General features: G+C 70.2%; 58 protein-coding genes and 1 riboswitch (2 of these 59 only partly in view). Of the genes, 33 read left to right on the top strand and 25 right to left on the bottom strand.

What is annotated here, in order from left to right; genetic code table 11:
* On the top strand, positions 1-356 hold the 3' portion of the coding sequence (locus G6N64_RS23205; protein ID WP_163800172.1) for an RDD family protein. 124 nt of this gene lie to the left of the window's left edge; the window shows 356 of its 480 coding nt (coding positions 125-480); its start codon lies off the left edge, out of view; the stop codon is at positions 354-356.
* Positions 357-370: 14 nt separating this feature from the next.
* Here G6N64_RS23205 and G6N64_RS23200 read toward each other — a convergent pair whose 3' ends face one another.
* The 5 genes from G6N64_RS23200 to sucB are packed head-to-tail and all read right to left on the bottom strand — an operon-like array spanning position 371 to position 5,560.
* Positions 371-1,126, bottom strand: coding sequence for a DUF4191 domain-containing protein (locus G6N64_RS23200; RefSeq protein WP_163800170.1), 756 nt, complete (start codon positions 1,124-1,126; stop codon positions 371-373).
* 36 nt (positions 1,127-1,162) lie between these two features.
* Positions 1,163-2,098 carry a lipoyl synthase gene (gene lipA / locus G6N64_RS23195; RefSeq protein ID WP_163800168.1) on the bottom strand — a complete coding sequence of 312 codons (936 nt, stop codon included), beginning with the start codon at positions 2,096-2,098 and terminating at the stop codon, positions 1,163-1,165.
* Positions 2,095-2,784 (bottom strand): lipoyl(octanoyl) transferase LipB, encoded by a 690-nt coding sequence (gene lipB, locus G6N64_RS23190; protein ID WP_163800166.1) that lies wholly within the window; start codon positions 2,782-2,784, stop codon positions 2,095-2,097. The genes lipA and lipB overlap by 4 nt, the downstream gene beginning before the upstream one ends.
* A gap of 19 nt (positions 2,785-2,803) precedes the next feature.
* Complete coding sequence (locus tag G6N64_RS23185; RefSeq protein WP_163800164.1) at positions 2,804-3,706, bottom strand: TIGR01777 family oxidoreductase; 903 nt, start codon at positions 3,704-3,706, stop codon at positions 2,804-2,806.
* A 3-nt stretch (positions 3,707-3,709) separates the two neighbouring features.
* The gene (sucB, locus tag G6N64_RS23180) at positions 3,710-5,560 is read right to left on the bottom strand and encodes a 2-oxoglutarate dehydrogenase, E2 component, dihydrolipoamide succinyltransferase (RefSeq protein WP_163800162.1); all 1,851 of its coding nucleotides are present in this window, start codon (positions 5,558-5,560) and stop codon (positions 3,710-3,712) included.
* 160 nt (positions 5,561-5,720) lie between these two features.
* Between sucB and G6N64_RS23175 the strand changes: the two genes are divergently transcribed.
* Positions 5,721-6,074 carry an oxidoreductase gene (locus G6N64_RS23175; protein WP_163800160.1) on the top strand — a complete coding sequence of 118 codons (354 nt, stop codon included), beginning with the start codon at positions 5,721-5,723 and terminating at the stop codon, positions 6,072-6,074.
* Complete coding sequence (locus tag G6N64_RS23170) at positions 6,071-7,846, top strand: SDR family oxidoreductase (protein WP_163800158.1); 1,776 nt, start codon at positions 6,071-6,073, stop codon at positions 7,844-7,846. Before G6N64_RS23175 ends, G6N64_RS23170 begins: the two co-directional genes overlap by 4 nt.
* Position 7,847: 1 nt before the next feature.
* On the opposite strand, the gene G6N64_RS23165 is transcribed toward G6N64_RS23170, so the two are convergent.
* On the bottom strand, positions 7,848-9,359 hold the full coding sequence (locus tag G6N64_RS23165) for a leucyl aminopeptidase (protein WP_163800156.1): 1,512 nt from the start codon (positions 9,357-9,359) through the stop codon (positions 7,848-7,850).
* Between the two features lie 168 nt (positions 9,360-9,527).
* Between G6N64_RS23165 and gcvT the strand changes: the two genes are divergently transcribed.
* From gcvT to G6N64_RS23150, 3 genes are all read left to right on the top strand, one after another.
* Positions 9,528-10,625 carry a glycine cleavage system aminomethyltransferase GcvT gene (gene gcvT / locus G6N64_RS23160; protein WP_174266871.1) on the top strand — a complete coding sequence of 366 codons (1,098 nt, stop codon included), beginning with the start codon at positions 9,528-9,530 and terminating at the stop codon, positions 10,623-10,625.
* Between the two features lie 22 nt (positions 10,626-10,647).
* The gene (locus tag G6N64_RS23155) at positions 10,648-11,754 is read left to right on the top strand and encodes a branched-chain amino acid aminotransferase (protein ID WP_163800154.1); all 1,107 of its coding nucleotides are present in this window, start codon (positions 10,648-10,650) and stop codon (positions 11,752-11,754) included.
* A gap of 4 nt (positions 11,755-11,758) precedes the next feature.
* A riboswitch (guanidine-III (ykkC-III) riboswitch) is annotated at positions 11,759-11,823 on the top strand.
* Positions 11,824-11,836: 13 nt separating this feature from the next.
* Positions 11,837-12,154: a DMT family transporter gene (locus G6N64_RS23150; RefSeq protein ID WP_163800152.1), complete on the top strand. Its 318-nt coding sequence runs from the start codon at positions 11,837-11,839 to the stop codon at positions 12,152-12,154.
* A gap of 1 nt (position 12,155) precedes the next feature.
* Here G6N64_RS23150 and G6N64_RS23145 read toward each other — a convergent pair whose 3' ends face one another.
* Genes G6N64_RS23145 through G6N64_RS23130 form a run of 4 tightly spaced genes read right to left on the bottom strand, consistent with a single transcriptional unit; the run spans position 12,156 to position 15,161 of the window.
* Positions 12,156-12,881, bottom strand: a complete 726-nt coding sequence (locus G6N64_RS23145; protein WP_163800150.1) for an adenosylcobinamide-GDP ribazoletransferase — start codon at positions 12,879-12,881, stop codon at positions 12,156-12,158.
* On the bottom strand, positions 12,878-13,939 hold the full coding sequence (cobT, locus tag G6N64_RS23140; protein ID WP_163800147.1) for a nicotinate-nucleotide--dimethylbenzimidazole phosphoribosyltransferase: 1,062 nt from the start codon (positions 13,937-13,939) through the stop codon (positions 12,878-12,880). Before cobT ends, G6N64_RS23145 begins: the two co-directional genes overlap by 4 nt.
* On the bottom strand, positions 13,936-14,478 hold the full coding sequence (locus G6N64_RS23135) for a bifunctional adenosylcobinamide kinase/adenosylcobinamide-phosphate guanylyltransferase (protein WP_163800144.1): 543 nt from the start codon (positions 14,476-14,478) through the stop codon (positions 13,936-13,938). Before G6N64_RS23135 ends, cobT begins: the two co-directional genes overlap by 4 nt.
* 5 nt (positions 14,479-14,483) lie before the next feature.
* Positions 14,484-15,161, bottom strand: coding sequence for a DUF3043 domain-containing protein (locus G6N64_RS23130; RefSeq protein WP_163800143.1), 678 nt, complete (start codon positions 15,159-15,161; stop codon positions 14,484-14,486).
* A 93-nt stretch (positions 15,162-15,254) separates the two neighbouring features.
* Between G6N64_RS23130 and G6N64_RS23125 the strand changes: the two genes are divergently transcribed.
* The gene (locus G6N64_RS23125) at positions 15,255-16,316 is read left to right on the top strand and encodes a glycerate kinase family protein (RefSeq protein ID WP_163800141.1); all 1,062 of its coding nucleotides are present in this window, start codon (positions 15,255-15,257) and stop codon (positions 16,314-16,316) included.
* A 57-nt stretch (positions 16,317-16,373) separates the two neighbouring features.
* Positions 16,374-16,730, top strand: coding sequence for an iron-sulfur cluster assembly accessory protein (locus tag G6N64_RS23120; protein ID WP_163800139.1), 357 nt, complete (start codon positions 16,374-16,376; stop codon positions 16,728-16,730).
* 27 nt (positions 16,731-16,757) lie between these two features.
* Here the strand turns inward: G6N64_RS23120 and G6N64_RS23115 are convergent, their stop codons facing one another.
* The gene (locus G6N64_RS23115) at positions 16,758-17,390 is read right to left on the bottom strand and encodes an Rv0361 family membrane protein (RefSeq protein WP_163800137.1); all 633 of its coding nucleotides are present in this window, start codon (positions 17,388-17,390) and stop codon (positions 16,758-16,760) included.
* A 106-nt stretch (positions 17,391-17,496) separates the two neighbouring features.
* On the opposite strand from G6N64_RS23115, the gene G6N64_RS23110 reads away from it, so the two are divergent.
* Positions 17,497-18,471, top strand: coding sequence for a carbohydrate kinase family protein (locus G6N64_RS23110; RefSeq protein WP_163800135.1), 975 nt, complete (start codon positions 17,497-17,499; stop codon positions 18,469-18,471).
* 10 nt (positions 18,472-18,481) lie between these two features.
* On the opposite strand, the gene asnB is transcribed toward G6N64_RS23110, so the two are convergent.
* Complete coding sequence (asnB, locus tag G6N64_RS23105) at positions 18,482-20,437, bottom strand: asparagine synthase (glutamine-hydrolyzing) (protein WP_163800133.1); 1,956 nt, start codon at positions 20,435-20,437, stop codon at positions 18,482-18,484.
* Between the two features lie 192 nt (positions 20,438-20,629).
* Here asnB and ctaC point away from each other — a divergent pair, with 192 nt between their 5' ends.
* From ctaC to G6N64_RS23085, 4 genes are all read left to right on the top strand, one after another.
* Positions 20,630-21,658: an aa3-type cytochrome oxidase subunit II gene (gene ctaC / locus G6N64_RS23100; protein WP_163800131.1), complete on the top strand. Its 1,029-nt coding sequence runs from the start codon at positions 20,630-20,632 to the stop codon at positions 21,656-21,658.
* Positions 21,659-21,674: 16 nt separating this feature from the next.
* Complete coding sequence (locus tag G6N64_RS23095) at positions 21,675-22,094, top strand: cytochrome c oxidase subunit 4 (RefSeq protein ID WP_163800129.1); 420 nt, start codon at positions 21,675-21,677, stop codon at positions 22,092-22,094.
* A gap of 172 nt (positions 22,095-22,266) precedes the next feature.
* Positions 22,267-23,094 carry an MmpS family transport accessory protein gene (locus G6N64_RS23090; RefSeq protein ID WP_163800127.1) on the top strand — a complete coding sequence of 276 codons (828 nt, stop codon included), beginning with the start codon at positions 22,267-22,269 and terminating at the stop codon, positions 23,092-23,094.
* Positions 23,094-23,756 carry a DUF2561 family protein gene (locus G6N64_RS23085; protein WP_163800125.1) on the top strand — a complete coding sequence of 221 codons (663 nt, stop codon included), beginning with the start codon at positions 23,094-23,096 and terminating at the stop codon, positions 23,754-23,756. Before G6N64_RS23090 ends, G6N64_RS23085 begins: the two co-directional genes overlap by 1 nt.
* 86 nt (positions 23,757-23,842) lie before the next feature.
* Here G6N64_RS23085 and G6N64_RS30525 read toward each other — a convergent pair whose 3' ends face one another.
* From G6N64_RS30525 to ctaE, 5 genes are all read right to left on the bottom strand, one after another.
* Entirely contained in the window at positions 23,843-23,965 is a 123-nt protein-coding gene (locus tag G6N64_RS30525; protein WP_264002320.1) for a hypothetical protein, read from the bottom strand.
* Between the two features lie 84 nt (positions 23,966-24,049).
* On the bottom strand, positions 24,050-25,783 hold the full coding sequence (qcrB, locus tag G6N64_RS23080) for a cytochrome bc1 complex cytochrome b subunit (protein ID WP_163800123.1): 1,734 nt from the start codon (positions 25,781-25,783) through the stop codon (positions 24,050-24,052).
* Entirely contained in the window at positions 25,780-27,015 is a 1,236-nt protein-coding gene (gene qcrA / locus G6N64_RS23075) for a cytochrome bc1 complex Rieske iron-sulfur subunit (protein WP_163800121.1), read from the bottom strand. The genes qcrB and qcrA overlap by 4 nt, the downstream gene beginning before the upstream one ends.
* Positions 27,012-27,824 (bottom strand): cytochrome bc1 complex diheme cytochrome c subunit, encoded by an 813-nt coding sequence (gene qcrC / locus G6N64_RS23070; protein WP_163800119.1) that lies wholly within the window; start codon positions 27,822-27,824, stop codon positions 27,012-27,014. Before qcrC ends, qcrA begins: the two co-directional genes overlap by 4 nt.
* 46 nt (positions 27,825-27,870) lie before the next feature.
* Positions 27,871-28,482, bottom strand: coding sequence for an aa3-type cytochrome oxidase subunit III (ctaE, locus tag G6N64_RS23065; RefSeq protein ID WP_163800116.1), 612 nt, complete (start codon positions 28,480-28,482; stop codon positions 27,871-27,873).
* 149 nt (positions 28,483-28,631) lie between these two features.
* Between ctaE and trpD the strand changes: the two genes are divergently transcribed.
* Complete coding sequence (gene trpD, locus G6N64_RS30310; RefSeq protein WP_246230771.1) at positions 28,632-29,690, top strand: anthranilate phosphoribosyltransferase; 1,059 nt, start codon at positions 28,632-28,634, stop codon at positions 29,688-29,690.
* Between the two features lie 5 nt (positions 29,691-29,695).
* On the opposite strand, the gene G6N64_RS30305 is transcribed toward trpD, so the two are convergent.
* On the bottom strand, positions 29,696-31,540 hold the full coding sequence (locus tag G6N64_RS30305) for a DEDD exonuclease domain-containing protein (protein ID WP_174266868.1): 1,845 nt from the start codon (positions 31,538-31,540) through the stop codon (positions 29,696-29,698).
* A gap of 108 nt (positions 31,541-31,648) precedes the next feature.
* On the opposite strand from G6N64_RS30305, the gene G6N64_RS23055 reads away from it, so the two are divergent.
* The 4 genes from G6N64_RS23055 to G6N64_RS23040 all read left to right on the top strand — a co-directional run bounded on the left by G6N64_RS23055 (position 31,649) and on the right by G6N64_RS23040 (position 35,148).
* Positions 31,649-31,900, top strand: coding sequence for a hypothetical protein (locus G6N64_RS23055; protein WP_174266867.1), 252 nt, complete (start codon positions 31,649-31,651; stop codon positions 31,898-31,900).
* A 151-nt stretch (positions 31,901-32,051) separates the two neighbouring features.
* Positions 32,052-33,185: a peptidoglycan hydrolase RipC gene (gene ripC, locus G6N64_RS23050; protein ID WP_163800114.1), complete on the top strand. Its 1,134-nt coding sequence runs from the start codon at positions 32,052-32,054 to the stop codon at positions 33,183-33,185.
* A 55-nt stretch (positions 33,186-33,240) separates the two neighbouring features.
* Entirely contained in the window at positions 33,241-33,996 is a 756-nt protein-coding gene (locus G6N64_RS23045; protein ID WP_163800112.1) for a peptidase, read from the top strand.
* Between the two features lie 9 nt (positions 33,997-34,005).
* Positions 34,006-35,148 carry a glycosyltransferase family 4 protein gene (locus tag G6N64_RS23040; protein ID WP_163800110.1) on the top strand — a complete coding sequence of 381 codons (1,143 nt, stop codon included), beginning with the start codon at positions 34,006-34,008 and terminating at the stop codon, positions 35,146-35,148.
* On the opposite strand, the gene G6N64_RS23035 is transcribed toward G6N64_RS23040, so the two are convergent.
* Positions 35,145-36,953, bottom strand: a complete 1,809-nt coding sequence (locus tag G6N64_RS23035; protein WP_163800108.1) for an AMP-dependent synthetase/ligase — start codon at positions 36,951-36,953, stop codon at positions 35,145-35,147. The two genes, G6N64_RS23040 and G6N64_RS23035, sit on opposite strands and share 4 nt — an antisense overlap.
* A 103-nt stretch (positions 36,954-37,056) precedes the next feature.
* On the opposite strand from G6N64_RS23035, the gene G6N64_RS23030 reads away from it, so the two are divergent.
* The 5 genes from G6N64_RS23030 to G6N64_RS23010 all read left to right on the top strand — a co-directional run bounded on the left by G6N64_RS23030 (position 37,057) and on the right by G6N64_RS23010 (position 40,424).
* Positions 37,057-37,446: a polyketide cyclase / dehydrase and lipid transport gene (locus G6N64_RS23030; protein WP_163800107.1), complete on the top strand. Its 390-nt coding sequence runs from the start codon at positions 37,057-37,059 to the stop codon at positions 37,444-37,446.
* Positions 37,447-37,529: 83 nt separating this feature from the next.
* On the top strand, positions 37,530-37,967 hold the full coding sequence (locus tag G6N64_RS23025) for an SRPBCC family protein (protein WP_163800105.1): 438 nt from the start codon (positions 37,530-37,532) through the stop codon (positions 37,965-37,967).
* Positions 37,964-39,232, top strand: a complete 1,269-nt coding sequence (locus G6N64_RS23020) for an ArsA family ATPase (protein WP_163800102.1) — start codon at positions 37,964-37,966, stop codon at positions 39,230-39,232. Before G6N64_RS23025 ends, G6N64_RS23020 begins: the two co-directional genes overlap by 4 nt.
* A complete protein-coding gene (locus tag G6N64_RS23015; protein WP_163800100.1) occupies positions 39,229-39,600 on the top strand; it encodes a hypothetical protein in 372 nt (123 codons plus the stop codon). Before G6N64_RS23020 ends, G6N64_RS23015 begins: the two co-directional genes overlap by 4 nt.
* A 98-nt stretch (positions 39,601-39,698) precedes the next feature.
* Complete coding sequence (locus G6N64_RS23010) at positions 39,699-40,424, top strand: lysophospholipid acyltransferase family protein (protein ID WP_163800098.1); 726 nt, start codon at positions 39,699-39,701, stop codon at positions 40,422-40,424.
* Here the strand turns inward: G6N64_RS23010 and G6N64_RS23005 are convergent.
* Entirely contained in the window at positions 40,421-41,743 is a 1,323-nt protein-coding gene (locus tag G6N64_RS23005; protein ID WP_163800096.1) for a glycosyltransferase 87 family protein, read from the bottom strand. The two genes, G6N64_RS23010 and G6N64_RS23005, sit on opposite strands and share 4 nt — an antisense overlap.
* Positions 41,744-41,845: 102 nt before the next feature.
* Between G6N64_RS23005 and G6N64_RS23000 the strand changes: the two genes are divergently transcribed.
* Genes G6N64_RS23000 through G6N64_RS22990 form a run of 3 tightly spaced genes read left to right on the top strand, consistent with a single transcriptional unit; the run spans position 41,846 to position 44,682 of the window.
* Positions 41,846-42,730, top strand: coding sequence for a hypothetical protein (locus G6N64_RS23000; RefSeq protein WP_409370776.1), 885 nt, complete (start codon positions 41,846-41,848; stop codon positions 42,728-42,730).
* Positions 42,731-42,734: 4 nt separating this feature from the next.
* The gene (locus tag G6N64_RS22995; protein WP_163800094.1) at positions 42,735-43,241 is read left to right on the top strand and encodes a polyadenylate-specific 3'-exoribonuclease AS; all 507 of its coding nucleotides are present in this window, start codon (positions 42,735-42,737) and stop codon (positions 43,239-43,241) included.
* Between the two features lie 52 nt (positions 43,242-43,293).
* Positions 43,294-44,682: a class II 3-deoxy-7-phosphoheptulonate synthase gene (locus G6N64_RS22990; RefSeq protein ID WP_163800092.1), complete on the top strand. Its 1,389-nt coding sequence runs from the start codon at positions 43,294-43,296 to the stop codon at positions 44,680-44,682.
* Positions 44,683-44,691: 9 nt separating this feature from the next.
* Here G6N64_RS22990 and G6N64_RS22985 read toward each other — a convergent pair whose 3' ends face one another.
* Positions 44,692-45,900 (bottom strand): protein kinase domain-containing protein, encoded by a 1,209-nt coding sequence (locus G6N64_RS22985; RefSeq protein WP_163800090.1) that lies wholly within the window; start codon positions 45,898-45,900, stop codon positions 44,692-44,694.
* 23 nt (positions 45,901-45,923) lie between these two features.
* Here G6N64_RS22985 and G6N64_RS22980 point away from each other — a divergent pair, with 23 nt between their 5' ends.
* The gene (locus G6N64_RS22980; protein ID WP_163800088.1) at positions 45,924-46,328 is read left to right on the top strand and encodes an Rv2175c family DNA-binding protein; all 405 of its coding nucleotides are present in this window, start codon (positions 45,924-45,926) and stop codon (positions 46,326-46,328) included.
* A gap of 45 nt (positions 46,329-46,373) precedes the next feature.
* On the opposite strand, the gene G6N64_RS22975 is transcribed toward G6N64_RS22980, so the two are convergent.
* The 4 genes from G6N64_RS22975 to G6N64_RS22960 all read right to left on the bottom strand — a co-directional run bounded on the left by G6N64_RS22975 (position 46,374) and on the right by G6N64_RS22960 (position 50,485).
* Positions 46,374-47,897: an alpha-(1->6)-mannopyranosyltransferase A gene (locus G6N64_RS22975; protein ID WP_163800086.1), complete on the bottom strand. Its 1,524-nt coding sequence runs from the start codon at positions 47,895-47,897 to the stop codon at positions 46,374-46,376.
* 5 nt (positions 47,898-47,902) lie between these two features.
* A complete protein-coding gene (idsA2, locus tag G6N64_RS22970) occupies positions 47,903-48,997 on the bottom strand; it encodes a bifunctional (2E,6E)-farnesyl/geranyl diphosphate synthase (protein WP_163802052.1) in 1,095 nt (364 codons plus the stop codon).
* Between the two features lie 162 nt (positions 48,998-49,159).
* Positions 49,160-49,846, bottom strand: coding sequence for an LppM family (lipo)protein (locus G6N64_RS22965; protein ID WP_163802051.1), 687 nt, complete (start codon positions 49,844-49,846; stop codon positions 49,160-49,162).
* A gap of 39 nt (positions 49,847-49,885) precedes the next feature.
* Positions 49,886-50,485, bottom strand: a complete 600-nt coding sequence (locus tag G6N64_RS22960; RefSeq protein WP_163802050.1) for a GNAT family N-acetyltransferase — start codon at positions 50,483-50,485, stop codon at positions 49,886-49,888.
* A gap of 279 nt (positions 50,486-50,764) precedes the next feature.
* Here G6N64_RS22960 and G6N64_RS22955 point away from each other — a divergent pair, with 279 nt between their 5' ends.
* The 6 genes from G6N64_RS22955 to G6N64_RS22930 form a co-directional block, all read left to right on the top strand.
* Complete coding sequence (locus G6N64_RS22955) at positions 50,765-51,175, top strand: SCO2097 family morphological protein (RefSeq protein WP_163800084.1); 411 nt, start codon at positions 50,765-50,767, stop codon at positions 51,173-51,175.
* A 401-nt stretch (positions 51,176-51,576) separates the two neighbouring features.
* Positions 51,577-52,008: a division/cell wall cluster transcriptional repressor MraZ gene (gene mraZ / locus G6N64_RS22950; protein WP_163800082.1), complete on the top strand. Its 432-nt coding sequence runs from the start codon at positions 51,577-51,579 to the stop codon at positions 52,006-52,008.
* On the top strand, positions 51,983-53,149 hold the full coding sequence (gene rsmH, locus G6N64_RS22945; RefSeq protein ID WP_163800080.1) for a 16S rRNA (cytosine(1402)-N(4))-methyltransferase RsmH: 1,167 nt from the start codon (positions 51,983-51,985) through the stop codon (positions 53,147-53,149). The genes mraZ and rsmH overlap by 26 nt, the downstream gene beginning before the upstream one ends.
* The gene (ftsL, locus tag G6N64_RS22940; protein WP_174266866.1) at positions 53,149-54,189 is read left to right on the top strand and encodes a cell division protein FtsL; all 1,041 of its coding nucleotides are present in this window, start codon (positions 53,149-53,151) and stop codon (positions 54,187-54,189) included. Before rsmH ends, ftsL begins: the two co-directional genes overlap by 1 nt.
* Positions 54,186-56,096 carry a peptidoglycan D,D-transpeptidase FtsI family protein gene (locus G6N64_RS22935; RefSeq protein ID WP_163800078.1) on the top strand — a complete coding sequence of 637 codons (1,911 nt, stop codon included), beginning with the start codon at positions 54,186-54,188 and terminating at the stop codon, positions 56,094-56,096. Before ftsL ends, G6N64_RS22935 begins: the two co-directional genes overlap by 4 nt.
* A 42-nt stretch (positions 56,097-56,138) precedes the next feature.
* Positions 56,139-56,373, top strand: partial view of a UDP-N-acetylmuramoyl-L-alanyl-D-glutamate--2,6-diaminopimelate ligase gene (locus G6N64_RS22930; protein ID WP_163800075.1) — the 5' end (the start) only. The gene runs 1,289 nt beyond the window's last position; the window shows 235 of its 1,524 coding nt (coding positions 1-235); its start codon is at positions 56,139-56,141; its stop codon lies beyond the right edge, outside the window.

The raw sequence follows: 56,373 nt of genomic DNA, 5'->3' as shown, positions 1-56,373 counted from the left end.
TCGCCCGCTTCGGCAGGCGCGTCGGGGCACTGATGATCGACTGGCTGATCAGCTACGGGCTGGCCGCTCTGGCCATGACGCTGGGTTGGGTGTCGCTCGGCGCGCTGTCGACCGCGGTGCTGGTGATCTGGTTCGTGCTCGGCGTCGCGTCGGTGCGCCTGTTCGGCTTCACCCCGGGCCAGTTGGCGCTGGGCCTGATGGTCGTACCCGTGGACGGCACCGACCACGTCGGGGTGGGCCGGGCGCTCGTGCGCGGCGTGCTCACCGCTCTCGTCATCCCGGCGCTGTTCACCGACACTGACCACCGTGGCATTCACGACCTCGCGTCCAAGACCGCGGTGGTCCTGCGCCGCTAGACGCTCGGGGGAGGTTACTTGCGGCGCACCGTGCGCTGCACGCCGCGCATCTTCGCATTGCCCGGCATCGGTCCCTTCGGCATCGCGGCCGGACCGACGCGCGATCCGAGCGCGACGAGCTTGGACTCCAGCGAGTCCATCTGCTTGACGGTGATGTTCGCGGGCAGCTTGGTGAGGTGGCGTTCGAGCTTCGACAGCGGCACCTCGCCCTCGCCGTTGCCGACGACGATGTCGTAGATCGGGGTGTCGCCGATGAGCCGTGCGGTGCGTTTCTTCTCCTGCGCGAGCAGCGGTTTCACCCGGGAGGCGGATCCCTCGCCGACGAAGATCACGCCGGGCCGGCCGATCACCCGGTGCACGGCGTCGAAGTGACCGGTCGCCGCGACACCAGGCGTCACCCGCCACTTGCCGCGGAGGTTGTCCAGCGCCCACGCCGCCGCGCCGGTCTGGCCCTCGGCCTTGCGGTACACCGACTTCTGCGCGCGCCTGCCGAAGATGATGAACGCGACCAGCGCGCCGAGCAGGATGCCCAGCGGAATCAGCGTCACCAGCGTGAAGGTGCTGCCACTCAGGACACCGACGACGACCGCGATCGCCACGATCAGGACGAGCGCCCCGACCATGTACGGCAGGAGTCGCTTGTCCTCCTTGCGCTGAATCTGGAACGCCTGCCACAACTGGCTGCGGCGCTGCTTGGACGCCGCCTTGCGGGTGGCCTTCGCCTCGGCCTTGGCGGCCTTCGCCGCGGCGGTGTTGCGTGTCTTCGCCATGGGATCAGGATACGGGTGGCGGTGTCCGTCCCGACATCAGGAAGCGGATGCCGCCCGAATGCGTGCGGCCTCGGCGTAGAGCCGGCCCGCCCGGTAGGACGACCGCACCAGCGGACCGGCGAGGACGCCGTTGAAGCCGATGCCCTCGGCGTACGCGGCGTGCTCGACGAACTCCTCCGGCCTGACCCACCGCTCGACCGGGTGGTGGCGCAGCGACGGACGGAGGTACTGGGTGATCGTGACGATGTCGCAGCCGGCGCCGTGCAGGTCGACGAGCGCCTCCCGGACCTCTTCGGGCGTCTCGCCCATGCCGAGGATCAGGTTGCTCTTGGTCACCAGACCGAAGTCGCGTGCCGCGGTGATGACGTCGAGGCTGCGCTGGTAGCGGAACGCGGGACGGATCCGCTTGAAGATGCGCGGAACCGTCTCGACGTTGTGCGCGAATACCTCCGGTCGCGACTCGAAGACCTCGAGCAGCTGCTCGGGAATCGCGTTGAAGTCGGGGGCCAGCAGCTCGACGCCGGTGTTGGGGTTCAGCGCCTTGATCTGGCGGACCGTCTCGGCGTACAGCCACGCTCCACCGTCGGGCAGGTCGTCACGGGCCACGCCGGTCACCGTCGAGTACCGCAGCCCCATCGCCTGCACGCTCTCGGCGACGCGGCGCGGCTCGTCACGGTCGAGTTCGGCGGGCTTGCCGGTGTCGATCTGGCAGAAGTCGCAGCGTCGGGTGCACTGCTCGCCGCCGATCAGGAACGTGGCCTCGCGGTCTTCCCAGCACTCGTAGATGTTGGGGCAGCCCGCCTCCTCGCACACCGTGTGCAGGCCCTCGCGGCGCACCAGCGCCTTGAGTTCCTTGTATTCGGGACCGGTCCTCAGCGTCGTCTTGATCCACGGCGGCTTGCGCTCGATGGGAGTTTCGGCGTTGCGGACCTCGAGGCGCAGCAGCTTGCGGTTTCCGGGGTCGACGCTCACGTCGTCAATGCTACTGCGGTCTCGCCGTCCAGGGCGCCGCGCACGGCGTGGGCCACCCGGTCGGCGACCTCGTCGACCGTCACACGTCGGCCGAGTTCGGCGGACAGCGACGTCACGCCCGCATCGGCGATGCCGCATGGCACGATCGCGTCGTACGCGGAGAGATCGCAATCACAGTTGAGCGCGAACCCGTGCAGCGTCGTCGCGCGTGCCACGCGGATGCCGATGGCCGCGATCTTGCGGTCGGGCCGCCCGTGCACGCCGGCCACCCAGACGCCGGATCGTCCTGCCACCCGGACCGTCTCGACGCCGAGGTCGGTGCACACCCGCATCAGCGCGTCCTCCAGACGGCGGACGAACTGGACGACGTCCATCGGCTCGACGAGGCCGATCACCGGGTAGCCGACGAGTTGGCCGGGGCCGTGCCAGGTGATCTTGCCGCCGCGATCGGTGTCGATCACCGGAGGTGCCCCCGGGACGGTGGAGTCGGGACGTTCGTGCGGCTCGGTGCGCTTGCCCGCGGTGTAGGTCGGGGGATGCTCGAGCAGCAGCAGGGTGTCGGGCCCTCCCGCGACCCTGGCGTCGGCCAGATCCCGCTGCAGCTGCCAGGCCTCGCGGTAGTCGACGGAGCCGAGACGGCGCACGTCGACGGGCGAGGACGAGGAGCGTACGGAGGCGGCCGACACGCGATCCACGGTACGCCCGCTAACCGGCGTCGGTCGCGGCCGTCGCGTACGCCAGTGCCTCACCGATCGTGTTGTGCCGGAACTCGAATCCGGCACGCTCCAGCACCGCGGGAATGGCGCGCTGTCCGCCGAGCAGTCCCTCGTCGGCGAACTCTCCGAGCGCCGCGCGGAGGACGAAGGCCGGCGCGGGCAGCACGGCCGGTCGGTGCACCGCACGTCCCAGCGCGGAGGTGAACTCGGCGTTGGTCACCGGCGCCGGACCGGTGAGGTTCACCGGCCCGGACACGTCCTCGTCGATGGTGAACAGCAGCGCCCGGATCTCGTCCTCCAGGCTGATCCACGGCATGTACTGGCGGCCGTTGCCGAGCCGGGCGCCGAGGCCGAACCCGAACAGCGGCCGAAGCCGACCGAGCACGCCACCCGTCCGGGACAGCACCAGGCCCGTGCGGACCATGACCACCCGCGTCCCCGCCCGGCGAGCCTCGGCGGTCGCGGCCTCCCAGTCGACGCAGAGCCGGGCCAGGAAGCCGTCGCCCGGAGGTGCGGTCTCGTCGGCGATCCGATCGCGCGTGTCGCCGTAGTAACCGACCGCACTCGAGTTCACCAGCACCGGCACGCCCGCCTCGGCGACGGCGTTCGAGAGCACCTCGGTCGGGCCGATCCGGCTGTCGCGCAGGCTCTGCTTGAACGCACCGGACCAGCGCTTGTCGCCGACGCCCACGCCGCACATGTTGACGACCGCGTCGACCTGGTCGAGGACCCGCGCGTCGAAGTCGCCGGTATCCGGGTCCCAGAACACGTCGTCCGCGTGCGCCGGAGGCCGACGGACCAGCCGCAGCACCCGGTGGTCGGCGGCCCGCAGCACCGAGACGAGTGCCGACCCGATCACCCCGGACGAGCCGGCGATGGCGATGACGGACACGGGCTACAGCCCCAGGTCGGCCTCGAACGCTCCTTCTTCGAGACGTCGCTTGATCGTGGTCAGGAAGCGGCCCGCGTCCGCACCGTCGATGAGACGGTGGTCGTAGGTCAGCGGCAGGTACGCCACCGACCGGACGCCGATGGACTCGTTGCCGAACTCGTCGACGATCACCCGCGGACGCTTGACGATCGCGCCGGTGCCCAGCATCGCGGCCTGCGGCGGCACCAGGATCGGCGTGTCGAACAGCGCGCCCTGGCTGCCGATGTTGGTGATCGTGAACGTGCCGCCGGACAACTCGTCGGGCTTCAGGTTCCCGGACCGGGCCCGCGCCGCGATGTCGCTGATCGCGCGTGCCAGCCCCGCCAGCGACAGGTCGCCGGCGTTGTGCACGACCGGCGACAGCAGGCCCTGTTCGGTGTCCACCGCGAAGCCGAGGTGTTCGGCGTCGTAGTAGGTGATCTGCTTGCTGTCCTCGTCGTAGCTCGCGTTCACGTTCGGGTGCGCCTTGAGGGCGTCGACGACCGCGACGGCGAAGAACGGCAGGAACGTCAGGTTGACGCCCTCGCGCTCGGCAAAGCTCGCCTTGGCGCGGGCGCGCAGCGCGACGATCTTGGTGAGGTCGACCTCGTGGGTCTGCGTCAGCTGGGCGGTCGTCTGCAGCGACTCGCGGGTCTTCTTCGCCGTGATCTGGCGAATCCTGTTGGCCTTCTGCGTGGTTCCGCGCAGATGGGACAGCGACGGTGCGGGGGCCGACGGCTTGGCCGGCGCGGCGGACGCGGCGGGTGCCTCGGCCGGTGCGCTCTCCGCGGGTGCCTTCTTGGCCTCCGCCGCGGCGAGCACGTCCTGCTTGCGGATCCGGCCTCCGACGCCGGTGCCCTTCACCGAGGACAGGTCGACGTCGTGCTCCCCGGCGAGCTTGCGCACCAGGGGCGTGACGTAGGGGCCGGCGTCGGAGCCGCCCGCCGCGGGTGCGGGGGCTTCCTTCGGTTCCGGCTTGGGCTCGGACTTGGGCTCCGGCTTGGGCTCGGACTTCGGCTCGGACTTCGGTTCGGGCTTCGGCTCCGGCTTCGGTTCGGGCTTGGGCTCCGACTTGGGCTCTGGTTCCGGCTCCGGCTCCGGCTCCGGCTCCGGCTCCGGCTCGGGCTCCGGCTCGGGCTCCGGCTCGGGTTCGGGCTTCGATTCGGCCGCAGCGCCCTCCGCGCCGATCTTGGCGAGTTCGCCACCGACGGCGACCACGTCGTCTTCTTCAGCGCTGATGGCGACGAGGGTTCCGGCGACGGGCGACGGGATCTCGGTGTCGACCTTGTCGGTGGACACCTCGACGAGCGGCTCATCGACCTCGACGCTGTCGCCGACCTTCTTCAGCCAGCGGGTGACGGTGCCCTCGGTGACGGACTCGCCGAGTTCGGGCATCTTCACCGACGTCGCGTCACCGCCACCGGACGCGGCGGGCTTCGACTTCTCCGGCTCGGGCTTCGGTTCGCTCTCCTCGGCGGGCTCGGCCTCGGGCTTGGTCTCCTCGGCCGCGGGCTCCTCGGCGGGTGCCTCCTCCTCGGCCGGCGCGTCGTCGGTGGCGGCGTCCGAGGAGTCGTCGGACGCGTCGTCGCCGCCCTCGCCCTCCTCGCCGATCAGTGCGAGGTCGCCGCCGACCTCGACGGTGTCGTCCTCGTTGGCGATGATCTTCGTAAGCACGCCTGCTGCGGGTGAGGGGATTTCGGTGTCGACCTTGTCGGTGGACACCTCGAGGAGCGGTTCGTCGACTTCGACGGTGTCGCCCTCCTGCTTGAGCCATCGCGTGACGGTGCCCTCTGTGACGCTCTCACCGAGTGCGGGCATCTGGACGGAGATGGCCATGTCTTGTGACTCCCTCGTACGGTCGCGTGCGGCTGTGAAGATCTCGCGGCACCCATCCTTCCACGTCCGTGCGTCCCGGTCGTCGTGGACCTGCGGTCTGTCTGCTCTGGCACTATCGAAGGTGGTGATGGCACCTGGTGCCGGAAGGAGTCGGGTCGAGTTGGGACTCTTCGACAGGTTTCGACGACGTGGATCGCGGGGTGCGCGCGGCACCGATCCGGCGGCGGACCTCAGGTACATGAAGGAGTGGGTGGCCACCCACACCGGCGTCGAGGCGTTCATCGAACCCCAGACGACGGTCACGGAATTCACGGCGTGCCTCGTCGCGGCCGACGGTGAGTGGACCCGTCGGAGGACGAACGGCCAGGCCGGTGCTCGCCGCCTGAACGAGCAGCTCGGCATCCCCGTCTACGACGTGCAGAAGGTCGGTTACCCGCAGCGCATGCGCGACTACGACGAGAAGCGCCGCATCGAGCGCAAGCGTGCCGCACGACGAGAACTCGAGGAACGATGACCGGGGTGGCGCGCCGCGGGTTCACCGTCCGGAGTGCCGACGGCGTGACGCTGTCCTGTCACGAGGAGGGCACCACCGACGGTCCGACCGTCGTCCTGGTCCACGGGTGGCCCGACTCGCACGTGCTGTGGGACGGCGTGGTGCCCCTGCTGGCCGATCGGTTCCGCGTGGTCCGCTACGACAACCGCGGCGTGGGCGGATCCGATGCGCCGCGACCCGTGTCGGCGTACACGATGCAGCGCTTCGCCGACGACGTCGCCGCCGTCATCGGCGCGGTCTCCCCGGACGAGCCGGTACACGTGCTCGGCCACGACTGGGGTTCAGTCGGCGTATGGGAGTACCTCGCCCGGCCGGACGCGTCGGCCCGGATCGCGTCGTTCACCTCGGTGTCGGGCCCGAGCACCGACCACCTCAACCGGTTCGTGATCGACAACCTCAAGCGGCCCTACCTGCCGCGCCGCTTCCTCCGGGCGCTCGTGCAGGTGTTGCGGCTGACCTACATGGCCGCGTTCTCCGTGCCCGTCCTGGCGCCCGCGCTGGTCCGCGTCGCCTTCCGGGCCGGCGCCATGGGCCGGGTGCTGCGCACGCGCGACGGCATTCCCGCCCACCGGATACACCACTCGACGACGTTCGCCGCCGATGCCGCGACGAGCATGAAGGTGTACCCCGCCAACTACTTTCGCGCGCTGGCTGGTGGGCGCAAGGACCACCGCGTCGACGTGCCCGTGCAACTGATCGTGAACGCGCGCGACCCCTTCGTCCGCCCCTACCTCTACGACGACGCGGACCGGTGGATGTCTCGGCTGTGGCGCCGCGACGTCCCCGCCGGGCACTGGGCGCCGATGTCGCACCCGCAGGTGCTCGCGACGGCGGTGACCGAACTGGCCGATCTGATCGGCGGTGCCGCGCCCGCCCGTGGACTGCTGCGCGCTCAGGTGGGACGCCCGCGCGGACACTTCGGCGACATGCTGGTCTCGGTCACCGGGGCGGGCAGCGGCATCGGTCGCGAGACCGCCCTCGCGTTCGCCCGCGAGGGCGCCGACGTGATCGCGAGCGACGTCGACGAGGCGAGCGCGAAGGCGACCGCGGCGACCATCGCCGCCGCGGGCGGGACGGCGTTCGCCTACGCGCTCGACGTGTCCGACGCCGACGCCGTCGAGGCGTTCGCCGACCGCGTCTGCGCCGAGCACGGGGTGCCCGACGTCGTGGTCAACAACGCCGGCATCGGCCATGCGGGATCGTTCCTCGACACGCCCGCCGAGCAGTGGGACCGCGTGCTCGACGTCAACCTCGGTGGCGTGGTGAACGGATGCCGTTCCTTCGCGCGGCGGCTCGTCGAACGCGGCACCGGCGGCCACGTCGTCAACGTCTCCTCGATGGCGGCGTACGCACCGCTGCAGGCGATGAACGCCTACTGCACCTCGAAGGCCGCGGTCTACATGTTCTCCGACTGCCTACGGGCCGAATTGTCATCGGCCGGAATCGGTTTGACCACCGTCTGCCCGGGCGTCATCGACACCAACATCGTGCACACCACCCGCTTCGACGCCCCGCCGGGCAAGGCGGGTCAGGTCTCGGGCAGGCGTAGGCAGCTCGAGGCGATGTTCGCCGCGCGGCACTACGGACCGGACAAGGTCGCGAAGGCGATCGTGTCGGCGGTGCGCAAGAACAAGCCGATCCGCCCCGTGGCCCCCGAGGCGTACCTGCTGTACGGCACCTCGCGGATCGCCCCGCAGGCACTGCGCAGCACGGCCCGCGCCGGGATCGTCTAGCTCAGCCGTTCTTCGCGACGTCCTCGATGGCGGCGAACATCGTGCGCGTCGGCACGCCCGTGCCGCCCTTGCCGGTGTAGCCCCAGGGGCCGCCGGTGTTGTACGCCGGTCCGGCGACGTCGATGTGCGCCCACTGGACGCCCTCGGCGACGAACTCGCGCAGGTAGACGCCCGCGACGAGCATCCCGGCGAAGCGCGATCCGCTGACGTTCGCCAGGTCGGCGACGGTCGACTTCAGGTCGTCCTTCAGTTCCTCCGGCAGCGGCATCGCCCACCCGTTCTCGCCGACCTGCTGGGACAGTCCGGCGACCCGGTCGCGGAACTCGTCGCTGCCCATCACGCCGGGGGTGCGCGCGCCGAGCGCAACGGTCTGCGCACCGGTCAGCGTCGAGGTCTCGATCAGGTAGTCGGGGCCGTCCTCGCAGGCCCGCGCGATGCCGTCGGCCAGGATGAGCCTGCCCTCGGCGTCGGTGTTGAGCACCTCGACGGTGATGCCGCCGTACTGGGTGAGCACGTCCCCGGGGCGCTGCGCAGTCGACGACGGCATGTTCTCGGCCATCGGGACGGTCGCGATGACGTCGACCGGCACCTGCTGCTTGGCGGCGAGCACGACCGTCGCGATGACCGCGGCCGCACCACCCATGTCGGAGGTCATCTGATGCATGTTCAGTGCCGGCTTGATCGAGATGCCGCCGGTGTCGAACGTGATGCCCTTGCCGACGAGTGCGACCTTCTTGCCCTCGCCGCGCTTGGCACCCTTGTAGGTCAGTCGCACCAGCCGCGGGGGACGCGACGAGCCCTTGCCGACGCCGACGATGCCGCCGTATCCCGCCTTCTCGAGGGCCTTCTCGTCGAGCACCTCCACCTCGAGGCCCACCGACTTGCCGAGTGCCCGTGCCCGTTCGGCGAACTCGGCGGGGAAGAGGTGGCTGGGCGGGGTGTTGACGAAGTCGCGCGCCGTCGCGATCGCGGTCGCGATGTCGGTCCCGCGGACGGCGTTGGCCTTGGCGTCCTTGGCGGTGGCCAGCGCGGTGATCTTCGCCAGCGCCGGCTCCTTGGGTGCGGTCTTCTCGCTACGGAAGTCGCTGAACCGGTAGGCGCCGAGGATGAGGCCCTCGACCGCAGTCTCGGTGTTGAGTTCCGACAGCGCCGTGATCACCGACTCGGTCCCGGACAGGGTGCGTGCCGCGACGCCCGAGGCGCGACGCACCGCGTCGGCCGACCACTCGTCACGCGCTGCGCCCAGGCCGACGGCCAGGACGCTGGCGACCGGCAGCGACGGCGCGATCACGCGCGTCACCTGGTCGCTGCCACCCTTGGCGCCGAGCGCCGCGAGCGCCGCTTCGATCTCGCCGACGGCCGTGGCGTCGAGGAAGGGCGTCGACACCACCCGGGCGGTGTCGTCGTCACCCGTGACGACCGGGAGGATCAGCACCGCCGAACCGACCCCGCGCTTGGGCAGGCTGGTGGCGACGGTGACGGTGGGGGACTGGTATTCGGGTGCGGTGCTCACGGGAATCAACCCTAGCGAGGGTCCGGCGGGCAGGAGCGAAGCGACCGGGGGTTTGATCGGCGGGCAGGAGCGAAGCGACCGGGGGATTGATCGGCGGGCAGGAGCGAAGCGACCGGGGGATTGATCGGCGGGCGGGCGCCAAGCGACCAGGGGTTAATCTTGCTTCTCGTGACCGACAACCTGCTCCAGGGCCCGCTCGAAGATCGCCATCGCGAACTGGGCGCCAGTTTCGCCGAGTTCGGGGGCTGGCTGATGCCGGTGTCGTACGCCGGCACCGTCACCGAGCACAACGCCACCCGCACCGCCGTCGGTCTCTTCGACGTCAGCCACCTCGGCAAGGCGCTGATCAAGGGACCCGGGGCAGCGGCCTACGTCAACTCCGCGTTCACCAACGACCTGAACCGGATCGGGACGGGCAAGGCGCAGTACACGTTGTGCTGCAACGACTCCGGCGGCGTCATCGACGACCTGATCGCCTACTACGTCTCCGAGGACGAGGTGTTCCTCGTGCCCAACGCCGCCAACACGCCCGCCGTCGTGGCCGCGCTGAAGGAGCGCGCGCCCGAGGGGCTGACGATCACAGACGAGCACCGCTCGTACGCCGTGCTGGCCGTGCAGGGTCCGCGGTCGGCCGAGGTGGTCGGTGGGCTCGGGCTGCCGACCGACATGGATTACATGGGCTACGCCGACGCCGAGTACGACGGCGTCCCGGTGCGCGTGTGCCGGACGGGCTACACCGGTGAGCAGGGCTACGAACTGCTCCCGACGTGGGACCGCGCCGGTGTGGTGTTCGACGCGCTCGTCGAGGCGGTTCGCGAGGCAGGCGGCGAGCCCGCCGGCCTCGGCGCACGCGACACGCTGCGCACGGAGATGGGCTACCCGCTGCACGGACACGAGCTGACCGCCGAGGTGTCGCCGGTGCAGGCCCGGTGCGGCTGGGCCGTCGGCTGGAAGAAGGACGCCTTCTGGGGTCGTGACGCGCTGCTTGCCGAGAAGGCCGCCGGACCCACGCGGACCCTGCGCGGGCTCAAGGCCGTGGGGCGGGGCGTGCCCCGCGCCGAGATGACGGTGCTCGCCGGCGACGACCCGGTCGGCGTCACCACGTCGGGCACGTTCTCGCCGTCGCTGAAGGTCGGCATCGCACTGGCGCTGATCGACACCGCCGCCGGCATCGCCGACGGGCAGACGGTGGCCGTCGACGTCCGCGGCAAGCGGCTCGAGTGCGAGGTGGTCGCGCCGCCGTTCGTGGAGGCTAAAACTCGCTAGTCACGAGTTATATGATTTCCCCATGACCGATGGCCCCCTCGAGTTCTCGCTTGCCACCAACGCGTCACCGGCGAGCGACGAGGTACGAGCCGACATCCTGCGCGAGCCGGGCTTCGGCCGGTTCCATACCGACCACATGGTGTCGATCGACTACACCGAGGGCCGCGGCTGGCACGACGCCGCGGTGCTGCCGTACGGCCCCATCGAACTCGACCCGTCGGCGGTCGTCCTGCACTACGCGCAGGAGGTCTTCGAGGGGCTCAAGGCCTATCGCTGGGCGGACGGGTCGATCGTGTCGTTCCGACCGGACGCCAACGCGGCGCGACTGCGTACCTCCGCGCGCAGGCTGGCGATCCCAGAGCTGCCCGACGAGGTGTTCCTCGAGTCGCTGCGTCAGCTGATCTCGGTCGACGCCGACTGGGTCCCGGCGGCGGGCGGCGAAGAGTCGCTGTACTTGCGGCCGTTCATCTTCGCCACCGAGCCCGGACTGGGTGTTCGCCCCGCGACGGAGTACCGGTACATGGTCATCGGGTCCCCGGCGGGTGCCTACTTCAAGGGTGGCCTCAAGCCGGTGTCGGTGTGGCTGTCGACGGAGTACGTGCGCGCCAGTCCCGGTGGAACGGGCGCCGCCAAGTTCGGCGGCAACTACGCCGCCTCGCTGCTCGCGCAGGCCGAGGCCACCGAGCACGGCTGCGACCAGGTCGTCTGGCTGGACGCGATCGAACGCCGCTACGTCGAGGAGATGGGCGGCATGAACCTGTTCTTCGTCTTCGGCAGCGGCGGATCGGCACGTCTGGTCACCCCGGAGCTGAGTGGCTCGCTGCTGCCCGGCATCACGCGGGACTCGCTGCTGCAGTTGGCCACCGACGCCGGCTATGCGATCGAGGAACGCAAGATCGACGTCGACGAGTGGCGCAAGAAGGCCGACGCGGGTGAGATCACCGAGGTGTTCGCGTGCGGCACGGCCGCGGTGATCACCCCGGTGTCGCACGTGAAGTCCGGCGACGGCGAGTTCGTCATCGCCGACGGCAGGCCCGGTGAGGTCACCATGGCGCTGCGCGACACGCTGACCGGGATCCAGCGCGGCACGTTCGCCGACACCCACCGGTGGATGACTCGCCTCGGCTAACCTCGAGGTGTCCACGATCGGACACCGGACGAGCGGCACCGTACCCGGCCAGCGACAAGACGGCGCTCCACGGAGGTGCGTCGTGTCCTGGATCGTCCTATTCGTCTCGGGTGTGTTCGAAGCAGTCTGGGCCGTGGCGCTCGGCAAGTCGGACGGGTTCTCGAAGCTGACGCCCACCGTCGTGTTCGGGGTCGGGCTGCTCCTGTCGATGGCGGGGCTGGCGTTCGCGATGCGCGAGTTGCCGACCGCGACCAGCTACGTGGTGTGGGTCGGCATCGGCGCCGTGCTGACCGCGACGTACTCGTTCCTCACCGGCGACGAGGCGGTGTCCGTCGCGAAGGTCGTGCTGATCGGGGTGATCACGGCGTCGGTGGTGGGACTCAAGCTCCTGCACGGCTAGCTCAGCCGACGGCGAAGCCGATCGCGGCGACCGTCGTCGTCACCTCCACCGCCGCTCCCAGCACGTCCCCGGTGATTCCGGCGAACCGCCTCGCGCAGTGGGCGACGAGCACCGCGGCCGCGACGAGTGCGATGGCGACGGCGACGGGCCCCTGCCAGGGCCGCTCGGTCGCGGTCGTCGCCACGGCCAGCAGCGCCGCCACCCACGTCACCACCACCCAGGTGGGCTGGGTGCCCGCCACCGCCGCGCCGAGCGTGCTGCCCTCGGTCGGGCGCACCGAGGTGTGGCAGGCCACGACCGCGGCCACCCGGCCCGCGACGACGGCGACGACGACGGCTGCCGGCGTGATCGCCGAGAACGTGAACGTCTGTGCCGCGATCACCACGACCACGGCCGCGACCCCGAACGGTCCGGCCGTGCCGCCGCGCATCACGGCCAGTGCCCGTTCGGGAGGTCCGTAGCACCCGAGTCCGTCGATGGTGTCCGACAGGCCGTCGAGGTGCAGCCCGCGCGTGACGAGCAGCACGGTGGCCACGGCGAGCAGTCCGGTCAGCGTGCTGCCGTCGCCGAAGCCCCTGTCCGCCAGCCAGATCACCGCTGCGGCAAGCCCGCCCACGACGACGCCGACGAGGGGGAGTGCGGTGATGGAGCCCCTGCCGAAGGGGTGGCGGGTGCGGACCGGGAGCACCGTCGCGAAGGACAGCGCCGAGACGAGCGAACCGATCACGGAGCGGGGTCGGCCGGGCGGTCCGTCACGGACGCCTCGGCGAAGGTGGCCATCGACGCCAGCGTCGCCACGGCGGCACGCAGCACCGGCAGGGCGACCGCGGCGCCGGTGCCCTCGCCGAGGCGCATGCCGAGGTCGACGATGGGCTCGAGACCGAGCCGCGACAGCGCGAGGGTGTGCGCCGGTTCGACCGAGCGGTGACCCGCCTGCCACCACTGCCGTGCCCCGGGCGCCATCCGATCGGCGGCCAGCGCAGCTGCCGTCACCACCACGCCGTCGAGCAGCACGGGCGTGCGGCGGACCGCGGCCTGCGCGCAGAACCCGGCCATCGCGGCGAGGTCGGCACCGCCGCAGACGCGAAGCAGCGCAACGGGATCCGACATGACGGGGCGTGCCCGGAACAGCGCGTCGCGGATCGCGGACGTCTTGCGCATCCAGCCCGCGTCGTCGATCCCGGTACCGCGGCCCACGACGGCCACGGGCTCGGTGTCGGTCAGAGCGGCAATCAACGTCGTTGCCGGAGTCGTGTTCCCGATTCCCATGTCACCGGCGATGAGCAGGTCGGCGCCACCGTCGACCTCCTCGTCGGCGATGCGGCGGCCCGCGTCGATCGCGGCCGCGACCTCGTCGTCGGTCAGCGCGTCCTCGACGGCGACGTTGCCGCTGCCGCGTCGGACCTTGTGGGCGCCGATCGTCTCGGACAGCGGGGTCTCGCAGTCGACGGCGACGTCGACCAGTCGCACGCCCGCACCCGCGAGTTCGGCCAGCACGTTGATCGCGGCGCCGCCGCCTTCGATGTTGCTCACCATCTGCGCGGTCACCTCGGCGGGGAACGCGGACACCCCTGCCGCCGCGACGCCGTGGTCACCGGCGAACACGACGACCCGCGCCCGCTCGAACTGGTGCGGCGGGCATTGCCCCTGGCACGCGGCGACCCACACCGAGAGGTCCTCGAGCCGACCCAGCGAACCGGGCGGCTTGGTCAAGGTGGCCTGCCGCGCCCGGGCGGCCGCGGCGACGTCGGGGTCGGGCACGGCGACGGCCGCGAAGGTCGTCACGCCGGCTCCTTGATGGTGAGGGGTTGGCCCGCGACCACCAGGACCACGCTGTCGCAGCGTTGGGCCAACTGCTGATTGAGCGTGCCGAGCGCGTCGGCGAACCGGCGACCCGACGCGGTCGCTGGCACCACCGTCGACCCGACCTCGGGACTGACCAGCGCGAGCGGGGCGTCGAACGCCGCCACCGCGTCGAGCAGTGCGTCGACGTCGTCGGCCACCGCGGTCGACGGGCCACCCGTCCACGCCTCGTGGCGGTCGAGCAGCCAGACCAGCCAATTGCCGACGTCGTCGACGAGGGTGGGCACGGTCGGGTCCGCGCGCAGCAGCATCGCGAGGTCCTGGTCCTCGACGGTGGTCCACTCGGGTGGGCGGCGCAGCCGGTGGGCGGCGACCCTGGTCGACCAGTCCGAGTCATCCGGGCGCAGCGCGGCGGTCGCGACGTAGCGAACCGGCTGCTCAGCACCGGCTGCCTCGCCGATCGTGGCCTCCGCGAAGGCCGACTTGCCGGACCGGATGCCACCGAGCACCAGGAGCCGCACCGCGGTCAGGTGACCTTGTCGCCGCGGTTGACCAGCGGGCGCGGCGCCCTCATCCTGCGGATCTGGGACGCACGGCTGGCGGCGTAGAAGCCGAGCTTCCACCCGCCCTCGACGTTGTCCGGATACTTCTCGTCGACGATCTTGTTGACCCTGCGTCCGACGATCACGCCGTCGATCACCATGATCACGACGAGCACGAGCATGGCCGGTGACAGCAGTCGCTGCAGTTGCACGGACGGCACGGCGAGCATGATGAAGACCAGTCCCAGCGCGGCGGGCATGAACAGCCCGAGCACGTTGCGGCGGGAGTCGACGACGTCACGCGCGAGACGGCGGACCGGCCCCTTGTCGCGGGGCAGGAGGTAGGACTCCTCGCCGGACATCATCTTCTCGCGACGCTCGCTCATGGCCGAACGGCGAGCGGCCTTGTCGGCGCGACGCTCCTCCTTGGTGAGCTTCGGACCGCCGATCTCCTTGCGCCGCTTCCTCGCCTCAGCGGACGTCATCGGCGCAGGCGCCACCGGCCCGCGGCGACGGGAGGCGTCCCGCTTCGGGGTGGGCTTGCCCTTCGGAGCCGTCGTGCGCACGCCGTCGACGACGGTGACGTCCTGATCGGCGGGAACGGCGGCCGAATCAGTCTCCTCCGGTTGGGAGTCGTCCTTCTTGCGGCCGAGAAGTTTCACGGCTCCCAGATTACTTGAGGCGGACCGCGTCCGGTCCGGGTCCCGCCGGTCGACCGGCATGCACCCCGGACGCCACGGCCTTACCCTGCTCAGATGCGCGTGCTGATCGCCCCGGACTGCTTCGGCGACAGCCTGACCGCGGTGGAGGCGGCCCAGGCGATCGCGCGAGGCTGGACCTCCGCCCGCGCCGCCGACGAGGTGACCCTCGCGCCGCAGTCCGACGGCGGCCCCGGCTTCGTCGACGTCCTGGCCAGCAGGCTCGGCGGGCGTCGCACCGCGCGCGTCAGCGGACCGCTCGCCGACGAGGTCACCGCCGACTGGGTGCTCGACGAGTCAGGGACCGCCTACGTGGAGTGCGCCCAGGCGTGCGGGCTGGCGCTGCTCGGTGGACCGCCGACCACGAAGACCGCACTCGACGCGCACAGCGGGGGAGTCGGCCAACTCGTCGCCGCGGCACTCGACGCGGGGGCCACCCGGATCGTCGTCGGGCTCGGCGGCAGCGGATGCACCGACGGCGGCAGGGGCCTCGTCGACGCGCTCGGAGGTCTGAGCGCTGCACGGAAGCGACTGGTGGGCATCGACCTCGTCGTCGCCAGTGACGTCGAACACCCGCTACTGGGCCCGATGGGCGCCGCAGCAGTGTTCGGACCGCAGAAGGGGGCCGACGCCGCCACCGTCGACGTCCTCGAACGCCGGCTCGCCGCCTGGGCCGCCGAGTTGACCGCCGCGACCGGCCGCGACGTGACGTCCGAACCCGGCGCGGGCGCCGCGGGCGGGATCGGCGCGGCGCTGCTCGCGCTGGGTGGGCGGCGGGAGTCGGGGGCGGCGGTGATCGCCGAGTTCACCGGCCTCGCCGACGACGTCTCGGCCGCCGACCTGGTCATCACCGGCGAGGGCAGGTTCGACGACCAGTCGCTGCACGGCAAGGTCATCAGCGCGCTGACCGGGCTGGCCGGCGACGACGCCGCCGTCTTGGTGCTGGCCGGACAGATCACGCTGTCCGACGACGACCTCGCCGCCGCGGGAGTGAGTGCCGCCTACGCGATCGCGGACTACGCGGGATCGGTCCAGCTCGCGATCGACGACGCCGCCAACCAGCTGACCGGTCTGAGCCGACGGACCGCGGCCGAGTGGGACGCGACGGTCGGGGAATAGCGGTCCGAGGAGGTACCGTTGACAGTGCTGACGCATGACGATGCACAGGGAGAAGCAATGACCGTTCAGAACGAAACCGCCACCGAGACCCACGGCGCGACCCTGACCGATGCGGCCGCCGCCAAGGCGAAGGCTCTGCTCGACCAGGAGGGCCGAGACGATCTCGCGCTGCGCATCGCCGTGCAGCCGGGTGGTTGCGCCGGGTTGCGCTACAACCTCTTCTTCGACGACCGCAGCCTCGACGGCGACCTGACCGCCGACTTCGGCGGCGTAGGCCTGACCGTCGACCGCATGAGCGCGCCGTACATCCAGGGCGCCACGATCGACTTCGTCGACACCATCGAGAAGCAGGGCTTCACGATCGACAACCCGAACGCCACCGGCTCCTGCGCCTGCGGCGACTCGTTCAACTGATCTAGACGCCTTCCCGCACCGGCCGGTTCAGTACTGGCCGGTGCGCGGCAGGTAGGAGCACACCAGCGTCTCGTCGCCCTGCGTGAGGATCTGCGCGACCGCCTGACGCTCGGCGCCACCCGGTGTGCGTGCCGCCTGCACCTTCATCGTGAAGAGCACCTGCGACTGAGTGGGCGACCACTCCACGATCTTGTCGATCGTCGACACTTCGGCACCCTTGTACTGGCGCCGGAAGGCGTCGCTCGCGAGGTTCGCCAGCGACATGTCCGCCTGCCGGTCCTTGATCTCGTCGAACAATCCACATGACGCGTTGCGCGCGATGGTCTCGTCGTCGCCCGACGTCAGCGCATCGACGTAGGCCTGAATGGCCCCCCTCGCCCGATCGGGCGTCATCGCGCCGGCCGCATCGTCGTCGGACCGTCCCGTCATCACCAAGGTGGTCACGAGTGCTGCCACGACGAGGACGACCAGCACGCCCAGACCGGCGAACAGCAGCGGACGGCGTCGGGATCTCTTCGGGTACGGCACCGGCGGCGGAAGCGCGCCCGGGTAGTGGGCGGGGACCTGCTCGGGGTACGGCTGCGGTGGCCCGTACGGTCCGCCCGGAGGTGAGTAGGGGTTCTGCGGCGACGATTCGGGGTACGGAAAGGGTCCAGCCATGGCGTTGTTAGGCTATCGCACCGACCCCCGGCAACCGCGAAACCAATGCGTATGCGGCTGTGGGTACGATTCTTTAGACGCGTTAACCAATTGAGGAGTGCCCTTCGTGACCATCGCGGTTACCGGATCGATCGCCACCGACCACCTGATGAGGTTCCCCGGGAGGTTCGCCGAGCAGCTCCTCGCCGAGCACCTGCAGAAGGTCTCCCTGAGCTTCCTCGTCGACGACCTCGTGCTGCACCGCGGTGGCGTCGCGGGCAACATGGCCTACGCCATGGGCGTACTCGGCGGCCGTCCGACACTCGTCGGTGCCGTGGGCACCGACTTCGACGACTACCGCGGCTGGCTCGACTCGCACGGCGTCGATACCGACAGCGTCTACGTCTCCGAGACGGCATACACGGCACGCTTCGTCTGCACCACCGACCAGGACATGGCGCAGCTCGCCTCGTTCTACCCGGGCGCGATGGCCGAGGCCCGCAACATCAAGCTCGCCGACGTCGTATCACGCGTCGGCACACCGGATCTCGTCATCATCGGCGCCAACGACCCCGAGGCGATGTTCCTGCACACCGAGGAGTGCCGTGCGTTGGGCCTGCCCTTCGCCGCGGACCCGTCCCAGCAGCTGGCATACCTGAACGGCGAGGAGATCAAGCGCCTCATCGGTGGTGCGACCTACCTGTTCAGCAACGACTACGAGTGGGACCTCCTCCTGCAGAAGTCCGGCCTGAGCGAGGCCGAGGTCATGAGCCAGATCGAACTCCGCGTCACCACGCTGGGCGAGAAGGGCGTCGACCTGGTGGGCCGCGACGGCACGTTCCTGCACGTCGACGTGCTCCCCGAGAATCACAAGAACGACCCGACCGGCATCGGCGACGCCTTCCGCGCCGGCTTCCTGACCGGCCGCAGCGCGGGCCTCAGCCTGCTGCGGGCAGCGCAACTGGCGTCGCTGGTGGCCACGCTCGTGCTCGAGGCGCCGGGACCGCAGGAGTGGACCTGGGACAAGGAGTCCGGCCTCAAGCGCGTCGCCGACGCCTACGGCGCCGACGCGGCCGACGAGATTGCGGCCGCGCTGGCCTGACGGGCCGGACCTACAGCTGGACGGGGTAGTGGGGCTCCCGGATCTCCGGGACCACACTGCCCTCGATGAAGATCTGGTGCCACAGCATGAAGATCAGCACCGTCCACAGCCTGCGGCTGTGATCCGCCGTGCCGCTGCGATGTTCGTCGAGCATGCGGCGCACGGCGGCGAGGTCGACGAGGCCGCCCGCCTGCGACGCGGCGACGGTGGCGTAGGACCAGTCGAGTAGCTCGCCGGCGCGCAGCCAGTGCCGGATCGGCACCGGGAACCCCAGCTTCGGGCGGTTCAGCACGTGCGCGGGCACGATCGGCTCCAACGCCCGGCGCAGCGCGTACTTCGTGGTCGTCCTGGTGATCTTCTGCTCGAACGGAAGACGCGAGGCGACGGCGAACACCTCGGGATCGAGGAACGGCACCCGCAGCTCCAGCGAGTTGGCCATCGTCATCTTGTCCGCCTTGACCAGGATGTCGCCCCGCAGCCAGGTGAACAGGTCGACGTGCTGCATGCGCGCCACCGGATCCCAGCCGTCCGAGGTGGCGTACAGCGGCCCGGTGACGTCGGTGTGCGTCCACTCCTGCCTGAAGTTCGGCAGCGTGGAGCGGAGCTGGTCGTCGGAGAAGCTGCGGGCGTTGCCGTAGTACCGCTCCTCGAGGGTCAAGGACCCGCGATGCAGCAGGCTCTTGCCGCGCATGCCCTCGGGCAGCGGACGCGAGGCCCTTCCGAGCGACCGGCGGACCTGGCGGGGGAGACGGTCGAAGGGCTTGAGGGACAACGGTTCCCGGTAGATGGTGTACCCGCCGAACAGCTCGTCCGCGCCCTCGCCCGACAGCACCACCTTGACGTGCTTGCGAGCCTCCCTGGCGATGAAGAACAGCGGCACCAGCGCGGGATCGGCGACGGGTTCGTCCAGGTACCAGACGATCTCGGGCAACGCGGCCACGAACTCCGCCTGGCTGACCACCTTCGTCACGTGCCGTGCGCCGATCGCCTCGGCCGACGCCACCGCGACGTCGACCTCGGAAAAGCCCTCGCGTTCGAAGCCGGTGGTGAAGGTGATGAGGTTCGGGTTGTGCCGGATCGCCAGTGCGGCGATCGCGGTGGAGTCGATGCCCCCGGACAGGAACGCGCCCACGGTCACGTCGGCGCGCATGTGCTTGGCGACGGAGTCCTCGAGGACCGCGGTGATCTCGTCGTAGCGGGCCTGCTCACCGCCGGGAGTCGAACGGGCGGGGAAGGGCACGGCGTCGAACCGGGGGGTGAAGTACCGGGTCACCTCCGGTTGGCCGCCGGGTCGCACCCGGGCGTAGCAGCCCGACTCGAGCCGCCGCACCCCGCGCTGCAACGTCTCCGGTTCGGGCACGTACTGCAGCACCGTGTAGTGCTGCACCGCCCGCTCGTCGATGGCGAGGTCGATCCCGGCGACCGGTGCCAGATCGAGCAGACACTTCTTCTCGCTCGCCAGCACGGTCCCGCCGGCGCCGGTCGCCATGTAGAGCGGCTTGATGCCGAAGGGGTCGCGAGCGCAGAACAGCTCGCGCTCCACGGTGTCCCACAGCGTGAACGCGAACATGCCGCGCAGTCGGTTCAGCGCAGCAGGCCCCCAGTGGTGGAACGCCGCGACGATCGCCTCGCCGTCGCCGTCGGTCGCGAACGCCGCGCCGTGGGTCGCGGTGAGTTCCTCGCGCAGTTCGAGGTAGTTGTAGATCTCGCCGTTGAAGACCAGGACGTAGCGGTCCGGCGACTCCGGCGGGCCCCAGCGCAGCGGCTGGTGGCTGTGCGCGATGTCGATGATGGACAGCCGGTTGAACCCCAGCACGACGGTCGGCGACGACGCGTCGTCGGCCCACGTGCCCGGCTCGTCGGGACCGCGGTGACGCATCAGGTGCGACGCGCCAGACACGGCGTCGACCAGCCCGTCAGCGACGCCGGCGGACGAATCTGTCAGGTAGGCCAGGAGTCCGCACACGGCGCCAGTATGCCCAATGGCGGGCGGTGTGGAGACCCACACCCGGCACATCCCCCGGTCGCTTCGCTCCTGCCCACCGGCACATCCCCCGGTCGCTTCGCTCACCTCCGCCGGCGTGGTCTACGCTGCGTAGTATTCACATCGGTCCACCGACCGCCCTGCGGTCAACCGACTTCTATAGGAGGCGCCAACGTGTCCGCTCGCGGCCCGAAGTTGGTGGCGTTGTCCGTGGTTCTGGGCGGGATGACCCTCCTGCTCAGCGGCTGCAGTTGGTCTGAGGCGCTCGGCCTCGGGTGGCCCAACGGCATCACGCCCGAAGGCAAGCTGAACCGAGAGCTGTGGATCGGTTCGATCATCGCAGCCATCGTGGTCGGCGGCATCGTCTACGTCCTGATCTTCTGGACCAGCGTCTTCCATCGCAAGAAGAAGACCGACACCGAACTCCCGCGCCAGTTCGGCTACAACATGCCGCTGGAGCTGACGCTGACGGTCATCCCGTTCATCATCATCTCGGTCCTCTTCTACTTCACGGTCGTCGTGCAGGAGAAGATCCTGCACAAGGATCCGAACCCCGAGGTCGTCATCGACGTCACGGCGTTCCAGTGGAACTGGAAGTTCGGGTACCAGAAGATCGCCTTCACCGACGGCACGATGAGCTACGACGGCGTCGACAACGCCCGCAAGGACGCCATGGTGTCCAAGCCCGAGGGCGTCGACGAGCACGGCGAGGAACTGGTCGGTCCCATCAAGGGCCTCAATCCCGAGGACCGCACCTACCTGAACTTCGACAAGGTCGAGACCATCGGGTCCAGCACCGAGATCCCGATCCTGGTCCTGCCCAAGGACAAGAGCGTCGAGTTCCAGATCGCCTCGGCCGACGTCATCCACGGCTTCTGGGTCCCGGAGTTCCTGTTCAAGCGCGACGTGATGCCCGACCCCAAGGCGAACAACTCCGACAACGTCTTCCAGATCAGCAAGATCGAGGAGACCGGCGCGTTCGTGGGTCGGTGCACCGAGATGTGCGGCACGTACCACTCGATGATGAACTTCGAGGTCCGCGTCGTCGAGCCGAACGACTTCAAGGCGTACATGCAGTACCGCGAGGACAACCCGGAGGCGACCAACGCCGACGCCCTCGTGGCCATCGGCTTGCCGCCGACCGCCGTCACCACCAAGCCGTTCGACACCCGTCGCGGTGAGCAGGCTCCGCAGGCGAGATAGGTAGGGACGACACCTCATGCACATCGAAGCCAGGCTGTTCGAGTTCCTCACCGCGTTCTTCGCGTTGTGCGCCGTGGGTTACGGCACACTGACCGCGCTGTACGCCAACGGAGGCATCGAGTGGGCAGGCACCACCGCGCTGGTGCTCACCACCGGACTGTCGCTGATCACCGGCACGTTCTTCCGGTTCGTGGCACGTCGACTCGACACCCGCCCCGAGGACTACGAGGACGCGGAGGTCGCCGACGGCGCCGGCGAGCTGGGCTTCTACAGCCCGCACAGCTGGTGGCCGCTGCTGATCGCGCTGTCCGCGTCCGTCACCGCCGTCGGCCTGGCCATGTGGTTGCCCTGGCTGATCGTCGCGGGCGTGGCGTTCGTGCTCTCGACGGTGTCGGGACTCGTCTTCGAGTACTACATCGGCCCCGAGAAGCACTGACACGCAGGGTTCCGGGTCACGATACGGCCGCCACTCGAGCGATGAGCCGCGTCCTGGGAGCCTGCCGTGAACCCGGTTGGGTACTGTTGCCGGGGCACGGTCGATCACGGGTGAACTCGCTGACGTCGCGCCGATCGAGCAGTCGAGTTGGTCAGGCTGAAAAGGACAGGCGATGAGCGGGCCGAATTCCCCGGGACCGGAGTCTCCGGAGCCCAACGAACCGGGTCACGACGTTCCGCCCACCGGCGAGACGGAGATCTACTCGCGCGCGTACTCCGCGCCCGAGGCCGAGCAGTTCACCAGCGGGCCCTACGTGCCGCCCGAGGCGAGCCTCTACGACTACGACACCTATGACCCGCCAGCTCCACACGTCGCAGGCGACCCGCCGAAGTGGCCCTGGGTGGTCGGGGTGGTCGCGATCGTCGCCGCCATCGCACTCGTCGTCTCCGTGACGCTGCTCGTCGCCCGGACCGACAGCACGGACCTCGCCACGCCGGCGACCACCACGACCTCGAGTCCGCCGGTCCAGGACGAGATCACAACGACCACGACGACCACCACCACGACACCGCCGCCCCCGCCGCCGACCAGTGAGGTCCCGCCGCCCCCGCCGCCCACCAGCGAGCCGCCGCCGCCGCCGCCGTCGACCGAGGAGGCACCGCCACCGGTCGTCGAAGCGCCGCCGCCACCTCCGCCGCCGCCGCCCACGACGCCCCCCGCGCCGGCCGGGCCGAGGTTCATCACGTACACGGTGACGGGGACCAAGGCGCCGCTGGACCGGATCTCGATCACCTATACCGACGCCTCGGGTCGGCAGCGCACCCAGCAGAACGTGTACATCCCGTGGTCGTTGACGGTGACGCCCATCTCGATGTCGGAGTACGGCTCGGTGCAGGCGTCCAGCCTGCTGCGGCTCTCGAAGCTCAACTGCTCGATCACCACCAGCGACGGCCAGACCATCGCGTCGTCACAGACCAACGATTGGCAGACGAGCTGCTGATGACCAGTGACATCGGCGCCGCCCCACAATCGCGGCTCAATCCCGACCACCTCGACCAGACCGACCGCATCCTGCTCGGCGTGTGCGCCGCGCTGTGGCTGCTCGCGCTCGGCGCGGGTGTCGCCGCCGTGGTCGCGCTGACCAACCTCGGCAGCAGGGCACCGGGCGCCGACGGGGACACCGAGACGCCCTGGCTGCTGTACACGGTGATCGGCGTATCGGCCGTGGTCATCATCGCCGCCGTGCCACTGCTGATCCGGGCACGACGCGCCTCCGCCGAGGTCGACCCGGCCCCCGGTACGCCGGCCGCGGGGACGCCGGCGCGGACCGAGCGGCCCGGTGCGGCCTTCGGAGACCCCGTCGAGACGAGCAACCTGCGCGGAGCCGCGGTTCCCGTCATCCGGCGGCAGCCGCAACCACCGGCGAGCAGCCGGATCGGGTTCCCGACCGCGGCGGTCGAGCAGATCATGCTGCGCTGCCCGGTGATCATCGCCTCCGCGGTCGGGGGAGCGACGGCGCTGATCGGCATCGCCACCTATCTGCTCGCCACCGACCACGAGTCAGCGTCGTGGGTCGCCTACGGGCTGGCCGGCCTCGTCACGGTCGCGATGCCCGTCGTGCCGGTGCTGTTCCTGCGTCGACTGCGCGCCGTTCTCGCCTGACGGCTGCGGCCGCGCGAATCGTGCCGCGGGGGTGGCCCATTGGTGTCGTGGACGACGTTGGGGCTCTCGTCGATCTCGGAGGCACGTCACGCCATCCGTTCGGGGTGCGCCTGCGAGCCGGTGACCTTCAGTCGGACCGTCGAGACCTGCACGGGGGTCGCGGCCCAGCCTCCACCGGGGGAGCGGGGCTGGGCGACGTCCGGGCCCACGACGACTTCTGCGCCAGAGTCGTCATCCCACGAGGGATGCGACGCTGACGCAGAAGTCGTGGACGGGCCTAGCCCGCCGAGCGGTCAGTGGTGCCCGTTGCCGTTGCCGTTGCCATTCGAGCCGTTGCCATTGCCGTTGGAGTGACCGTTGGACCCATTGCCGTTCGAATGACCGTTGGAGTGGCCGTTCGAGTGCTCGGTGTCCTGGTACTCCTTGAGCGCGGTGAGCGCGCGGCCCTCGGACGCGTGGGACGCGTCGGTGAGCGCCCGGCTCTCCGACACCGGGTCGGCGAAGAGGAAGCCACCGGTACCGGTCGCGCCGCCGGAACCCAGCTTGTTCATGCGCTTGGGTAGCGCGGCACCCTGGTACTCGAGCGGTAGCGGGTGGCCGTGGTCGTCGACGGGGCCGAGCGGCTGGTGCAGCTCGATGTAGGCACCGTGCGGCAGGCGCTTGATGATGCCGGTCTCGATGCCGTGCTCGAGCACCGCGCGGTCGCTGCGCTGCAACGCCACACACCACCGGTAGGTGAGGTAGTAGACGAAGGCGGGCAGGACCACCATGCCGATGCGGCCGATCCAGGTCGTCGCGTTCAGTGACACGTGGAACTTCAGGGCGATGATGTCGTTCATGCACATGAAGGTCAGCACGATGTAGAACGCGATCGCCATGGCGCCGATCGCGGTACGGACCGGTGCGTCACGCGGACGCTGCAGCAGGTTGTGGTGGGCCGTGTCCCCAGAGAACTTCTTCTCCAGGAACGGATACATGGTGAGCAGTCCGAGGATCAGGCCCATGAACACCGCGACCCACACCGACTGCGGGATGGTGTGGCCGAAGGGATAGAACTCCCACGCCGGCCACACACGCGCCAGGCCGTCGGTCCACATCATGTAGAAGTCGGGCTGGCTGCCCGCGGAGATCTGAGACGGCTTGTACGGACCCAACACCCAGATCGGGTTGATCTGCAGCAGACCGCCCATCAGGCCGAGGATGCCGACCGTCATGGCGAAGAACGCGCCGGACTTGACCGCAAACACCGGCATGACGCGCACACCGACGACGTTGGTCTCGGTGCGGCCGGGGCCGGGGAACTGGGTGTGCTTCTGGAACCACACCAGCGCGAGGTGAGCGCCGATGAGCGCCAGCATGATTCCCGGGATCAGCAGGATGTGTAGCGCATACAGCCTGGGGATGATGATCGTGCCGGGGAAGTCCCCGCCGAACAGCGCCCAGTGCAGCCAGGTGCCGATGACCGGCATGCCGAGGGTGATCGAGGAGAACGCGGCGCGCAGGCCGGTGCCGGACAGCAGGTCGTCGGGCAGGGAGTAGCCGAAGTAGCCCTCGAACATCGCGAGGATCAGCAGCAGTGAGCCGATCACCCAGTTGGCCTCACGCGGTCGCCGGAAGGCGCCGGTGAAGAAGATGCGCGCGAGGTGGACCATGATCGACGCCGCGAACAGCAGCGCCGCCCAGTGGTGGATCTGCCGCACGAACAGGCCGCCGCGGACCTCGAAGCTGATGTCGAGTGCCGATGCGTACGCCTTGGACATCTGCACGCCGTTGAGCGGCTGGTAGACGCCGTGATAGGTGACTTCCGCCATCGACGGGTCGAAGAAGAGGGTCAGCCACACGCCGGTGAGCAACAGCACGATGAAGCTGTACAGCGCGATCTCACCGAGCAGGAACGACCAGTGCGTCGGGAACACCTTGTTCAGCTGGCGTCGAACCGCAGCCGAGGGGTGATAACGGGAGTCGATCGCGTTGCCCTGGGCAGCCGCGATGGCACCGAGCTTGGTAGTACCAGTTGCTGGACTCATGAGGTTCTCTCCCAGAAGGCCGGTCCGACGGGTTCGATGAAGTCACCGTTGGCGACGAGATAGCCGTCTTCATCGATGGTAATGGGAAGTTGCGCGAGTGCACGCGCGGCGGGACCGAAGATCGGCTTCGCGAAGTGCAACGCGTCGAACTGCGACTGGTGGCACGGGCAGAGGATCCGGTAGGTCTGCTGCTCGTACAGCGACGACGGGCAGCCGAGGTGGGAGCACACCTTGGTGTAGGCGAACAGGTCGCCGAAGTTGAAGCTCTCCTGGCCCTTGCGCTTGACGACGCGAGGCAGGTCCTCGGGCCGGATGCGGATGAGCATGACGGGGTTGCGCACGCCCATCGCGATCTCGGTCAGCAGGTGCGACGACTCGACGCTGGTGCCGTCGCCGTCGGACTCGCGCCACGGGAACACCGTCTCCATGCCGCCGGCATCGAGGTCCTCGGGGCGCATCTTGACGAACGGCGATTCGCCGGGCAGGCCCGTCGCGCGGGCCATGAAGATCGTCTCGCCTTGGAAGCGGGGGGTCCACCCCGACGTCCACAGCACGGCCTTCTTGCCCTCGGCGGTCGGGACGACCGGCTTCCACGGGTTCTTGATGAGGCCGCCGACGAACGCGATCGCGGTACCGACGCCGAAGGCGCCGAGGCCGATGCCGAGCGACAGCCCGACCAGCTTGCGGCGCTTGATGGTCGACCCCTCGAGCGCGTCGGTCAGGTTGGCCGCCGCGGTCCTGCGCTGGATCTCGGGGGAGGCGCCGTCGTGGCGGTCCTGGATCGAGATCTCCTCGGGGATGAACTTCTTCTGATACAGCACGGCGCCGATGCCGATCGCGAGGATCGACAGGCCGAAGGTCAGCCCGTAGAGCGGGGTCGCAAGGGTGTAGACGCGCTCACCCTCGGACTGGAAGGGCTTGTACTCCCAGGGCCAGAAGAGGAAGACCAGGATGAGCGCCAGGCCCGAGAGTCCGCCCAGCAGAAGCCAGTACGACACGGCCCGCTCGGCGCGCTTCTCGGCCTTGGTGCCCTCGACGGGCCAGCGGTTCTCCAGGAAGACCGTCTCGACGCCGTCCATCCGGCCACCGAGGGCCACCAGTTCCTGACGGCTCATCCGCGCCAGTTCGGCGTCGGTCGGCTCGTTGGGGATGCCCTGCTGACCGGGCGCATCGGTACCGCGGTCGCTGACCTCGTCCTTGCCCTTTTCTTCGCCGGCGTGTTCGTTGCTCATGCTCGCGATCCGATCCACATCGCCACGGCGATCACACCGACCATCCCGATGATCCATGCCGCCATGCCCTCGGAGGTCGGGCCGAAGCCGCCGAGACCGTAGCCGCCGGGGTCGGGTGTCTTCGCCGCCTGGTGTACGTACGCGACGATGTCGCGCTTCTCCTCGGGCGACAGCTGCCGGTCCGAGAACTTGGGCATGTTCTGGGGCCCGGTCAGCATCGCCGTGTAGACCTGCGCCGGCACCTCGGCCGCGTCACCGAGGTCGGGCGCGTACTTGCCCGACGACAGCGCGCCGCCCTTGCCGGTGAAGTTGTGACAGGACGCGCAGTTCAGCCGGAACAGGTCGCCGCCGCGGGCGACGTCGTTGCCGAGTAGTGAGTCGTGGGCGACCTCGCCGTTGGCGTCGCGGGGGACCACCGGTCCGCCGCCGTTGGCCTGCACGTAGGCGCCGATCGCGTCGACCTGGTGTGCGTCGTAGATCGGTGCCTTGCGGGGCGCCTGCGCCTCGCCGCGCATCGCGGGCATGCGGCCGGTGCCGACCTGGAAGTAGACGGCCGCTTCACCGGTGCCGATGAGGCTGGGGCCGCGGTCGGGCACGCCCTGCAGGTTCGCGCCGTGGCACGTCACGCAGGACGTCTCGAACAGCTGCTTGCCGGTACGCAACAGGGCCAGCTGTGACTCGTCGGCCTGGGCCACCTGTGGCTCGGGCGTCAGGGTGGCTGCGAGGCCACCTGCGACTGCGAGTCCGACCAGCAGCAACAGTGCTGCCGATAGGCGCCGGCGGAACCGACGGCGGGACTTGCTGGTCATCGAACCCCTTCTCATCGCTGCAACTCGTTCGAACTCGTCGACCGGATCACCGGACGAAGTAGATGACGGCGAACAGTGCGATCCACACGATGTCCACGAAGTGCCAGTAGTACGACACGACGATCGCCGCGGTGGCCTGCGCCGGGGTGAACTTGCTCATTCGGGTGCGCATCAGCAGCAGGATGAACGCGACCAGGCCGCCGATGACGTGCAGGCCGTGGAAGCCGGTCGCGAGGTAGAACACGGTGCCGTACGCGCTGCCCGGGATGGTGGTGCCGTGCTCGACGAGGTGGATGTACTCGTAGCCCTGGCCCATCACGAAGAACGTGCCCATCGCGAGGGTCAGCGTGTACCACCGACGGAGTCCGTAGACGTCGCCGCGTTCGGCCGCGAAGACGCCCATCTGGCAGGTGAACGACGACGCGATCAGGACCAGCGTCACGGGCACGGCCAGCGCGAGGTTCAACTCGGTGGGTGCCGGCGGCCAGTCCCCGCCTGCCTGAGCCCGCGCCGTGAAGTACATGGCAAAGAGCCCAGCAAAGAACATGAGTTCACTGGAAAGCCAGACTATGGTGCCGACACTGACCATGTTCGGCCTGTTCAGCGAATGGACCCGCGACGTGATCGCGGTTCCCGAAGTCCCAACAGCACTCGTCACAACTAGAAGTATGACGCTTTGTAGTTGTCGAACTCCACCCGGGTCGGCACATTCGTCACAAACGTGTCGCACCTCCCTTGCCGGCGGCCGTTCGTGCCACGGATCGGCAGCCGGGGGATGCGCGTGTCGCTGCCGTTAGGCTCACCCGCGTGGCATCCGACGATTCCTTCACCTGGCCCCAGATCCTCGGCCGTCTGACGACCGGTCAGACGCTCCTCACCGGACAGGCCGCCTGGGCGATGGACCAGATCATGACGGGTGTCGCGACCCCCGCTCAGATCGCCGGATTCGCCGTCTCGATGAAGATGAAGCGGCCGACGTCGGCGGAGGTCGCCGAACTCGCCGACATCATGCTGCGGCACGCCCGTCGGGTGCCCACCGACGTGATCGGCAGGGAGATGGTCGACGTCGTCGGGACGGGCGGCGACGGCGCCAACACCGTCAACCTCTCCACGATGGCGGCGGTGGTCGTCGCGGCGTGCGGCGTACCGGTCATCAAGCACGGCAATCGTGCGGCGTCGTCGCTGTCGGGTGGTGCCGACACCCTCGAGGCGCTCGGCGTCAAGATCGACCTCGGGCCGGACGACGTGGCACGCAGCGTCGCCGAGGTGGGCATCGGCTTCGCGTTCGCCCCCCAGTTCCATCCGTCCTACCGGCACGCGTCGGTGGTGCGCCGCGAGATCGGCGTCCCGACCGTCTTCAACCTGCTGGGACCGCTGGCCAACCCGGCCTCCCCGCGCGCGGGCCTGATCGGCTGCGCCTGGGGCGACCTCGCCGAGGTGATGGCGGGAGTGTTCGCGCAGCGCGGGTCGAGCGTGCTCGTGGTGCACGGCGACGACGGCCTCGACGAACTGACGACGACCACGACCAGCACGATCTGGCGGGTGCAGGCGGGGACGGTCGAGCGGCTGACCTTCGATCCGGCCGCCTTCGGCTTCCAGCGGGCCCACCTCTCCGAGCTGACCGGCGGCGACGCCGAGGCCAACGCCGCGTCGGTGCGCGAGGTGTTCGCCGGCGCCACCGGTCCCGTGCGCGACGCCGTCGTCCTCAACGCGGCCGGCGCGATGGTGGCGCACGCGGGACTGTCCAGCGAGGCCAAGTGGGTCCCCGCCTGGGAGTCCGGGCTGACGCGGGCCACCGAGGCCATCGACTCCGGCGCGGCCGAGAAGCTGCTCGGCCGCTGGGCCCGGTTCACCCAGAAGCTCTGAGCCCGTCACGACGCCTGGACGTCCAGTGATCTGGTTCGCGGGGTGACGCTCGACCCGTACCGGTCGTCGTAGGGCTCGTCGGCGGGCTGCCGGGCCGCGATGCGCGCCGACCGAGCCAGTGCCGACCACTCGGCGAGCACCCCGGCCGCCCCGATCGGGCTGGCGTACCCGTTCTCCGACTCCGTGCTGACCCGGACCACCCGCACGCCCGGCTGAGCGAGCCACCGGGCGATCAGCGCCGTCTCCTCGACGAGCGCACCGCCCAGCGGCGCCTGCGTCGGCAGGATCGTCTGGGCAGCCGCGCTGATGGCCTCCACCACCGGCATCGGCGGCACTCCCCGCCCAGCGTTGCCCGCGGCGCTCAGCTGACCGTGCCGGACGACGACGAGGTGCCAGCCGCCCGCGCCGTCGGGTCGGGCGGCCACCATCTCGTCGACGTCGACGAGTGCCCGGAGGCGCTGTCCGCGCCACAGTGCGTCGATCGCGGTGGCGGCATGGTCGCGCAGCCGCGCCGCCGTCTCGTAGCGCCCGCGGGCGGCCAGGTCGTCGACCTCTGCGAGGACCGCCCGCAGGGCGGTGTGCTCGTAGCCGGCGATGAGCCGTTCGGCTCGTGCCGGGCCGGGCGCGTACTCCTCGGCGGTCGCCTCGCGCGCCGCGGGACACGGGGACAGCTCCCGCTCCGGGCACGCCCGTCCGTGGCGCGCCGATCGGGAGAGACGCGAGGCGCACGTGCGCACCCCGGTGAACCGCGCCAGCAGGGCCGCGGTCTCGGCGGCGTCGGCGCGCAGGCGGAACGGCCCGATCATCCGGTCGTGCCTGGGGGAGCGCACCACCGAGAACCGGGGGAACGGCTCCTCGGTGAGCACGACCCACCACCACTTGTGTGGGAACTTCGATCGTCGGTTGTACGGCGGTGCGTGCGCGGCGAGCAGGCGCAGTTCCCGCACGCCCGCCTCGAGGTCGTGGGCGCACTCGACGTGGTCGACGCGGGACGCGAGGGCGACCATCTCCTTCATCCGGGTACGCGGATCGGCGCCGTTGAAGTACTGGGCGACCCGGCGCCGCAGGTCCACGGCGGTCCCGACGTAGAGCACCTCGTCGGACGGCCCGCGGAACAGGTACACCCCCGGCCGGGCCGGCATCGCCCGGGCCAGGTGGCGCTTGCTGCGTTGCGCCGCGGTGACGTCGGGCAGGTACGCCCGAAGGTCGGCGAAGGTGTGGACGCCCTGGTTGCCCACCCGCTCGATGAGCGCGTGCAGGACGTCGACCGTCGCGCGGGCGTCGTCGAGGGCACGGTGGGTCGGCGTGGTGGTGGCGCGGAACAGCTCCGCCAGGGCCGACAGCCGAACGCTCGGCGCCTCCTCGCGCGTCAGCACCCGGCGGGCCAGCTTCACCGTGCACAGCACCGGCGGTCGGGGCCACGGGATGCCGCACCGCTCGGCGGCGGCCCGTAGGAATCCGACGTCGAAGCCCGCGTTGTGGGCGACGAGCACGGCGCCCCTGGAGAACTCGAGGAACGACGGCAGCACCGACTCGATCCGGGGGGCGTCGCACACCATGGCGGTGGTGATGCCGGTCAGCGCGACGATCTTCGGCGGGATCGAGCGGCCGGGATCGACCAGCGTGCCGAGTTCGCCGATCACCCGCCCGCCGCGGATCTTGACGGCGCCGATCTCGGTGATCCGGTCGTGGTCGCCGCGGCCGGGCGCCGAATCGGTGGACCGGCCGCCCGTGGTCTCGAGGTCGACCACGACGAACGTGGTGTCGTGCAGCGCGAGCCCCGCTCCGCCGTCCTCCAGGGTCATGTCGAGCGCCAGCTGCTCGGGTTCGGCGAGGCGTGGTCGACCCATGGCGGTGACCGTAGGCCCGGCGACCGACACGGATGTGGTTCACACGCCGACCGGGGTTGTCGGTGGTCGTCGTTAGCGTGCGAACAACCCAATGAGAGGAGTGCCGTGATGGCACCAAACGACATGCCGGAGACCGCCGGCATCGACGTGCCGGACACCGGCAGCGTGGTCATCGACTGCGACGACTGCGCCGTCCGCGGCCCGGGGTGCGCCGACTGCGTGGTGAGTGTTTTGCTGGGAATTCCTGAAACGCTCGACGTCGACGAGCAGCGGGCGCTCGAGGTGCTGGCTGACGTGGGTCTGGCGCCGCGGCTGCGGCTGGTGCCCATCCACCGTCACGGCCAGGAGGGTGTTGCCTGAGGGGTTCGAACCGAACTCACAGCGAAAATATTCCGTGACTCCTGTTAAATTTGCGTCCTCTGTTGGACAACCCCGATGCCGTTTCGTAACCTAATCGAGACCTCGTACGGTTCGACCCGGCTCACAACGGTAGTTGAAGGACGCATAGATCTTGACGTTCGACCGCACACTCCGGCTCACACGTGGAATCCGTCGACCCGTCGTCTGTGCGATAGCGGGATTGACTGTAGCGTCAGCGATTTTGGCCAGCGGTGTGCAGGCCGATCCCGCGGATGACGCCCTGGCAAAGCTCAACGAACTGTCCCGGCAGGCGGAGCAGACCACCGAGGCCATGCACAGCGCGCAGCTGGATCTGGACGGAAAGGTCGCCGCGCAGCAGGTAGCCGATGCTCAACACGCTGCCGACGCCGCCGCCGCCGATTCCGCCAAGGTTCAGCTGGCAACGTTTCAGTCGGCGGTCGACAAGGTTGCTGCGGCGCAGTACATGGGCGGCCGGACCGACGGTCTCGACGCCATGCTGACCGCCGACTCGCCACAGCGCCTCATCGACCAGCTCGCCGTGCAGCGCGTGATGGCCACCGAGATGTCCGCACAGATGAAGAACTTCCAGAAGGTCAGCCAGGAGGCGGTGGTCACCGAGTCCGCGTCCGCCAAGTCGGCCGCCGAGGCGAAGACCGCCGCCGAGCAGGCCGCCGCCGTCCGCGCCGACCTCCAGTCCAAGCAGAGCAAGCTGCAGGTGCAGATCGCCGTCGTCAAGTCGCAGTACACGGCGCTGACCCCCGCCCAGCGCGAGGCGCTCGCCGCGATCCCGCCCGCACCGGCTCCCGCACCCGCCCCCGACGCCGTACCCCCGGGTGACGGTGGCCCCGAGGTGCTCGCGGCCGCCCCCATGCCCGACATCGCTCCGCCGGAGGGCGCGGTCGTCCCCGCCGGTCCCGGCGTGGAGGGCTCGACCGCGGTGCAGGCCGCGCTCACCCGCATCGGCTCGCCGTACTCGTGGGGTGCCTCCGGTCCCAACGCCTTCGACTGCTCCGGTCTGGTGATGTGGGCCTTCGGTCAGGCCGGCGTCAACCTCCCGCACTCCAGCCAGGCGCTCGCGCAGGGCGGCCAGGCGGTGTCCACCGATCAGATGCAGCCGGGTGACCTCGTCACCTACTACTCCGACGCGTCACACGTCGGCATCTACATCGGTGACGGGATGATGGTGCACGCGTCGACCTACGGTTCCCCGGTGGCCGTTGCCCCGGTGAACAACGCGCCGATCCACAACGTTCGTCGTTACTGAGCCCACCGGTACTCGACGCCGGTTCCTCGGTCTCCTCCTGGTTGCGGAACTGGCGATGGGCGTCGCCCTGCTCGGCCGGCCCGGGTCGTCGCCGGCGCCGCCTCCCGTCCCGGTACCCGCCGCGGCGACCACCGGACACCAGCTGCACGACGGCCGCACCGCCGAGGTCATCCCGATGGGCGGTCCGGCGACCATCGCCCTCGCCGACCGGATCCGCCGCGAACTCGACGGCGCCGTCGATGCGGTCACCGCGTTCTGGGGTGACTCCTGGCCGCGTCACCTGGTCATCACCGTGACGGGCTCGCCGGATCAATTCGTCACGCTGAGCGGTGGTCAGGACCTCGGACCGGACATCGCCGCGGTCACGACGGCCAACTGCGTCGTGTTCGCACCCGGCGCCGCGGGGCTGAGCGACGCCACGCTGCGCATCGTCCTGCGTCACGAACTGCTGCACTTCGCCGCCCGCGCGCAGACCGCACCGGATGCGCCCCGCTGGCTCACCGAGGGCGTCGCCGACTACGTCGGCCGCCCACCGGCACCACGTCCGGGCCCCGAGGGCGCCGCCGCCATGGCGCGGGTGCCCACCGACGCCGACCTCGAGACCGTGGGCGCCACCCGATCGGCGGCCTACGACCGGGCGTGGTGGTTCGCCCGGTTCGTCGCCGACCGCTGGGGGGTCGACGCGCTGCGGCGGCTCTACCTCGCGGCGTGCGGACCGGGCCACGTCGGAATCGACGAGGCCGTCCGCACGGTCCTGGGGTCGGACCTCGGCGCGGTCCTCGTCGAGTGGCGGCAGTGGCTCGGCGGATAGCCTGACGCGGTGAATCGGGTGCTGCTGGTCACCAACGACTTCCCGCCGCGTCGTGGCGGCATCCAGTCATATCTGGAGAACCTGGTCGACGAGCTGGTCGAGGGCGGCCGACACGACCTCGTGGTGTACGCGCCGACGTGGAAGGGGTGCGAGGACTACGACCGTCACGCGGCCGCACGGGGGTACCGCGTGGTGCGGCACCCGACCACGCTGATGCTCCCCGAGCCATCCGTGGCGCGGCGGATGCGGCGGCTCATCGGCGACCACGGCGTCGACACCGTGTGGTTCGGCGCGGCGGCGCCGCTCGCGCTGCTGGGACCGGTGGCACGAACCGCGGGGGCGCGCCGCGTGGTCGCCTCCACCCACGGGCACGAGGTGGGCTGGTCGATGCTGCCGCTGGCCCGAATGGCGTTGCGCCGCATCGGGAACGACGCCGACGTGGTGACGTTCATCAGCCAGTACACCCGGGGCAGATTCGCCTCGGCGTTCGGTCCGGATGCTGCTCTGGAACGGCTGTCGCCGGGCGTCGACACCGACCGCTTCGTCCCGGATCCCGGCGCAGGGGAGCGGTTGCGGATGCGGTACGGACTGGGTGACCGCCCGGTGGTGGTCTGCGTGTCGCGGCTGGTACCCCGCAAGGGACAGGACATGCTGATCCGTGCGCTGCCCGAGATCGTGGCCCGGGTGTCCGACGCCGCGCTGGTGATCGTCGGCGGCGGGCCCTATCGCGCCCGATTGCACGCTCTGGCAGGCGAACTCGGGGTCACCGACGGCGTCGTCTTCACCGACGGGGTGCCCGCCGACGAGCTGCCCGCCCACCATGCGATGGCCGACGTCTTCGCGATGCCCTGCCGGACACGGGGCGGTGGTCTCGACGTCGAGGGTCTGGGCATCGTGTACCTCGAGGCGTCGGCGACCGGCGTCCCGGTCGTCGCCGGCAGGTCGGGCGGAGCGCCCGAGTCGGTACGCGACGGCGAGACGGGTGTGGTCGTCGACGGCGAGGACGTCGGTGCCATCGCGGCGGCGGTCGGCGACCTGCTCGCCGATCCAGACCGTGCGGCCGCGATGGGTGCGGCGGGCCGCCGGTGGGTGGTCGACGAGTGGCAGTGGAAGAGCAAGGCTCGCCGGCTCGGCGAGCTGCTGACCGGTTAGCCGCCGACCTTCGCGTACAGCGCCTCCACGTCGCCGGCGAACTTCTCGGCGACGACCTTGCGCTTCACCTTGAGCGTGGGGGTCAGTTCGCCGGTGTCCTCGGTGAAGTCGACCGGCAGGATGCGGAACTTGCGGATCGCCTCGGCGTTCGACACGGCCTGGTTCGCCTCCTTGACCGCGAGGTCGATCTCGGCCAGCAGGTCGGGATCCTCGGTCAGGTCGGCGACCGACGCGCCGGAGTCCTTGCGGTTGCGCTCCTTCCACCCCTCGAACGCCTCCGGGTCGATGGTGATCAGCGCGGCGATGAACGGCTGCTGGTCGCCCACGCACATCGCCTGACTGATCAGCGGATGCGCCCGCAGGCGATCCTCGAGCAGGGCGGGCGCGACGTTCTTGCCGCCCGCGGTGACGATGATCTCCTTCTTGCGCCCGACGATCGAGAGGAAGCCCTCGTCGTCGATGGCACCGAGATCGCCGGTGTGGAACCACCCGTCGGTGAAGACGGCGTCGGTCTCCTCCTGGTTGTGCCAGTAGCCGCTGAAGACGACGCCGCCGGACACCAGCAGCTCACCATCGTCGCCGATGCGCATCGCGTTGCCGGGCAAAAGCTTTCCGACCGACCCGACCTTGAGGCCGTTGACGCGGTTGACGGTGATCGCGGCACTGGTCTCGGTGAGGCCGTAGCCCTCGTAGATCGACAGGCCCACGCCGCGGTAGAAGTGGCCCAGGCGCGCACCCAGCGGCGCGCCGCCGGAGATGGCGGAGTGACAGTTCCCGCCCAGCGCCGCGCGCAGCTTGCCGTAGACCAGCCTGTCGAACACCGCGTGCTTGGCCTTGAGCAGCAGCCCCGCCCCGCCGTCGTCCTGCGCCATGCTCCACGCGATGGCCGTGTCGGCCGCGCGCTCGAAGATCGTGCCCTTGCCGCCGTTGCGTGCGTTCTGCTCGGCGGTGTTGTAGACCTTCTCGAACACCCGGGGGACCGACACGACCAGCGTCGGCTTGAACACGCCCAGCGTCGGCACCAGGTTCTTGATGTCGCTGGTGAAGCCGAGGGTGACCTTATTGGTGTAGGCGGCGACGGTGATCGCGCGCGCCAGCACGTGCGCCAAGGGCAGGAACACCAGGAGCTTCTCGCCCTTGGCGAGCTGGTCGGGGAAGCAGGCCTTGGCGCCACGGATCTCGTGGAGGAGGTTGGAATGGGTGAGCTGGCAGCCCTTCGGGCGTCCGGTGGTGCCGGAGGTGTAGATCAGCGTCGCGGGGTCCGAGGACCGCAGTCCAGCCAACCGCTCGTCGAGCACCGCGGCGTCGACGCCGGCGCCCGCCGCGGCGAGCCGGTCCAGGGCGCTGTCGGATCCGCCATCGATCCGCAGCACCGTCCGCAGGTCGGGAAGGTCGCCGCGCAAGCCTTCGATGGTGTCGGCGTGGGCGTCGGTCTCGGCGAAGACGGCGACCGCCCCGGAGTCGGCCAGCACGAAGCGCACCTGCTCGGCGGACGACGTCTCGTAGATCGGCACCGTGACGGCCCCGGCGGCGAGGATCGCGAAGTCGATGATCGGCCACTCGTAGCGGGTCGCCGAGATCACCGCGACGCGGTCGCCCGGTGCGACGCCCTCCGCGATCAGGCCCAGCGCGGTCGCCCGTACGGCGGCGGCCATCTGCGCGGCGGTGACGTCGGTCCACGTTCCGTTCACGAGACGCTGGACGATGACGTGATCGGGATCCTCGCGTTCGTGGGCGAACACGACGCCGACGACGTCGTCGTCCGCGCCGACGGTGAATGTTGCAGGCTCGCTGAACTCGCGCACGCTCGAGGCCTCCCGGGTCGATGTGCGGGTCAGTTTAGTCGCGCGTTCTCGGGTCCCGGGTCCTCGTGCCGGCGGGGCCGCGGGTATGTGAAGCTGTGAGGCGATGAACAGCATCCAGATCGCCGACGAGACCTTCGTCTGCGCCGATCCCGCGGACGTCGGCGCGGCGATCGCGAACCCCGCCACTTGGCGGCGGTGGTGGCCGGACCTGCGGCTGACCGTGGTCGAGGACCGCGGCCCAGCGGGGCATCGCTGGACCATCACGGGTGCGCTGACGGGCACCATGGAGGTGTGGCTCGAGGCCGTCATGGACGGCGTGGTGCTGCACTACTTCGTGCACGCCGAGCCGGCGGGTGCCGCGGCGTGGGAGTTGGCCAGGATGGATCTGCCGAAGATGAACCACCGGCGACGCGTCGCGGGCAAGGCGATGGCCTTCGAGGTCAAGCGCACCCTGGAGGCGACCCGCCCGGTCGGGGTGTCCCGGCTGGCGTGACCGACGGACCCACCGCTCGTACCGGGACACCGGCGTGGGGTGGGACGGGTATCTTTCGAGGCGAACACCCAGAAGGGGAGCACGTGGCCGACAAGACTGCACAGACGATCTACATGGATGCCGATCCGGGCACCGTGATGGATGTCATCGCCGACATCGGCTCGTACCCCGACTGGGTCGGTGAGTACAAGGAGACCGAGGTCCTCGAGGTCGACGACGAGGGCTACCCCCGCACCGCGCGCCTGCTGTTGGACGCCGCCGTGCTCAGGGACACGATGGTGCTGTCCTACACCTGGCCGGCCGACCACATGTCGGTCACCTGGTCGCTGGTGTCGAGTTCGCTGCTCAAGGCACTCGACGGCGCATACCGGTTGTCGCCCAAGGGATCCGGTACGGACGTCACCTACGAGCTGGCGGTCGACCTGGCGATACCGATGATCGGTCTGCTCAAGCGCAAGGCGGAGCGCCGCCTGATCGACACCGCCCTCAAGGACCTCAAGAAGCGAGTCGAGGCTGAGTGACGGCGGGTGGGACGGCCACACGGATCAGCCTCTTCGTCGGCAAGGGCGGGGTGGGCAAGTCCACGTTGGCCACGGCCACTGCCGTTCGCGAGGCGCAGCGTGGCTCGCGGGTCCTGATCGTCTCGACCGATCAGGCCCACTCGACGGGTGACGTCCTCGGTGTCTCCGTACCGCCCACCGGGACGAGGACACCGACCCGGATCCTCGCCGACCTGGACACCGGTCGCGCCGGGGCCGACGGCGGCGTCCTCGACGCCCTCGCACTCGACACCCTCGCGCTGCTCGGTGCGCACTGGCGCGACGTCGCCGGCGTCCTGTCGGACAAGTTCCCGGAGTCCGACCTCGGAGACGTTGCGCCAGAGGAACTCTCGGCGCTACCCGGCATCCAGGAGGTGCTCGGGCTGCACGAGGTCGGTGAACTCGCGGCGTCGGGCGAGTGGGACCACGTGGTGGTGGACTGCGCGTCCACGGCCGACGCGATGCGGATGCTGACCATGCCCGCGACCTTCGGGCTGTACCTGGAACGGTCCTGGCCGCGGCACCGCAGGCTGTCCCTCGCCCCCGACGACGCACGGTCGTCGGGCGTCATCGCCCTCGTCGAGCGGATCGCCGCGGGGACCGAGCGGCTCGGCGCCCTACTCGTCGACGGCACCCGCGTGGGCGCCCACCTGGTCCTCACCCCGGAACGGGTGGTGGCGGCGGAGGCCGCGCGCACGCTCGGCTCGCTGGCCTTGATGGGGGTGTCGGTCGACGAGCTGATCGTCAACCAGGTGCTGGTGCAAGACGATTCGTTCGAGTACCGCAACCTGCCGGAGCATCCCGCGTTCGACTGGTACACCGAGCGCATCGCCGAGCAGCGGGCGGTGCTCGACGAACTCGACGCCACCATCGGCGAGGTCGCACTCGTCCTCGTCCCGCACGTCGCCGGCGAGCCGATCGGCCCCAAGGCGCTGGCGGAACTCCTCGACGCGTCCCGCCGCAGGGGCAGTGCGCCGCCGCCTGCGCCACTCGCCCCGATCGTCGACCGGGAGTCCGGAACCGGTCTCGATGCGGTGTACCGGCTACGGCTAGAGTTGCCGCAGGTCGATCCGGCGTCGCTGACGCTCGGCCGCGTCGGCGACGACCTGATCATCGGCGCGAGCGGCATGCGGCGCCGGGTGCGTCTGGCGTCCGTCCTACGGCGATGCGTCGTCGCGGACGCGCACCTGCGCGGCGGTCTACTGACGGTGCGTTTTCGACCGAATCCGGAGGTGTGGCCGGCATGACCGAATCGCATCCGGAACTGACCGCCGAACTCCGCCGGTTGGCGCAGACGCTGCTCGACACCCTCGACCCCGCCGTACGAATGGCCGCCGCCCGCGCCGCGAGCGGCAGCCCGGGCAAGTGCGAGCAGGTGTGGTGCCCGGTGTGCGCGGTTGCCGCCCTGGTGTCCGGGGAGCAGCACCCGCTGCTGACGGTCGTCGCCGAGCACAGCGTCTCGTTGCTGGCCGTCGTCCGTGCCATGACCGAGGGCCTCGAGGACACCGTGCGCACCCCGACCGACCCGCCTCGGGCCCCGTCGTCGCCGGAACCCGAGCCAGCCCGGCCGCGTCCGGGCCACTACCAGCACATCCCGATCGACGTCGACGAATAGCCGGTTGCGGCGGTCGGGCGTGGCCGTGTGGTCGGCTTATCATCGCGTGGGTAAAGTTGACGCAGGGCACCGTCCGGGCGCCCGCTGCGGGAGGTCCCATGTGGTATTGGCTGTTCAAGTACGTCTTCATGGGACCGCTGCTGCAGCTGCTCGGACGGCCGAAAGTGCAAGGGCTGGAGAATGTTCCGACCTCGGGCGCCGTCATCCTCGCCAGTAACCACCTCGCCGTCGCCGACAGCTTCTACAAGTGCCTGGTCGTGAGGCGCCGGATCACCTACCTGGCCAAGGCCGAGTACTTCACCGGCTCGGGCCTCAAGGGATGGTTTCAGCGCTGGTTCTACACCGCTGCCGGGCAGGTGCCGATCGACCGCACCGACGCCGACGCCGCGCAGGGCGCCCTGACCACCGCCGAGCGGATCCTCACGGCCGGCAAGGTCCTGGGCATGTACCCCGAGGGCACCCGCTCACCGGACGGGCGGCTGTACAAGGGCAAGACCGGGCTGGCCCGGCTGGCGCTCACCACCGGCGTCCCCGTCATCCCGGTCGCCATGGTCGGCACCGACGACGTCAACCCCCCGGGCAAGAAGATGTGGCGGTTCGGTCGCGTCGAGGTGCGCTTCGGCAAGCCGATGGACTTCTCCCGCTTCGAGGGCCTCGCGGGCAACCGGTTCATCGAGCGCGCCGTCATCGACGAGATCGTCTACGAGCTGATGCAGATGTCGGGCCAGGAATACGTCGACCTCTACGCCGCCGACGTCAAGGACGCGCTGGAGGGCAAGCCCGCCAAGCCGGCCAGCAGGTTCCCGACCGCCGCAGCCGGCTAGTTCGGCGCGGCGACCCGCGCGGCGTCGACCGATGGCTCGCCGTTCCGCGTGCGCGCCGCCGTACGCGACAGCCGACCCGCGACCGCGCCAGCAATGACGATCACGGCGAGCGCCCACCACAGGTAGGACCCGCCCGCCAGCTGCCGCCACACCGGTGCCGCGGTCTCCTCGTGCGGGGTGAGCAGGGTGATCGGCGTCCACACGACCAGGGCGAGGCCGCACACCGCCGCCAGGGCGAGGGCGACGTCGCGGTAGCGGTAGGCCACCACCGCGGTCACCACGAGCGTCGGCAGGACCCACACCCAGTGGTGCGACCACGACACCGGTGACACCACCAGGCCGAACATCGCCACGCAGATCAGTGCGACGACGGGCGCCTCGTCGAACGGACGCGACGACGAACTCGGGTCGCCGCGCAGGATGCGGTGCGTCGCCCACGCCGTGACTCCCAAAACGACGAAGCAGGCCGCCGTCCACAGCAGGAACCGCGAGTCGTCACCGATGCCGAGGCGCGCGAGCGTGCCCGCGATGTTCTGGTTCGTGTTCAGGGTGGCCGTGCCGATCCGGTCGGTGTCGTGCACCGTCTCGGTCCAATACTGCAGCGAATCGCGCCAGGCCAGTGCGAATCCGAGCAGCGTCGCGCCGATCGTCGAGGCTGCGGTGACGATGATCGCGCGGGTGTCCCTGCGCATCAGCAGGTACAGCACGAAGACCGCCGGCGTCAGCTTGAGCGCCACCCCGATGCCGAGCAGCAGGCCGCGGGGCCACGGGGTCCGGCGCGGCACCAGGTCGGCGATCACCAGGGTCATCAGCACGACGTTGATCTGCCCGAACTCGAAGTTGGCCCGGATGGGTTCGAAGTAGACGACGGCTGGGGCCACGATCGCCGCGGCGAGCCACGCGCGGCGCACCCACGGCCTCGACGCCAGCGTGGTCTCGTCCCACACCCGCAGCCGGGTCAGCACGATCGTCGTCGAGACGATCAGCAGGACGAACGTGACGACCGTGATCGCGGCGCCCGCCGCCGGCAGCGGCAGCCAGGCGAACGGCGCGAAGACGATCGCCGCCAGCGGGGGATAGGTGAAGGGCAGGTCCAGCCCGGCGACGGTGTGGAAGATGGTGCCGTCGCTGTAGAGCGGTGTGCCGTTCAACCAGGCCCGACCGCCCATCCGGTACACGTCGATGTCGATCCGGTACGGCGTGTGACCGAGGAGGCGCCAGCCCGCCCAGGCGACGCCGGCGACGACGAGGAGCCGGAAGATCCGCCACCCGGGTGCCGCCCACCGCGCTGCCCGCTCGGGCGTCAACCACTTACTCATGTCCCGGACAGACTATCGGTGCGGGTGCGCTCGCCCGGCGTCCACGGCGCGTCGGGGAGGAACCGTCCTGTGACCGGCGCGGTTCGGCGTAAGTTCTCGACCGTGCACCTCGTGGTCGATTGGTACGGACGATTCGACTTCGTCACCCGGGACCGGTTGCCGCTGCTGTGCTGTCTGGTCGCCTTCATACTCACGTTCTTCGTGACCCGGACCATCGTCCGCTACATCCGCAGGAACGCGGACAGCGACAAGCCCCGCAGATGGTGGCAGCCGCGCAACATCTCCGCGGGCGGCGGACTGCACATCCACCACGTGGTGATCGGCGTGGTGCTGGTGATGGTGTCCGGGGTGACGATGGTGACCCTCGCCGTGAACGGGGGAGTCGCGGAGTTCACCGCCGCGGCCATCGGGTTCGGCGTCGGCGCCGCACTCGTGCTCGACGAGTTCGCCCTGATCCTGCACCTGCAGGACGTCTACTGGGCCGAGGACGGCCGGACGTCGGTGGACGCGGTGTTCGCGGCGGTCGCGGTGGCGGGTCTACTGGTGCTGGGCTTCAACCCGCTGTCGTTCTTCGACGTCGGCATCTGGCGCGACGACCGTTCGGTGGACGCCAGGATCACGGTGATCGCGATCGCCGTGGTCACGTTGCTGCTCGCCGTCGTCGTCCTCCTCAAGGGCAAGGTGTGGACCGGCCTCGTCGGGATGTTCATCACCCCGCTCCTCGTGGTCGGGGCGATCCGGCTGTCCCGGCCGCACGCGCCGTGGGCCCGCTGGCGGTACACCACCCGGCCCCGCAAGATGCACACGGCGCTCGAACGCGAGCGCAAGCTGCGCAGGCCCGTGGTGCAGGCCAAACTGTGGCTCCAGCACGTCGTCGCCGGGGAACCGCAGTTCCCCGACGACGCCAAGGTGGACGCCGAGCTGGATCGCGAGATCCACGCGGCGCCCGCACCCGCGGCGACGCCGGTCACCCAGGGAGTCAACTGAGGCCATGCGCTTCTTCTACGACACCGAGTTCATCGACGACGGCTACACCATCGAGCTGATCTCCATCGGGGTGGCCGCCGAGGACGGCCGCGAGTACTACGCGATCTCCACCGAGTTCGACCCCGACCGCGCCGGCAGCTGGGTGCGCAAGCACGTGCTGCCGAAGCTGCCGTCGCCGTCGTCGAGCGCGTGGCGCTCGCGCAGGCAGATCCGGTCCGACCTCGAGGACTTCTTCGGCATCGACGGCGACGAGCCGATCGAGCTGTGGGCCTGGGTGGGCGCCTACGACCACGTGGTGCTCTGCCAGCTGTGGGGGCCGATGACCGACTTGCCGCCGGCGATCCCCCGGTTCACCCGGGAGCTGCGGCAGTTCTGGGAGGAACGCGGCTCGCCGCGCATGCCACCGCGTCCCCGCGACGCCCACGACGCGCTGGTCGACGCCAAGCACAACCTGGTGCGCTTCCAGCTCATGACCGAAGACGAGGACGGCGCCTGGGCCGCACGGTCCTGAGCTGCGGGTATGGCTGGTAATTCTCGGTCGCCCGCGCTAGTACCATGAACGGGTGAACTGGACAGTCGACGTGCCCATCGACCAGCTGCCGGATCTGCCGCCACTACCCGGTGACCTGCGCGAACGGCTCGACGCCGCGCTGGCCCGGCCCGCGCTGCAGCAGCCCGGCTGGGATGCCGGCCAGGCCAAGGCCATGCGGACCGTGCTCGAGAGCGTGCCCCCGGTGACGGTGCCGTCCGAGATCGAGCGGCTCAAGGAGCACCTGGCCGCCGTCGCGCGCGGCGAGGCCTTCCTGCTGCAGGGCGGCGACTGCGCGGAGACGTTCGTCGACAACACCGAGCCCCACATCAAGGCCAACATCCGCACCCTGCTGCAGATGGCGGTCGTGCTCACCTACGGCGCCAGCATGCCGGTGGTCAAGGTCGCCCGCATCGCCGGGCAGTACGCCAAGCCGCGCTCGGCGGACCTCGACGCGCTGGGCCTGCGGTCCTACCGCGGCGACATGGTCAACGGGTTCGCCCCCGACGCCTCGGTGCGCGAGCACGACGCGTCGCGACTGGTGCGGGCCTACGCCAACGCCAGCGCCGCGATGAACTTGGTGCGCGCACTGACCTCGTCGGGCATGGCGTCGCTGCAGAAAGTGCACGACTGGAACCGCGAGTTCGTCCGCACCTCGCCCGCCGGCGCGCGCTACGAGGCGCTGGCCGGTGAGATCGACCGCGGGCTGCGCTTCATGAGCGCCTGCGGCGTCGACGACCGCAACCTGCAGACCGCCGAGATCTACGCCAGCCACGAGGCCCTGGTGCTGGACTACGAGCGGGCGATGCTGCGCATGGACGCCGACGCCGAGGACGGCCCCAAGCTCTACGACCTGTCGGCGCACTACCTGTGGATCGGGGAGCGCACCCGCCAGCTCGACGGCGCGCACATCGCGTTCGCCGAGGTGATCTCGAATCCGATCGGCGTCAAGATCGGGCCCACGACGTCACCGGAACTCGCCGTGGAGTACGTCGAGCGCCTCGACCCGCACAACGTGCCCGGCCGGCTGACCTTCGTCAGCCGCATGGGCAACGGCAAGGTCCGCGACGCGCTGCCGCCGATCATCGAGAAGGTGGAGGCCTCGGGTCACCGGGTGATCTGGCAGTGCGATCCGATGCACGGCAACACTCACGAGTCCTCGACCGGTTACAAGACCCGGCACTTCGACCGCATCGTCGACGAGGTGCAGGGCTTCTTCGAGGTGCACCGCTCGCTCGGCACGCATCCGGGCGGCATCCACGTCGAGATCACCGGCGAGAACGTCACCGAGTGTCTCGGTGGCGCGCAGGACATCTCGGACGCCGACCTCGCCGGTCGCTACGAGACGGCGTGCGACCCGCGGCTCAACACCCAGCAGAGCCTCGAGCTGGCGTTCCTGGTCGCGGAGATGCTGCGCGACTAGCGGATTCGGTCAGCCGAGCAGTCCGGTCAGGTTGCTGCCGAGCGTCCACGCGCCCGCAGCGGTCAGGCCGGTGAGGATCAGCACGGCGAGCACCCAGAACAGCTGGACGCGCTTGCTGCGCTGCCGCGCCCACTCGAACTCGTCGATCTGGATGCCGGCGAAGTCGCCTCGCGCCGGACGGGTTCGGGGCGCGGGCGGTCGCTGTCGCTGGGACACCACCTCGGTGGCGGGTTCGTCGTCGGCCCAGTCGTCAGGGCCCCGGGTGAACTCGCGGGTGTGCCGGACCGGCGCACCGAGCCGATCGTGGTGGGCGGTCGCCGCGGCATGCTGTGCCGAGTTCTTCGGCGCGGGCACGCGGAAGGCGGGCAGGCCGAGTTCGTCGATCACGTCGTCCAATTCGGCCGCCATCTCCTGTGCGTCGGCGAAGCGCTCGGCCGGATCGCGCGCCGTGGCCCGTGCCACCAGCTCGTCGAACTGGCTCGGCACCCCACTGATCGCCGCACTCGGCGGCGGCACGTCGTGGTCCATCCGCTGGTAGGCGACGCTGAGCGGGTTGTCGCCGGTGAACGGCGTGACGCCGGTGAGCAGTTCGTAGGCCAGGATGCCGACGGCGTAGACGTCGCTGCGAGGTCCGGCGTCGCCGGTGCCGACCTGCTCGGGAGACAGGTACGCGGCCGTGCCCAGGATCACGCTGGTCGAGGTGATCTTGGCCTCGGCGACGGCGCGGACGAGGCCGAAGTCGGCGATCTTCACGTCGCCCTCGTCGGAGACGAGGACGTTCTCCGGCTTGACGTCACGGTGCACCAGGCCCGCGCGGTGCGCGGCGGCCAGACCGCCCAGGACGGGCGTGAGCACCGCGGCGACGGCATGCGGGGGCATCGGGCCGCGCTCGCGCAGCAGTTCGCGCAGCGTGCCGCCCTCGACGAGTTCCATGACCAGGAAGGGGTGCCTGCCGTCGAAGCCCTGGTCGTAGACCGCGACCAGGCCGGGATCCTTGAGCCGGGCGACCGCCCTGGCCTCGCGTTGGAACCGGGTCAGGAACTGCTGGTCCCCGGCGTACCTGGCGTCCATCACCTTCAGCGCGACGGGCCGGTCCAGGCGGACGTCGAGGCCGCGGTACACCGTCGACATCCCGCCGGTCGCGATCGGATGGTCCACGCGGTACCGCCCGTCCAGAACGGCACCGACGAGCGGGTCGATGCGCTGGCTGGACTCCACGCGTGCATCTTAGACTCGGTGTCGTGAGCACCATTCCGGCCGCCGACGACGTCCTCGATCCCGACGAGGCGGTCCTCGACCTGTCCGCCGTCGCCTCCCTCCTCCGCGTCCCCAAGTCCAAGGTGCTGCAGCACCTCAAGGAACGTCACCTGCTCGGCGTGCGCAGAAACGGCGCCGTCGTGGTGCCGAAGGCGTTCTTCGACACCGACGGGACGGTCGTGAAGTCGCTGCCCGGACTGCTCGTCGTCCTGCACGACGGCGGTTACCAGGAGACCGAGATCGTGCGGTGGCTGTTCACCCCCGACCCGTCGCTGACCATCACCCGCGACGGCGGCGTCGCGCCACAGCAGAACGCCCGGCCCGTCGACGCGCTGCACAGCCACCAGGCGCGCGAGGTGCTGCGGCGCGCCCAGGCCATGGCCTATTGACCGTGCCACGGTCGGCGGCCTATTGACCGTGCCACGGTCGGCGGCCTACTGAGCCTCGCTCGTCACCCTCTCCGGCGCCCGCGACAGCGAGTACCAGGCCGCGACGGCGAGTGCCGTCGCGAGCAGGACGTGCAGCCACGAGTACATGCCGTGTGAGCCATCGGGCTTGAAGATCACCATGATCCACGTCGAGAAGCCCGCGATGACGGCGATCGCACTGCGGCTCTGCGCCAGCACCGACACCACCGCCAGCGGCCACGTGTAGTACCAGGGCAGAGCCGCTGGGACGAACAGCACCACCACCAGCATCGCCAGCGCGATGCCCGTCAGCGCCTGCCGATCGTCGTGGCGGTAGCGCCACCACAGCAGTGGTAGCGAGATCGCGATGACGGCGATGCCGATGATCCGGGTCACCTCGAGCACGGCGTAGAAGTTGACCGGTATCACCAATCCACCCAGCGCGTTGATCAGGTTCGCCGCGGCCGTCGGCAACGTCAACCAATTGATGATCTTCACCGAACCCGCCAGCGCCGTCAGCCACCCGAGTCCGACGCCGGCGAGCAGGGACACCACGGCGAAGACGACCACGAAGATCGCGGCCGACGCCGCCGTCGCGATCGAGAAGGCGCGAACCGCCCCGAGATCGCGCTTGGCGCGCAGGCGGTGCATCCACATCCACACCATGAAGGGCAGCGCCAGCCCCGCGGTGGCCTTGACCGCCACGGCCAGCGCGATGAGCGACACGCCCCACGCCGGTCGGTCGGCGAGCGTCAGCGCGATCGCCGCCATCATCAGCCCGACCATCAGCATCTCGTTGTGCACGCCACCCATCAGATGGATGATCACCAGCGGGTTGAGCACGCAGATCCACAGCGCCGCAGCACCGTTGGCGCCGATCCGTCGCGCCACCCGCGGCGCCGCCCAGATCAGCATGACGAGCCCGGGCAGCATGCACAGCCGCAGCAGCATCGTGCCCGCCACGACGTCCTCGCCGACGACGAGCGTGACGAACTTGGCCACCAGGATGAACGCGGGCCCGTACGGCGCCGTCGTCGTCGTCCAGATCGGGCTGACGTTGTCCAGCAGTGAGTTCACGTTGTCGATCGGGCCGACGACGTAGGGATCGAAGCCGTCGCGCAGGAGCGCTCCCTGCGCGAGGTAGGAGTACGTGTCGCGACTGAACACCGGCACGCTGAGAAGTAGTGGGGCAAGCCAGAATCCGGTGGTCGCGACCATCGTGTACTCGGTGGCGCTGCGGTCCACCACGCGGCGGCCCAGCCACAGCCAGGAGAACAGCATCACCGCGACGCCACCCCAGAGCAGTACCGACGACACGACCAGCCCGTGGCCGAACCGCAGCCACGACAGGTGCAGCGATTCGAGCAGGGGGTCGTGCAGGCGGGTGCTGCCCGCGCCGAGCCCGCCGATCGTGATCAGCCACGCGCCCAGGAAGCCCAGCAGCGCGGGCCGCGCCTCCTGTGACCTGGTGAACGCCAGCAGTCGCGACACCGCACCGCCGACGCGCGACGTCCCGTCCGTGGTCGGCGGGGGAGACGTGGGAGTGGCCATCTGCGTCAGGCGGACCGGTTGGACGCCAATCCGGCGAGTTCGGCCAGACCGACCTTGGCGGCGTCGTGGATCGGTGCGGCCACGAGCACCTCGAGGCCGCGGGACGTGAGTTCGGCGATGTGCGTCTCGACGGCGGCCAGGGCGCCTACCGACTCGATCGCCGACCGCAGGTCGCCCACCTGGGCGTCGGTCAGGTCGGTGCCGATGGACGTACGCAGCAGCTTGGCCGCGACGGGATCGGTGCGGTCGGCTCGTTCCAGCGCTTCGGCCAGGAGCACCGTGCGCTTGCCCGAGCGGAGGTCGTCACCGGACGGCTTGCCGGTGACGGCCGGGTCGCCGAAGACGCCCAAGACGTCGTCGCGCAGTTGGAACGCGATCCCGAGGTCGGTGCCGACCTCGAGGAAGGTCTCCTGCACGTCGGGGCGGTCCGCCGCGGCGGCCGCGCCGAATTGCAGCGGCCGCGACACGGTGTACGACGCGGTCTTGAACCGGTTGACGTTCATCGCGGAGGCGACGGTCTCGGCGCGCCCGGACTCTGCGGCGATGTCGAGGTACTGACCCCCGAGCACCTCCGTCCGGATGTCGGCCCACACCCGCCGCACGCGCCGGAGCGCGTCGATCGAGAGGCCGGAGTCGGCGATGACGTCGTCGGCCCACACCAGCGACAGGTCACCGCACAGGATCGCCGCCGACAACCCGAACTGCTCGGGTGACCCGTGCCAGTCGCGCGTGCGGTGCAGGTCGGCGAAGAGACGGTGGACGGTGGGCAGCCCCCGGCGCGTCGCGGAGGCGTCGATGACGTCGTCGTGCACGAGCGCGCAGGCGTGCAGCAGCTCCAGCGCGCCGAAGAGGCGCAGCGTGTCCGGGCGCAGTGGGTCGCCCATGGTCTCGGGATCGACGACGGCGCGCCATCCCCAGTAGGCGAACAGCGGCCGCAGGCGTTTGCCGCCGCGCAACACGAACTCCTCGAGCCCCGCGGTCAACTCGGCGTAGTCGGTGCCGATGTAGGCGGCGTCGCTGCGACGCAGGACGAGGTAGGCGCGCAGCTCGTCGGTCACCGCCGCGGCCAGTTCGGCGGCCCCGGGCACTGCCGGCGCGATCCCGCTCCGCTCCTCGCTGGGATTCGGCGCGATCCCGCTCCGCTCCTCGCTGGGACTTGGCGCGATCCCGCTCCGCTCCTCGCTCGCGCTCAGGAGACGCCCCTTTCCCTAACCCGGGCACGCTGTTGGTGCCATCGGAGAGTCATTGAAGACTAGAGCCTGTCAGTGCGGGGGCTGTTGCGGGCTGGCGAGCACCGGGCTGCGGTCGCGGCTCATCCAGGCCAGCCCGCCGATGACCCCGGCCACCAGGAACGCTCCCAGCGACAACCAGATCGCCGCGCCGGTGAACGACCTGGCACTCGGATCGGTGTAGCGCGCCTGGGCGTTCATCGTGCTCACGACACCGGGCCGCAGCTTCCACTCGACGATGTCGGAGGCCACCTGGTCACCGTTGGTGGAGGTCACCTCACCGGGGAACGAGACGCTGAGCGAGACGTCCGCCTCCGGATCGTTCAGCGACGTCAGATCCGCGCGGCCCTCCAGGATCACCAGGTCGCCGGCGCGGCGCAGCGAGATGTCGACGCCCGCCGCGTCGCGATTCATCCCGGCGAGCTGGGGCAGCTCGGCGAACGTCAGGTCGGAGAAGACCGCCTGCGAGCCGACGTAGTCGTCGCGCTCGTACGACGACACCGACACCTTGTTGCTGAACGGGAGGGTGTTGAGCAACTGCGGACCCTTGTCGTCGCCGTCGCGTGGCTTCGCCGCGGCGATGATCTGACCGGACACCCGATCGTCGGGGGAGACCGTGATCGACGCACGCACCCGGACGCACCCCGCTGCCGCGGGCACGATCACGAAGAGAAGGAGTAGGGCGACCAGCCGCTTGCTTCGCCTTCGGTTGCTCACCAGCACGAGGTCATCGTGCCAGACCGGACGGCTCGTCGGAGGTCAGAGGGGAAGTGTGCGCCCCAGGATCGCGAACGGCCGCGGATCGCCGGCGAAGTGATAGCCGCGGATCACGTCGGTAAAGCCGAGCCTGCGGTACAGCCGCCAGGCGCGGTTCTCCTCTCCGGTGATCTCCGGCGTGGACAGCAGCACGTGTGACTCGGGTCGGTCGGCGAGCAACCGCCGGGCCAGCGCCTCGCCGAGTCCCTGCCCCTGGGCATCGGGGTGGATGTGCAGCTCGGTGAGTTCGAAGTAGCCGTTCATGAGTTCGGAGATCCGTCCGGCATCGGTTCCGCCGCGCTGCAGCCCTGCGACCACCTGCTGCTGCCACCACTGGTCGGGTGCGCCGCAGTAGCCGTACGCGACCCCCAGGATCGGCGCGCCTGCCAGCCGGTCGGCATCGTCGGCGTTGGCGCCGTCATCCGCGGATTGCACTGCCGCGACGGCCTTCCAGCCCTGCCGACGGGTGTGCTCCAGCCACATGGAGGCGCGCTGGTCCTCGGTGCCCCGGGGGTAGCGCATGGCTGCGACGTAGACGGTCAGCGCGTCGCCGAGGCGTCGTTGCATGTCGGCCGTCGACAGGTCGATCAGGAACGTCGCCAACCTCGTGATGCCCTTCGCGAAAGTGGTGGACCGGGACCTCGGCAGGGTGGCCGCCGGGTGCCCGGAGTCCACCCCATTATCCGCTGGATCCGCGGCCGGTCGACGTGGCACCTCGGTCCCATCGGCCTCGCCGTACAATCGAGCATCGAACTAGGTGGTACGGCTCAGATTCACCTCGTATCATGAGTGTTGAGTGCCCGTCCGGCGGGCACTCGCCACCTTGTACGAGTCCGGGCACGAGTTCGGACCCTTGACGGCCGCAGGAATTGGGAGGCACGGATGCCACTCTCCGATCATGAGCAGCGCATGCTCGACCAGATCGAGAGCGCGCTCTATGCCGAGGACCCCAAGTTCGCCTCCAGCGTGCGCGGGGGCAACCTCCGTGCACCGTCGGCGCGGCGTCGCCTGCAAGGTGGCGTGCTGTTCCTCGTCGGTCTGGCGCTTCTGGTCGCCGGCATCGCGCTCAAGGCGACCTGGGTCGGCAGCCTGCCGGTGCTCTCGGTCGTCGGCTTCATCGTGATGTTCGGCGGTGTCGTGTTCGCCATCACCGGCCCGCGCGTCGCCGGAGGCCGTGACAAGGCCGCCCCCGAGGGTGGCGGAGGGTCGCGGCCCCGCAAGGCCAAGGGCGGCGGCGGTGGCTCGTTCACCAGTCGCATGGAGGACCGGTTCCGCAAGCGCTTCGACGAGTAAACGCTTCGTCGTCACAGGGGTAGCTCCCATCGGGAGCTGCCCCTTTTTCACGTCCTAGGACGCCCACCCGGCGCCCGACCGTCGGTGCCGCCTCACGATGGCTCAGCGACGCGCCGGGCGACGCGCCGACACGATTCCGCGGCACGGAGATTCCCCACCTGGCCCCACCACGGCCGAAACCAGCCTTGAGCTGCACTTTTCATGCCGGACCACCGCTCCTGGGGGCCGCCGCCGACCCCTCGACCTGGGTGAATGGATGCCGGGTGGGGAGACGGTGGGTCGTTTTCCCAATGGATGGCGCGATGTGGGGGATTGTGGGGTAAAGTGGCGGACAACGGAGCGCAGGTGCTCCGGGTGTACGGGCAGAAGCAACTCGGGACCCCCGAGTGGGAGGTGGCGAGATGTTTCTCGGCACCTACACGCCAAAGCTCGACGACAAGGGGCGGCTCACGCTGCCCGCCAAGTTCCGCGACGCGCTGGCAGGGGGGTTGATGGTCACCAAGAGTCAAGATCACAGCCTCGCGGTCTACCCGCGTGCCGAGTTCGAAGCGCTCGCGGAACGACTGACGCAGGCATCCCGGAGCAATCCGGAGGCCAGGGCCTACCTGCGCAACCTCGCCGCGGCGACCGACGAGCAGCATCCGGACGCGCAGGGCCGGATCACGCTCACGGCCGACCACCGTCGGTACGCGGACCTGACCAAGGAGTGCGTGGTCACCGGTTCCATCACGTACCTCGAGATCTGGGATGCACAGGCCTGGCAGGAATACCAGGCCGCACACGAAGAGAACTTCTCCTCGGCCAGCGATGAAACTCTGCGCGACATCATCTGATCCACAGTTCGACCTCGATGCCGTCCATGCATCGTGGCCTCTGCCCGAACCGACCCTGACGTACTTCCCCGACGCCAGGTTCGTGACCTCGGACAGAGACCCCGATGCACGGGCACCACATCGCAGACGCCTGCGCTACGGGAGGGGACCGGCCGTGGCTGACCATCCCACCGACGCCGCCGGCGCACCCCACGTTCCCGTTCTGCTCGACCGCTGCGTCGAACTCCTGGTTCCCGCGCTCACCCGGCACGCCGCCGACGGATCCGGCGCCGTCCTGGTCGACGCCACCCTCGGCGCAGGCGGCCACGCCGAGCGATTCCTCACCGACCTCCCGGGCCTCCGCCTCGTCGGGCTGGACCGAGACCCCACCGCGCTCGACCTCGCCGACCGGCGCCTCGCTCCGTTCGGTGACCGCGTGCGACTGGTCCGCACCCGCTACGACGGCTACTGGGACGATCGCACCGAGCCCGTCGTCCACGGCGTGCTGTTCGACCTCGGCGTGTCGAGCATGCAGCTCGACCGCGCCGACCGCGGGTTCTCCTACTCCAAGGACGCGCCCTTGGACATGCGGATGGATCCCGACGGTCCGCTGACGGCCGCCGACGTCGTCAACACCTACGAACTCCGCGACCTCGCCCGCGTCCTGCGCGAGTTCGGCGACGAGCGCTTCGCCTCCCGCATCGCCGCCGAGATCGGCCGCAGGCGCGCCCAGCAGCCGCTGCGCACCACCGCCGAACTGGTGGAGGTGCTCTACACCGCGATCCCCGCCGCGACCCGGCGCACCGGCGGCCACCCGGCCAAGCGCACCTTCCAGGCGCTGCGCACCGTCGTCAACGCCGAACTGGACTCGCTGCGCGAGGCGCTGCCCGCCGCGCTCGACGCGCTCGACACGGGCGGCCGCATCGTCGTCATGGCCTATCAGTCGCTGGAGGACAAGATCGTCAAGAACGTCTTCGCGGACGCGACCGCGTCGCGGACCCCGGCCGGCCTGCCGATGGAGCTGCCCGGCCACGAACCGCTGTTCACCTCGCTGACGCGCGGCGCCGAGAAGGCGAACGACGTCGAGATCGACCTCAACCCCCGCAGTGCATCGGTTCGGCTCAGGGCCCTGGAACGGGCCGTAGGAAGGGACGTCTCCTGATGGCCAAACGCAAGGAACCGGTGCGCGCCAAGAACGTCCGCCGAACCGACGAACGTCGACGCCCGTCCGGCGCGACGGCACGGCGGACCGGGGACTCCCCGACGCGTGGCCGCAGGCCGGCGGCCGACCAGCGGCCGGCGCGGCCGAAGGGCTCGGGTCCGCAGACCAGCCCGATCCCGCGCCCGGCCCAGGCGCCCGGCCGCCCCAAGAACGCCGCTCAGGCGAAGGCCAGGGCCAAGGCGCGCAAGGCCAAGGCGCCGAAGATCGTTCGGCCGCCGCTGCGGGAGCGCCTGCTCGTCCGGCTGTCCGCCGTCGAACTGAACCCGCGCGAGCTGGTCGGCCGGGTTCCGTTCGTGGTGCTGGTGATCGGCGCCCTGGGCCTCGGCCTCGGCGTCACGCTGTGGCTCTCGACCGATGCCGCGGAGCGGTCCTACGAACTGGGGCACGCCCGCCAGACCAATCAGGCTCTGATGCAACAGAAGGACGCCTTGGAGCGCGACGTCCTCGAGGCCCAGGCCGCGCCCGCACTCGCCGAGTCCGCGCGGCAGCTGGGCATGATCCCGTCGCGGGACACCGCGCACCTGGTCCAGGATCCCGCCGGGGCGTGGATCGTCGTCGGCACACCCAAGCCCGCCGAAGGCGTCCAGCCCCCGCCGCTGAACATGCCGCTGCCCGAGCCCGGGCCGCCCGCCCCGCCGCCGCCACCGGCGCCGCGGGTGGTCGAGCCGCGTGAGCTGACCGTGCGGATGCCCGAGCGTCCCGCGCTGCCGCTCGATCCCGCGGCTGCCGCCGCGGCACCCGGAGCGGTGCTCGCCGCGCCCGTCGTACCCGGCGCACCCGTCCTGCCCGGGGCGCCCGCCGCCCCGGTGCTGCCCGCCGCGCCCGGCGCGCCGGTCGCCGAGGTGCCCGCCCCCGCCGCGCCGCCCATCGTCGATCCGGAGCACCTCGCCTCGCCGCAGCTGCCTGCGCTGCCAGGTCCGCCCGCCGCGGTCGAACCACCCGCACCGGTGGCCGTGCCCGCACCGGGAACGCCCGCATGAGCTGGCGCGGGAAGCGCGGCACGCCCGCCGCGTCCCGTGGACGCGTCGATCAGCCGCATTCCGCGCGCGCCCGCAGGATCCGGGAGCCGTTGTCCGACAGCGGGCCTCGCGGCTCGTCCTTCGGGTTCCGGCACCGCGCGGGCAACGTCGTCATCGCCCTCGTGCTGACGGTGGCGGGCGTCCAGCTGTTCATGCTCCAGGTGCCCCGCGCCGAGGGGTTGCGTGCCGAGGCCGCCGGCCAGCTCAAGGTCACCGACATCGACCCCGCCGTCCGCGGCAGCATCGTCGACCGCAACAACGACAAGCTGGCCTTCACCATCGAGGCCAGGGCGTTGACGTTCCAGCCCGCGAAGATCCAGAAGCAACTCGCCGACGCGAAGGCCGCGGAGCCGTCCGCACCGGAACCATCGAAGCGCCTGGCCGAGATCGCCAAGGGCGTGTCCGGGCTGCTGAACGGCAAGCCGGACGCGCCGACGCTGCTGAAGAAGCTGTCGGGTAGGGACTCCTTCGTCTACCTCGCCCGGGCCGTCGACCCGGCGATCGCCCAGGCGATCATGACGAAGTACCCCGAGATCGGCGCCGAGCGACAGGACATCCGGCAGTACCCGGGTGGCTCGCTCGCCGCCAACATCGTCGGCGGAATCGACTGGGACGGGCACGGTCTGCTCGGCCTGGAGGACTCGCTGGACTCCAAGCTCGCCGGCACCGACGGTGCGGTCACCTACGACCGCGGCTCGGACGGCGTCGTGATCCCCGGCAGCTACCGCAACCGCCACGACGCGGTCGACGGCGCCACCGTGGAGTTGACGATCGACGACGACATCCAGTTCTACGTCCAGCAGCAGGTGCAGCAGGCCAAGAACCTCTCGGGCGCCAAGAACGTCTCCGCGGTCGTGCTGGACGCGAAGACCGGCGAGGTGCTCGCCATGTCGAACGACAACACGTTCGACCCGAGCCAGGACCTCGGCAGGCAGGAAGACCGCGAGCTGGGCAACCTCTCCGTCACCTCGCCCTTCGAGCCCGGATCGGTCAACAAGATCGTCACGGCCGCATCGGCGATCGAGTACGGCCTGACCAACCCCGACGAGGTGCTGCAGGTCCCGGGTTCCATCGACATGGGCGGCGTGACGGTGCGCGACGCGTGGTCACACGGCGTCATGCCGTACACGACCACCGGCGTGTTCGGGAAGTCCTCCAACGTCGGCACGCTGATGCTGTCGCAGCGCGTCGGCCCGGAACGGTGGGCCGACATGGCGAAGAAGTTCGGGCTCGGCGCCCGCACCGGCGTCGGCCTGCCCGGCGAGAGTTCCGGCCTGGTCCCGCCGATCGACCAGTGGTCGGGAAGCTCGTTCGCGAACCTGCCCATCGGACAGGGACTTTCGATGACCCTGCTGCAGATGACCGGCATGTACCAGGCCATCGCCAACGACGGCGTGCGCATCCCGCCGCGCATCATCAAGTCGGTCGTGGCGGCGGACGGGAGCAGGACCGACGAGGAGCGGCCCGAGGGCGTGCGAGTGGTCTCCGCCCCCACCGCCGAGGCGGTGCGGAACATGTTGCGCGCCACCATTCAACGCGACCCGACCGGCGTCCAGCAGGGCACCGGCTGGCAGGCGTCCGTCGAGGGCTACCAGATCGCGGGCAAGACGGGCACCGCGCAGCAGATCAACCCCGCCTGCGGCTGCTACTACGACGACGTCTACTGGATCACCTTCGCCGGCATGGTGCCGTCGAACGACCCCCGCTACGTGGTCGGCGTGATGATGGACAACCCGCATCGCACCGCGGAGGGCCTACCGGGCACCACGTCGGCGCCGCTGTTCCACAACATCGCGTCGTGGCTGCTGCAGCGGGAGAACGTGCCGCTCTCACCCGACCCCGGCGGACCCCTGGTGCTCCAGGGCTGACGTGCCGGTCGGACCCGACGGGGCCGGTACTGTGTCAACGCCATGATGTTGCGTCCCTCGCACCCCGCCGGTGCCGATCTTGCGCACCTCCTGGATCGCCTCCACGCCACCACGACCTCGGAGGCCGTGGACCTCGTCCTCACGGGTGTCACGCTGCGCGGCCAGGACGCCCGGCCCGGTGACCTCTTCGCGGCGCTGCCCGGAGGGTCGGTGCACGGCGCTCGGTACGCCGCCGACGCCATCGACCGCGGCGCGGTCGCCGTCCTGACCGATCCCG

Origin of the sequence: Mycolicibacterium sediminis (genome assembly GCF_010731735.1) — a bacterium.
GTDB classification, from domain to species: Bacteria; Actinomycetota; Actinomycetes; order Mycobacteriales; family Mycobacteriaceae; genus Mycobacterium; species Mycobacterium sediminis.
Note: the sequence above shows the minus strand (reverse complement) of the source record. Positions and strands in the feature narration are given on the sequence as shown.

What these genes read in the sequence shown, in the direction of transcription:
- rsmH (WP_163800080.1), top strand. Translation starts at nt 51,983, where the DNA reads ATGAAACTCTGCGCGACATCATCTGATCCACAGTTCGACCTCGATGCC.
- qcrA (WP_163800121.1), bottom strand. Translation starts at nt 27,015, where the DNA reads ATGAGCAACGAACACGCCGGCGAAGAAAAGGGCAAGGACGAGGTCAGC.
- mraZ (WP_163800082.1), top strand. Translation starts at nt 51,577, where the DNA reads ATGTTTCTCGGCACCTACACGCCAAAGCTCGACGACAAGGGGCGGCTC.
- G6N64_RS22995 (WP_163800094.1), top strand. Translation starts at nt 42,735, where the DNA reads ATGCGCTTCTTCTACGACACCGAGTTCATCGACGACGGCTACACCATC.
- G6N64_RS23030 (WP_163800107.1), top strand. Translation starts at nt 37,057, where the DNA reads ATGAACAGCATCCAGATCGCCGACGAGACCTTCGTCTGCGCCGATCCC.
- G6N64_RS22935 (WP_163800078.1), top strand. Translation starts at nt 54,186, where the DNA reads ATGAGCTGGCGCGGGAAGCGCGGCACGCCCGCCGCGTCCCGTGGACGC.
- G6N64_RS23005 (WP_163800096.1), bottom strand. Translation starts at nt 41,743, where the DNA reads ATGAGTAAGTGGTTGACGCCCGAGCGGGCAGCGCGGTGGGCGGCACCC.
- G6N64_RS23115 (WP_163800137.1), bottom strand. Translation starts at nt 17,390, where the DNA reads ATGGCTGGACCCTTTCCGTACCCCGAATCGTCGCCGCAGAACCCCTAC.
- qcrC (WP_163800119.1), bottom strand. Translation starts at nt 27,824, where the DNA reads ATGACCAGCAAGTCCCGCCGTCGGTTCCGCCGGCGCCTATCGGCAGCA.
- ftsL (WP_174266866.1), top strand. Translation starts at nt 53,149, where the DNA reads ATGGCCAAACGCAAGGAACCGGTGCGCGCCAAGAACGTCCGCCGAACC.
- G6N64_RS23015 (WP_163800100.1), top strand. Translation starts at nt 39,229, where the DNA reads ATGACCGAATCGCATCCGGAACTGACCGCCGAACTCCGCCGGTTGGCG.
- qcrB (WP_163800123.1), bottom strand. Translation starts at nt 25,783, where the DNA reads ATGAGTCCAGCAACTGGTACTACCAAGCTCGGTGCCATCGCGGCTGCC.
- G6N64_RS23045 (WP_163800112.1), top strand. Translation starts at nt 33,241, where the DNA reads ATGGGCGTCGCCCTGCTCGGCCGGCCCGGGTCGTCGCCGGCGCCGCCT.
- G6N64_RS23120 (WP_163800139.1), top strand. Translation starts at nt 16,374, where the DNA reads ATGACCGTTCAGAACGAAACCGCCACCGAGACCCACGGCGCGACCCTG.
- G6N64_RS23085 (WP_163800125.1), top strand. Translation starts at nt 23,094, where the DNA reads ATGACCAGTGACATCGGCGCCGCCCCACAATCGCGGCTCAATCCCGAC.
- G6N64_RS23155 (WP_163800154.1), top strand. Translation starts at nt 10,648, where the DNA reads ATGACCGATGGCCCCCTCGAGTTCTCGCTTGCCACCAACGCGTCACCG.
- G6N64_RS23055 (WP_174266867.1), top strand. Translation starts at nt 31,649, where the DNA reads ATGGCACCAAACGACATGCCGGAGACCGCCGGCATCGACGTGCCGGAC.
- G6N64_RS23200 (WP_163800170.1), bottom strand. Translation starts at nt 1,126, where the DNA reads ATGGCGAAGACACGCAACACCGCCGCGGCGAAGGCCGCCAAGGCCGAG.
- G6N64_RS23090 (WP_163800127.1), top strand. Translation starts at nt 22,267, where the DNA reads ATGAGCGGGCCGAATTCCCCGGGACCGGAGTCTCCGGAGCCCAACGAA.
- G6N64_RS23170 (WP_163800158.1), top strand. Translation starts at nt 6,071, where the DNA reads ATGACCGGGGTGGCGCGCCGCGGGTTCACCGTCCGGAGTGCCGACGGC.
- G6N64_RS23125 (WP_163800141.1), top strand. Translation starts at nt 15,255, where the DNA reads ATGCGCGTGCTGATCGCCCCGGACTGCTTCGGCGACAGCCTGACCGCG.
- G6N64_RS22955 (WP_163800084.1), top strand. Translation starts at nt 50,765, where the DNA reads ATGCCACTCTCCGATCATGAGCAGCGCATGCTCGACCAGATCGAGAGC.
- G6N64_RS22975 (WP_163800086.1), bottom strand. Translation starts at nt 47,897, where the DNA reads ATGGCCACTCCCACGTCTCCCCCGCCGACCACGGACGGGACGTCGCGC.
- sucB (WP_163800162.1), bottom strand. Translation starts at nt 5,560, where the DNA reads ATGGCCATCTCCGTCCAGATGCCCGCACTCGGTGAGAGCGTCACAGAG.
- G6N64_RS23095 (WP_163800129.1), top strand. Translation starts at nt 21,675, where the DNA reads ATGCACATCGAAGCCAGGCTGTTCGAGTTCCTCACCGCGTTCTTCGCG.
- G6N64_RS30305 (WP_174266868.1), bottom strand. Translation starts at nt 31,540, where the DNA reads ATGGGTCGACCACGCCTCGCCGAACCCGAGCAGCTGGCGCTCGACATG.
- G6N64_RS23010 (WP_163800098.1), top strand. Translation starts at nt 39,699, where the DNA reads ATGTGGTATTGGCTGTTCAAGTACGTCTTCATGGGACCGCTGCTGCAG.